Genomic DNA, 57,671 nt, shown 5'->3' with positions numbered 1-57,671 from the left:
CGGTAAAAAAGATTTAGTGGAAAATGCTCGTCTTGCACTTACCGCTCCAGGTTGCACTGATGAAGGAGCAACAATTGGTAACTTGCATGACTTCTATGAGGGCTTTTTCTTAGCACCTAATGTAACTGGTATGGCTGAAAAAGGTATGATTTTTGCGGCAGCCTTGTTTGCTAAAATGGGAATGAATGTCACTCCCGCATGGGATGAAAAGCGTAGCGACATTATTGAAACAATTATCTTTAATGATCCTGACAAAATGATCAAATTCGTTCAAGAAGTACAAAAGAATTCTCCAATTGACTCTTTTGTTACTCCAGAAGCAGTTCCAATGGAAGGCTACGAAGATAAGATTATTATGGCAGCGGGGAACTTTGTTTCAGGCTCAACTATTGAGTTTTCTGCAGATGGTCCAGTTAGACCACCTTATGCGGTTTATATGCAAGGTGGCTTAACATATGCGCATGATAAAGTAGCTGTTATTAATGCTGTAAGGGATACATTCTTTAATCAAAAATAATTTTAAATTTTTACTAGACCAATTTGACATTTATAAATTGGTCTGCTATTGTATTAGTCAGTTCTAGGAGATAAAAATAAATCATAGGACCATATCAATTTAATATTTTTGTTTTTATAGGTGGATAAAACTATGAGTAAACAATATACTGCAGAAGAAATTAGAAAAGAAGTTGAAGATAAAGACGTTAGATTTTTACGTCTTTGCTTTACTGATATTAATGGTACTGAAAAGGCTGTTGAAGTACCTAAGAGTCAATTAGACAAAGTTTTGAATAACGATATTCGTTTTGATGGTTCTTCAATTGATGGCTTTGTTCGTCTTGAAGAAAGTGACATGGTTTTATATCCTGACTTTTCAACTTGGACAGTTTTACCTTGGGGTGATGAACACGGTGGTAAGATTGGACGTTTGATTTGTTCAGTTCATACAACTGATGGCAAGCCTTTTGCAGGTGACCCAAGAAACAACTTGAAGCGTGTTATTGGTCAAATGAAAGAAGCAGGCTTTGATACATTTGATATTGGTTTTGAAATGGAATTTCACCTTTTCAAGTTAGATGAAGATGGTAATTGGACTACCGACGTTCCAGATCATGCATCATACTTTGATATGACTTCAGATGATGAAGGCGCAAGATGTCGTCGTGAAATCGTTGAAACTTTGGAAGGTATGGGCTTTGAAGTTGAAGCAGCTCACCATGAAGTAGGTGATGGTCAACAAGAAATTGACTTTAGATTTGATGATGCATTGACTACTGCAGATAGATGCCAAACCTTCAAGATGGTTACTCGTCAAATTGCAAGAAAGCATGGTTTGTTTGCTACATTTATGGCTAAGCCTGTTGAAGGCCAAGCTGGTAACGGTATGCACAACAATATGTCACTCTTTAAGGGTAAGCGTAATGTCTTCTACGATGAAAATGGTGAATTCCACCTTTCAGATACTGCTCTTTACTTCTTAAATGGTATTTTGGAGCACGCTCGTGCAATTACTGCAATTGGTAACCCAACTGTTAACTCATACAAGCGTTTGATTCCTGGTTTTGAAGCTCCTGTATACATTGCTTGGGCTGCTAAGAACCGTTCACCACTTGTACGTATTCCTAGTGCTGGTGAAATTAACACTCGTTTGGAAATGCGTTCAGCTGACCCAACTGCTAACCCATATCTTTTACTTGCTGCATGTTTGACTGCTGGTCTTAACGGCATTAAGGAACAAAAGATGCCAATGAAGCCAGTTGAAGAAAACATCTTTGAAATGACTGAAGAAGAAAGAGCAGAACATGGTATCAAACCATTGCCAACTACTCTTCACAACGCAATTAAGGCATTTAAGAATGATGATTTAATCAAGTCAGCTTTAGGTGATCACTTAACTCATAGCTTTATTGAATCTAAAGAATTAGAATGGTCTAAGTATTCACAATCAGTTTCAGATTGGGAACGTCAACGTTACATGAACTGGTAAAATAGCTAATTAATAAGAATCCTCATAGTTCGAAGCTATGAGGGGTTTTTTGTTGTATAATCAAAAATGGATATTTTGATTATAACGATGGAGAAAAAAGTTGAACAAAAAGATAAAAGTTGGGTTAATTACTTGTTGTAGTTTGTTACTTTTGACAGGGTGCAGTCCCGTGAGTCATAAAACGCAGCATCAAGAAAAGAAAATAGCGGTAGTCAAAAAACATTCTTCTAAGAAAATCGTAAATGAAGATGGAGTCAGGTTATCTACAAAGCTGACACCTAAAGAAATTGCAAGTGCTATTACGGTGTGTGCTGCAAATAAATATCATGGAACTTGGGTAAAAGTATTAAATGAAGCAAGAACTAATGGCTTAAAAATTAGTTTTCATAATCGAAGCGATTATCCCAAAATCACTAATGGTCAGGGATATGTATATGGAGTAAGTGCTGATAAACAAAATAGTGGAGCATGCTATACATTAAATGATGACCAGATTTTTATCTATGATAATCAAACTGAATTAGGCTCAATTACAGTAGATAAAATGGTTAAATATTTAAATACACATAATAGTGCTGGCATTGTTAAAAGACTAGCTAATGATGTGGTTTTAGGTACAGCTGATAATAATTCAAATGGCTCTAGTACTACGAAAATAGCAGGCGATAGAGGTTTAGATAATGCACCTGCAGAGATGCTAGGAACTTGGTACTCATATGATAATCATGAAAAAGCAACCGTAACTTTTACTGAACATACTATCGAAGAGACAGAAGATGGGCGTACAGTTACGACAGAACTGCATAAAATGAACCCAGATCGTGATCGCGGTGATCATGATCAAGATAAGGCTTATTGGGCTAAAACCAAGCATTGGGCAACTATTTCTAAGTTTAAAGTGCCTGAAAGCAAGCCAAAAGATAATAAGCTGTACTATAACATCTATGGTTGGAATGAAACCGCTGGCGATGGTGAGTTTTATGCTCTCCATACAGAAGAAAGTCAACCTGTATTAATATTAGCTGGAGGTGCAGGCATATGGACCGATGCGGTATATTGGAAAACACCAGAATTAGCTCAAAAATATGCTGGAAAGAAGTTCCATGATTTGCGTTATCGAGAAATGGATTAATTTGCTAAAAAAGCTTTAATGAATTTAACAAAATCAACTTTCTAATGTAAAATGCTATATAATAAAAATGCTAATTAGTATCCCTAATTTTCGTTAGGGGTATTTTTGTATTATCGGGAAGAATGTTGAAAGTATTGCAATGAGCAAAAAGATATTAGTATTAATTTTTTTAATAGCTACAGCTCTAAATCTCAGTGCTTGTAGTCAAAATTCCACTCAGCATGATAAAAGTGTCGACAACAATACTCAAAAGCAAGTTTCAAAGAATTTAACTGCTAATAAATTAACCAAGACATCACAGGCTAGTGCAATTACAATTTATGCAGCCATGAAATATAAAGGAAAATGGCAAGACGCATATAAGCAAGCGGTAAAAAATCATTTAAGTATCAGTATTAAAAGTAAAACAGGTTTTAGCCGTATTTTTAAAGGGCAGGGCTATATTTACCAGGTTACTGGTAACGGAAAAGAACAAAATACTTTCTACACGTTGAAGAAAGATGAAGTCTCATTTTTTAACCATAAAAAGAAAATAGCTACTGTTAGTTTGAATTCGATTTTAACTTTTTTAAATGATCATCAAAAATCTGAAGAAGTGAAAAGATTATCTGCTAAGACTGTATTGGGTGCTCGGATTACTTCAAATAAATATGGGGTTAAAGGGGATGCAGGGTTAGCTTATATTCCTAAAAAACTTCGTGGTATTTGGTACAATAAAAAGGGTAAAAAGCTAGTGATCACTGCTCATACTATTGAAGGAGAAGAGATTCATAGGATATCAACTGCTGTAGTTACTACGGAATCCTTCCAACAAACTAAGCACTGGGCTAGAGCTCGAATCGAGAATATTAATGGTATTGATTGTTATCATGTCCAAAGCTTAGGAGCACAAAACTTTGGCTTTTTGTATACTGTACAAAAAAATGGTAGAAATCCGGCGGTAGTAACCTATAGTGTAGATACCGGAGATTATCTTGATTCCTATTGGAAATCAACAACAATTGCTAAAAATAATGTGAATGCTGAATTTAAAAGCTTAAAGTAAGTATAAGTTTTAGGAAATTTTTGCTTTAAAAGTTGGCATTTATTCTTTTTCATAATATTATTAGGAAAAGCAATAGAAACGAATAAGAAAAGGGGAAATTCTGTTGAAACATAAATTAACTGTGTTGGTTGCAATTTCTGCGGCTTTAACTTTAGCAGGATGCAGTCAAACTACACAAAGCAATACACAATCATCACAATCTAAAACAAGTAAAGTTGCTAAGAATTCAAGTGATAACTCTAGTACTTCAACAGCTAGTTCCAAGAATAAAGATACATATACTAAGTTGTCTGCAAGCAAGATGGATTACAAGACCACTGCCAGTGCCATTGCAGTTTATGCGGCACAAAAATACGGTGATACTTGGGAAATTGCTGTTAATGCCGCTAAGCAAGGAAATTTAGGTGTAGCATTTAGAAGTAAAGATGCTACAGGCATTACCTCAGATAATAGCGGTTATGTTTATGAAGTTAGTGGTACCGGCAAGAGCAGTAATGCGCGTTATATGCTAGCTGGTGATGGTGCCAATAAACAAGTTACTATTTTTGTTAAGCAACGTAATTTAGGAACTACTGGTTTGAAAGATATCGTTGCTTACCTTAACCAAAAGAAAGCTGCTGATTTAGTAAAACAATTAGCTGAAAAAACACAATTAAATGTCAAATTAGAAGGCGATGAAGATGCACAAAAGACTACAACTACTAGTGCTAGTGTGATTCCTTCATCACTTCAAGGTACTTGGTACACTGCTGATACAGGCAACGGCAATATTGACACTTTGACTGTAACTGATAATAAAATTAATGATGAAGCTGGTTTTAGCATGAATGTTAAGGCTAAGAACAGTGGTTCAAGTACTTCAGATGGTTATATGAAGCAAACTACAATTAATGGTATTAGTTTCTATAGCTTTACCAATATGGGTCAAACTCCAGGACAGGGTAGTACATACTTGGCACCACATACTGAAGATGGTCAAAGTGTGATCGTCTCAGCTAATTCAAACGGCCGCACTAATGCTGTTTACTGGAAGAGTGAAGCTCTTGCAAAGAAGAATTCTAATAAGCAATTTAGTGATTTGAAGTATTAGATTATGAATGTAAAAAAGACGTCGATTGTCGACGCCTTTTTTAGTTTGGATTAATTAAATCTTCTAGTTTAAATTTTCCATTTTTGTAATCAATTACAAGAATAGAACAATTGCCAAATCTCTTTTTTAAAAATTGCTGTGGATCAACTCCGATGGCAATTAAGAAATTAAAGCAGGCTCCGGCATGTGAGACGGCAATAACTTTCTCATTGGGTTGGGCTTTAGCCATAAAACTTGAAATTGTATCAAATACACGCTTTTGCACGTCTTTTTGATTTTCACCACCATATTGAACAAAAAAATCGTTGTAAGGAACTTGAGGGTTAAGACGTTCATCTTGACCTTCGAAAGAACCGAAATACTCTTCTTTTAAGCCTTTTAGTCTTTGATAAGATATTTGTTTATTAGTAACAATTTCTAAAGTATCGCTAGCTCTGAGACTGTCAAGAAGTTTGTGTAAATAGATCTTTCTCATCGATTGATTTTTTATTCTTTATTTAGTCAAAATAAGATAACGGACTACATTATGATAATTATAATGTTTGTAAGCCTTTTCACTAACAGAAATAATGTTTTGGTGTAATAATGAAAGCTGAACAGATTTATAAAATTTATGTAGAAAGAGGCACAAGATATGACAGTATATTACAAAGGATTCCCACAAAGCGATCGGGAAGAATATTTGCATATGATTAATGTCGATGAACTTGAACAAAGAGTTAAGAAAATTATGCCAGAAGGGGCATATTACTACATTGCTTCTGGTTCAGAGAATGAATGGACATGGCGTAATAACACCGCAGCCTTTAATCATTGGCAAATTATTCCTCGTGCCTTAACTGACATGGAAAATCCTTCTACAGCTACTGAATTCATGGGGATGAAGCTCAAGACTCCAGTAATGATTTCACCAATTGCATGTCACGGAATTGCACATACAATGGCTGAAGTTGATACGCAAAAGGGTGCTGCAGCTGCTGGTGCATTGTTTGCATCAAGTACCTATGCTAACAAGAGTGTTGAAGATATTGCTAAAGCCGCTCCAGATGCTCCAAGATTTTTCCAACTTTACTTAAGTAAGGATTGGAAATTTAACGAAATGGTCTTTGATGCAATTAAAAAGACAGGTTATAAGGGCATTTATTTGACTGTTGATGCTTTGGTATCAGGTTATCGTGAAGCTAACTTGAGAACTAAATTTACTTATCCAGTTCCATTGGACTTCTTTACCCGCTATCTTGATGGTAAGGGTGAAGGACAAAGTGTAGCTCAAATGTATGCTTCATCAGCTCAAAAGATTGGTCCTGAAGATGTTCGTCGCATTAAGGAAGAAACTGGCTTACCTGTAATTGTTAAGGGTGTTGAATCTGTTGAAGATGCTTATAAAGCAATGGGTGCTGGCGCTGATGGTATTTATGTTACCAACCATGGTGGCCGTCAATTAGATGGTGGTCCTGCAGCTATTGATGTTTTGCCAGCAATTGCCAAGGCTGTTAACCACCAGGTACCAATTATCTTTGATTCCGGCGTACGTCGTGGCTCACATGTCTTTAAAGCATTAGCATTGGGTGCCGATATGGTTGGTATCGGTCGTCCATATCTTTATGGTTTAGCCTTAGGTGGAGCACCAGGTGTTCAAAGTGTAATTGATCAATTAGACAAAGAATTGTTGATCGATATGCAATTAACAGGATGCAAGACTATTGAAGACGTTAAACATGCTAAAATTGCACATATTAATTACACTGCAGATAATTTGGATTCAATTACTTCTCCTGACAGAATGAAGCCATATCCAAAGACAGCCGATAATCAAATTAAGACAAATGGTGCCTCTGATGCAACGTCAGGAGCATCAGAGCATTAAATAACTAATTGAAAAAATCTTCTTTTAATAAGATGATTTTTTTATTTTTAGTAGGTCACTTTCTTAACTAATACTGATATAAGTACGATTATCTGATTAAAAAGAACCGATTATTTAATAACATAAAAATATTTTTAAAAATTTTTATGAGGAATAAAGCTGAATAATTTATAAATACTAATAATAACAGCTGTTATTGTAAGGCCTAAAGTGAAAAATTAGAATAAAATAAGATAACACTACTGAAAACGCATTATTGCCCGACTTGAAAGACTTTTTAAGAGGTATACACTATAAGTGAGCCTATTAAAAGATTAGGGAGTTTAGAATTTTATGGAGGCGTAATTATGAATGTGTTAAGTTTAGCACGTTTCCAATTCGCAATGACGACCATATTCCACTTCTTCTTTGTACCATTTACAATTGGTACAATCTTCGTGGTTGCGATTATGGAATCAATGTATGTCCACACTGGAAACCCTAATTATCGCAAAATGACTAAATTCTGGGGAAATGTCTTCCTCTTAACTTTCGCCGTTGGTGTGGTAACTGGATTAATTCAGGAATTCCAATTCGGTATGAATTGGTCAGATTATTCAAGATTCATGGGTGATATTTTCGGAGCTCCATTAGCATTTGAAGCCTTGCTATCATTCTTTATTGAATCAACATTTATTGGTCTTTGGTTATTTACCTGGGATCGTGTAAAGAAGGGCTTGCACCTATTCTTTGCATGGATGATTGTCTTTGGTACTTTAACTTCAGCACTTTGGATTTTGACAGCTAACTCATTTATGCAGCATCCCGTTGGATTTAGTATCCGCGGTGGTCGTGCAGTCATGGTTGACTTTGGTGCATTGCTTAGCAACCGTCAATTATTATATGAATATACTCACGTAATTTTTGGTGCATTGCTTACCGGTGCTACCATTCTTACAGGTTTAGCTGCATTCCAATTACTTAAAAAACGTAGCATATCAGATGTTAACAAGAAGATTTATCATAAAACTATTCGTTTAGGATTGGTTTTAATGTTAATTTTCTCATCTTGTGAGTTTGTTGCCGGTGACTTCCAAATGAGATATTTGGTTCATGAACAACCAATGAAGTTCGCTGCAGCAGAAGGTGTAACGACTACGACCGGTGAAAAAGCACCATGGACTGTAGTTGGCTATGTCGATCCTAAGACTCATGACATAAAAGGAAACATTGATATTCCCGATGTATTGAGTATTCTTTCATACCACAAGACCACAGGTGCCGTAACTGGTATGAAAGAAGTTAATAAGCAACTTGAAAAGAGATATGGAACTAAGATTGACAATCATAAGATGGATTATTATGTTCCAGCTAACACTTTGTTCTGGTCATTCCGTGTAATGTGTGGCTTTGCTGCATTATTATTCTTAGTTTCAATTGTAGGATTGATCATGACACGCAAAGGCAAAGAAAGTCTTTACAGCCATCGTTGGTGTCTATGGGTACTAGCAATTTTGACTTTCTCACCATTTATTGTTAATACTGCAGGTTGGTTAATTACTGAACTTGGTCGTTATCCATGGACTGTTTATGGACTATTTACTATTGCACAAAGTGTATCACCAAGTGTATCAGCAACATCATTGTTAATTTCCAATATTGTTTACTTCTCATTGTTTACAATTTTGGCAATTGTAATGATTGCTTTAACTGTTCGCTTCTTGCGTAATGACCCAGAAGAATGGGAAAAAGCTGGAGACGAAAAGAGAGCTACTGATCCATTTGCAAAGGGGGCCTTTTAAATGTCAGCGTCAGTTTTGCAAATATTATGGTTTATCTTGTTAGCCGTTTTGTTTTCCGGCTTCTTCTTCCTGGATGGTTTTGACTTCGGTGTGGGAATGGCTGTAAAAACATTAGCTTATAATGATGCCGAAAGAACTCAAATTGTCAGAACTATTGGACCTGTGTGGGATGGTAATGAGGTATGGCTTATTACCGCAGGTGGTGCTATGTTTGCATCATTCCCATATTGGTATGCAACATTATTTTCAGGATACTACATTATTTTGCTGATTATCTTGGTTGGCTTAATTATTCGTGGTGTATCCTTTGAGTTTAGGTCAAAGAGTAGTGCAGCCCATCGTCATATTTGGGATAACATAATGGCAATCGGGAGTTTCCTTGTTCCATTCTTCTTCGGAATCATGTTTATCTCAATGATTAAAGGGATGCCAATCGATGCAAATGGTAATATTTATGGTCATTTCTTCGATTACATTAACTGGTTCTCAGTAGTAGGTGGTGTTGCTTTAACACTTCTTTGCTACTTACATGGTTTGAACTATATTACTTTAAAGACAAAAGGCGTAATTTCAGATCGTGCCCAAAATTATGCTCATGCACTTTACTGGGTACTCTATGTTGGTGAAGTTATTTTTGCTTTACTATTATTCTTCCAAACAGACTTCTTAAAGGTTCATCCAATTTTGACTCTAATCTGCCTAGCTTTAATCGTGGGCTTCTCAGTTGCAGCACACGTTTCAACCTTTAAGAACAAGCAAGGTATCGCTCTTACATTTAGTGGTCTTACCTTGATTTCATTGGTAGCATTAATCTTCTGCGGATTGTTCCCAAGAGTAATGATCTCATCAATTAGTAGCAAATACGATTTGATGATCCAAAGTGCATCATCATCAAATTACACTTTAGTTGTAATGACAATTGCTACTGTAATCTTGGTACCTTGTGTTTTGGCTTACACAATCTGGGCTTACTGGATTTTTCGCAAGCGGATTGCAATGCCTAAAATTGGAGAGGTTAAATAATGATTGATCGACAGCTATTCAAACTTGCTGGCGCTAGTGCAATCATGAGAAAGCTTGCAGTAATTGAGATTCTGCAGGCTTTTTTCATAATTGGTCAGGCTTTGGCATTAAGTGCAGTTTTGACGGGACTTTGGAAAGGTCATGCTTTAAATTGGCTATTATTATTGCTATTTATTGTATGCTTTGCCTTGCGTCAATTGATTAATACTATTAGGGATGCAATTTTAAATAAATATTCTGGAAAAATTGCAGAAGACTTACGAGAAAAACTTTTAACCAAAGTATTTAATGAAGGACAAGCTCTAGTTCAAAAGCAGGGAACGGGTAGCTTGATTACGATGGCTTTGGATGGAGTTGATGAGGTTCGACAATATGTCAAACTGATTTATAGCAAAGTCCTTACGATGATGATCGTTCCGATCATAGTGTTTATCTGCATGCTTTGTTTAAATTGTCTTTCTGCAGTAATTCTGCTTTTGATGTATCCTTTAATTGTTCTTTTCATGATAATTTTGGGACATGCAGCACAAGATAAGGCGATTAAACAATTTGGTCGTTTCCAGGTTTTATCAAATAATTTTATCGATTCCTTACGTGGTATTGATACACTAAAATATTTGGGCCTAAGCAAGCGCTATTCAAAAAGTATTTATCGTTTAAGTGAAAACTTTCGCAAGAAAACAATGGCAGTGTTAAAAGTCGCAATGCTTTCAACTTTTGCTCTTGATTTCTTTACTACTTTATCGATTGCTATCATTGCAGTTTTTCTTGGTTTTGATTTGATGAATGGAAAAATCAATTTATTTCCTGCTTTGGGAATCTTGATTTTAGCACCAGACTTTTTCTTACCAATCCGAGATTTTGCAGGCGATTTTCATGCCACTCTAAATGGAAAAAATGCGTTTAAGAGAATTAATGAGTTAATCGCTGCTCCGAAAGAACCTGTAAAGAAAATTGCATTAACTGACTGGAGTGCAAATGATGAGTTAATAATTAATGACCTGCGTTTCAATTATTTAAAGGGTGCGGAAATTGGACCAATTAATTTTAAGATTAAAGGCTATCAAAAAATCGGAATTATCGGTATGAGTGGTTCTGGTAAGAGTACTTTGATTAACCTAATTAGTGGCTTTTTAACACCAAGTCAAGCTGATATTGAAATAGAAGGTCATAAAACTAACACGATGAACATCCCTGATTGGCAGAGGCAATTAATCTACATTCCGCAACAGCCATATGTTTTTTCAAAGTCTTTACGTGAAAATATTGCTTTTTATCACCCTGAAGCAACTGATCAAGAAATATTGCAGGCTATTCATGTCATGGGATTAGATGATTTATTAAACGACTTGCCTAAGGGCTTAGATACGGTTATCGGTCAAGGTAAAAGAGCTTTGTCTGGTGGTCAAGCGCAAAGAATTGCTTTAGCAAGGGCATTTCTAGATCCTAAACGTAAAGTGATGATCTTTGATGAGCCAACTGCTCACTTAGATATTGAAACTGAAATTGATTTGAAGACTAAAATGTTGCCTTTAATGCAAAAGCGCCTGGTCTTCTTTGCCACTCACCGGTTGCACTGGTTAAAAGAAATGGATTATATCCTAGTCATGAATCATGGACAGCTAGTAGGTCAGGGAACGTTTGCAGATTTGCAGGCAAATAATAGTTACTTTATTGATTTAATTCACGGAATGAGAGGCGAAAGCAATGATCAATAGGATTCCAATTTTAAAAGCTCTAAAAAATGATCGTTGGGTTCGTCCTTTCTTAAAGCGCTACAAAAAAACTTTGATCTTAGCAATTTTCTTGGGTATTTTGACGTTCTTCTGCGGTGGAGGATTGATGTTCTGCGCAGGTTACTTGATTAGTAGATCTGCTGCACGACCTGAAAATATTTTACTAGTTTATGTACCGATAGTTTTGACCAGAGCATTTGGTGTGTTCCGTCCAGCTGTCCGTTATGTTGAACGGTTAGTAAGTCATAACTGGGTCTTTAGAATGACTTCCAAATTCCGCCAGCAGCTTTATGATTCGTTGGAACGGGATGCTACTAATTTTAATAGTAAGTATCAACTAGGCGATATCTTAGGCTTATTGTCTGATGATGTTAGCCACATTCAAAACCTGTATTTAAGATCTATTTTTCCAATGATGGTAGCTTGGGGCCTATATGCAATTATTGTAATTGGCTTAGGTTGGCTATCTCCATTAATGGGATTATGGATGCTAGTAGTTTTTGGCTTAATTATTTTTGCTATTCCAATTTGGTCAGTGCTTGTAAACGGAGCTAGACAGACCTATGAAAAGCAAATGCAAGATAAACTGTATGCTGATCTGACAGATAACGTGATGGGTGTCAACGATTGGGTTTTATCCGGTCGTGGTTCAGCCTTTTTGAAGCTCCATGTTAAAGATCAACAAGAACTTTTTGAAGTTGATCAGGTGATGAAAAAGTTTGAACGTTGGCGTGATTATACTTTTCAGCTAGTATATCTGTTAGCGATTGTCAGTTTGATAATTTGGGGCATGTTTCGCTTTGGTCAAAGAGATACCTATTATACAAACTGGATTGCAGCGTTTGCATTGGCACTATTTCCAACCGTGTCAGCCTTTGCGGGATTGCCAGCCGCAGCTCAGGAAACAAATATTTATAAGGATTCGTTAAATCGATTAAATAATTTACCTGGACCAGAAGTTGAAAATAAGAAAGCAATTACCCTTAAGGCTCCATATGAAATTGATCTTAAGGATGTGCATTATACTTATCCCAAGACTGATAAAGAGATTTTGCACGGTCTTAATTTAACCATTAAGAATGGTGAAAAGTTAGCAATTTTAGGACGTAGTGGTGCTGGTAAAAGCACGCTCGCTTCATTATTGCGTGGAGATCGTACTCCTGATAGCGGTAGTATTACGCTAAATGGAATTTCGACAGATCAATTTGGTGATCAGATTGCTAATTATTTCAGTATAATTAATCAAAATCCTTACTTGTTTAACACAACAATTGGCAATAATCTCCGCTTAGGAAATGAAGATGCTACAGATGATCAATTGTGGGATGTGTTAAGACGAGTAGGATTAGATCAAATGGTTGAAAAACTGCCGCAGGGTTTAGAAACAGAAGTAGATGAAGCAGGTTTACGTTTTTCAGGTGGTGAGCGTCACCGCTTGGCTTTGGCAAGAATTTTGTTAAAAGATACGCCGATTGTATTGCTTGATGAGCCAACAGTAGGATTAGATCCTATTACTGAACAAGCTGTGATCGATACTTTTATGACTCAGCTTAAAGGAAAAACTTTGATTTGGATTACACACCACTTGCAGGGAATTGATCAAATGGATCAGGTTATTTTCCTAGAAGATGGGAAAATTTATATGCAAGGCAGTCCAAAAGAGTTGTGGCAAACTGAGCAGCGTTATCGTGAATTAAAGAGAGCAGATCAAGGTCTGTGAGGAAAAAGCAATGTTAACAAATAAAGTACCTGAAAAAGACGTTAATGATTTATTTACCCGCGTTGCTCCCAATTATGATTTGATGAATAATATGGTCAGTTTGGGCATCCAGAATATTTGGCGGAAACAATTTTTAACCAGATTAAATTTGAAAAGCACAGATCAATGTTTAGATTTATGTTGTGGCACTGGCGATTCTACTATTGCTTTAGCGAAAAAAGTTAAATTGGTAACTGGCCTAGACTTTAATCAAGCAATGTTAAAACTGGCCCACGAAAAGATAGTGAAAAAGCATTTGCAACCGAAAGTTAAATTAGTTAACGGGTATGCAATGAATTTGCCTTTCGCGGCGAGAAGTTTTAATTGTGTTACCATTTGTTTTGGCTTACGCAATGTGCCCGATGCAGAAAAGACCATTAAAGAAGCTTATCGGGTTTTAAAACCTGGCGGACAATTTGCCATTTTAGAAATGTCGCAGCCTAATAATCAGATCATTAAATTAGGTTGGCGTGCGTATTTTGAAATTTTCCCTTATTGGGCAAAGCTGGTTAAGAGCAATGTGCGAGATTATCAATATTTATCTAAAACAAGTAAAGAATTTTTATCTGCTCAACAATTAAAGCAATTATTAGTTAAAAATGGATTTAGTCATGTCGCGGTTAAGAAATTAACTGGTGGAGCGGCAGCGATTCATATAGGAATTAAATAGATAAAAATTAGATGTATCGAAAGGATGTGGGCTAATGGCTTTAAATGTATTTTTGGAATTAATTGAAATTAAGGCCAAGACAGCTAGTGTAATACCATTTTTGTTAGGAATGTGCTTTAGTAAATTTTATTATCATCAACTAAATTGGCAGCTAGCTTTAATCTTCTTTATTGCAATGTTTTTATTCAATATGGTTGTCGATATGTTTGACAATTATTGCGATTATTATCATGCGGATAGTAAGAGTTACCAAGAAAAAACTAATATCATTGGTCGAGAAAATATTAACCCTAAGTTGGTTTTGGGTTTAATAATCGGATTTAGTGTGATTTCGGCATTGTTAGGTATTTATCTTGTAAGTCAAGCTGGGTTGCCTGTTTTATGGATGGGTATCTTCTGTTTTGCCGTTGGGTATCTATATTCGTTTGGTCCGCATCCAATTTCAAGTTTGCCATTAGGCGAGCTATTTTCCGGTTTCACCATGGGCTTTATGATTGTTTTACTGAGCGTATACCTTAATACCTATCAAGTGTTTACCTGGAATTGGTTAACTATTGGACAAATCTTTTTTGTAGCTCTGGCAGATGAATTATGGATCTCTAATTTAATGCTGACCAACAATTTATGTGATGCTCAAGAAGACGAAGATAATCACCGTACGACTATCATTCATTTTATTGGTAAAAAGGGCGGATTAATCGCTTTAACCGTCAAAAATGTATTGGCATTTTTGATTATTGGAATTTTACCTTTCTTGGGACTTGCACCAAAAACTGTTTGGCTAACAATCTTAATCGTTCCATTTATCTATCAACAAAATAAGATAATTATTCATAAACAAGTTAAAACGGAAACCTTTAGTACCGGTGTTAAAACACTGTTAGTAGGGTCTGCCGCATATCTATTTACATATTTCTTAGGAATTATATTTTAAAAGAGTAGGAGGATTCAATCATGAAAAAGATTGTTGTATTAGGTGCTGGTTTTGCCGGCATTAAGACCGTCGTTAAACTGCAAAAAAAATTGCGTGAAGAAGTTAAGATTATTTTAGTTGATCGCAATCCATTTCACTGTGAGACATTCCGTTTGTATGACGTGGTATCTGGTGAAGCGCCATACACCGCAATATCGTATCCAGTAGCAGATGTGATTAATCCAAAGATGACTACCTTTATCCAAGATGAAGTTAAGAAAATTGATTACCAAAATAAAACGGTAGAATTAGCCAAGCATACTCCTTTAAAATATGATTATTGTGTAATTGGATTAGGCTTTACGTTAAGCACATTTGGAATCGATGGCGTGCAAGAACATGCATTGCCTATGTATAATGTGGAATCTGCCGAGGCTATTCGGAATCATCTGTATGCAAGCATGCGTGATTATAAAAAGACTAAGAATCCGAATGATTTGGTAATAACAATGTGTGGGTCAGGCTTTCAGGCAGTAGAAGTAACCAACGCTATAGCTATGAATAGACCTCGTTTTGCCAAATTAGCAGGAGTTAGTCCTGATCAAATCAAAATCAAGATGTTTAATAGCTCTAAGAGAATGTTGCCAATGTTTGGCGATAAGCAATGTAATTATGCTTTGAATAAGATCAAAGAAAATGATATTGATATCATTAATCAAGCGCGCATTAGTCAAATTCAAGCGGATGGCGTTTGCTATAAGATTGGTGATCAAGCTGAAGAAAAGAAGTTGGCAACTAATAACATAATTTGGATGATGGGCTTTAGTGGTAATCCAGTAATTGCGGACTCTGGTTTTAAGGAACAACGTGACAAGATTACAGTAACTGATCATTTAACAGCTCCTGAAAGTGAAGACATCTATGTTTTAGGGGATGTTGCTTCAGTGCCACAACCAGGAAAGAGCTGGCCTTTGCCAAATACTGGTCAATTAGCTTTATCTATGGCTAATTATGCAGCCGATGATATTCATGCGAGAGTGAATGGCTATAGTCGTCCTAACCCATTTGTTTACCATGACTTAGGTGTTGTGGTTGATTTGGGTAAAAGTGCTGTAGGCTTAGCATTAGGCGTTAAATTATATGGCTATTGGGCTTCAGTGATGAAGAAGATCACTATTGATAAATCGATCTTTGAAACCGGCGGCGTTAAAGGAACGTTGTCTATTGGTCGTTTTGACTTTTATCATTAAAATAAAAATTTACATAAATAAAATAAGTGATGGATCTTTGATGATTCATCGCTTATTTGTTTTGGTATTATATTTCTTTCTGAATTCGGTCGGTGAAATCTGATATCTTTTACGAAAAAGACGGTTAAAGCTCTGATAGCTTTGAAAACCGGAAGAAAGTGCAATGTAAGAAATCGTTCCAGAATCCGATTTTAGTAGTTCACTTGCTCTTTTTAAGCGGTAATCGATTATAAATTGTTCTGGACTTTGATTAGAGTTTTTCTCCTGAATTTTTAATCATAAAAAACAAGAATTTATCATAGATCGCGGAAATTGCGGAGTTCATTTTGGTGAAAGTTATGGCAATAGTCGCAGTTGTCATTTAAATCTAGATCAAAAAATAAAAGTTAGAATCTTACAAGATGAATCTTCAGCTGAAATTTTCTTAGATGATGGTAAAAAAGTATTTTCAATGCGAGTTTTTCCTGATGAAAAGCTAACCGAATTTTTGTAACAAGTGAAAATGGTGAAGCTAAAGTAGAAGGTACTATTTATCAATTAGGATCAGCTGAACTATAAAAAAGAAGCATAGAAAGTTCTATGCTCCTTTTTAGTAAGTAGAATACGGAGAAAAATATGCAAAACTTAATTACAGTTGATGAAAAAAATAAAGTTTTTCATTTACACAATAAACAAATATCATATTTATTTTCAGTGGAACAGGGAGCTACTTTAGCTCATTTATATTTTGGTAAAAGAATTCGACAATATCATGGACAGTTAAAATATCCCCGTTTGCTTCGAGGCTTTTCAGGCAATTTGGCTGATGTACTAGGACGTGAGTTTTCTCGTGATACTTTGCCTGAAGAATATAGTAGTGCAGGCGAAATGGATTATCGCACGTCAGCAACGGTTTTATATCAAAAAAATGGTTCAAATTCTATTTTGTTAAGATATAAGAGTTATGAAATAGTTGCAGGGAAGCCAAAATTGAATGGTTTGCCACATAGTCTGGTTAAAGACGAAGATGAAGCCCAAACTTTGATTGTTACTCTTGAAGATCAATTAACTCAGGTGGAATATCAATTGTTTTATACAATTTTTAGAGATTTACCAGTTATTTCTAGAGCTGTAAAAATAATTAATTCTGGAGAAGAAGTCGTTCACTTAAGAAAAGCCGCTTCAATGCAAATTGATTTTGGCAATGAAGATTTTGAAGCAATTACCTTGCCCGGAGCGCATGCCAATGAACGTCATCTGCAAAGAAGCAAGATTGATCAGGGGATTCGCGTCTATGGTAGTCATCGTGGCGCTTCCAGTCATCAGATGAATCCCTTTCTTGCTTTAGTTAGACCTAATACAGATGAATTTGCAGGAGACGCATATGGTTTTACTTTTGTTTATTCAGGTAATCATATGTTTGAACTTGAGAAAGATCAAATTAATCAAATCCGTTTAAATATTGGGATAAACGATTTTAATTTTGATTGGAAACTGGAGCCAAATGAAGATTTTCAGACTCCGGAAGTTTTGATGACTTATTCTCCAAATGGCATAAATCAAATGAGCCAGACATTTCATCAAGTGATTTTTGACCATATTATTCGCAGTAAATTCAAAAATAAGGTTCGACCTATTTTGGTTAATAATTGGGAAGCAACGTATTTCGATTTTAATGAAAAGAAATTACAAACAATTGTTGATCAAGCTAAGGATTTAGGGATTGAAATGTTTGTCTTGGATGATGGCTGGTTTGGACACAGGGATGCGGATAATTCATCTTTAGGCGATTGGTTTGTCGATCAGAGAAAGTTTCCTACTGGTTTGAGTCATTTTATTGATTATGTACATAATCAAGGATTAAAATTTGGTATTTGGTTTGAACCAGAGATGATTTCCTATGATTCTGAATTATATAAAAAACATCCCGATTATTTGATGCATGTTCCTAATAGAATTCCTAATCCAGATCGTCACCAATATGTGCTTGATTTAGGGAGGAAAGAAGTACGACAAAATATTTTTGACCAGATGGTTAAGATCCTAGATCCAAATCAAATTGATTATATTAAATGGGATATGAATCGTCATATCTCAGACATTTATAAAGCAGATTTAACGCCAGATGAGCAGGGTGAAGCATATCATCGTTATATTTTAGGATTATATGATTTGCTTGAAAAATTGACGACCAGATATCCTAATATTTTGTTTGAAGGATGTTCTGATGGTGGCGGTAGATTTGATGCTGGTATGGCTTATTATACACCGCAAATTTGGGCTAGTGATAATAGTGATGCGATTGCTAGATTAAAGATCCAATATGGTACAAGTCTAGTTTATCCGCAATCATTGATGACCTCACATGTTTCCGTGTGTCCAAATGAACAAAATGGTAGAGTAACACCATTAGCTACACGGGGTGCTGTAGCTATGTGGGGAGACCTAGGCTATGAACTTGATTTAACTAAATTGAATGATGATGAAAAAGAAGAAGTTAAAAAGCAAATAACTTTATATAAGCAAATTAGAAAGCTTACTCAATTTGGCACTTTATATCGTTTGAAGTCGCCATTTAATAGTAATCAGACTGCTTGGGAAGTAGTTAGTTCAGATAAACGTGATGTAATTTTAACTGTAGTAAATATTCTGAGTTCAGCTCAGCCTAGCTTTACTAAGCCTAAATTAGCTGGCTTGAATCCAGAATATGATTATAAAAATATCGCCACCAATGAAATAATCGGTGGCGATGAATTAATGGACACAGGTATTTATGATGAGGTGGCCCATCAAGATTTTGTGGCTAAAATGTATCATTTTAAAGCAGTCAATTGATTGCCTTGATTGATTCACGTTTATTTAAGTTGCTGTGACAAGTAACAGTTAGAGGAATACTGATATTTTCAGTAATTAAATCTTTAGCAAGACGGACTGCAGTTTTACCCATTTCTTTGGTATCCATATAAACACTGGAAAGAGTAGGAGTTAAAAAGCGATTGATATCAACATCATCAAAACTTACGACTGAAATATCATCAGGAATAGAAATATGGTGGTTGTTAAGAGCTTTGTAAACGCCTAGTGCCATTGGATCGCTTCCCACTACAATTGCTGTAGGCCGCTCTTTCAATTGAATGACTTGATCAGTAATTTTAAGAGCGGAATCTGCAGACCAATCGGTAATAAAAGAGTGACAATATTGATCCAAGTTGTGCAATTTCATCCAGGAAATATAACGAGTTTCTCTCAAGTCGCATTTTTCAGTAGTGATTTTTCCGTCTAAATCCATAATGGAAGATTTACCACCAATATAAACAATATTTTCATGACCAAGAGAATGAAGAAGATCCAAGATGTAAGTAGTTTTTTCTACGAAGTCATTTCGAATAATATTGCAGTTAAGAATATTAGTGTTGACATCGAGAAAAATTACATTATGATTGATGGTTTGAATCGATTTTATAGCTTCAGGCGTCATTTCACCTTCAATTAATACTGCTCCGTAGTTAGCTAAAATAGACCAATCTTTTTTTGATCATTCATCTTAAAAGGTTGATCAATTCTTAAATGCCATTTTTTAGCTTCATCATTAATCCCCATATGCATATTAAGAAAATATGGATCATCTATTTCTCGTGCATGGTCATGACGCATAATTAATGCAATTGAAAGTTGCGGATCATTTTGTTTAGGGCCCCGCTTTTTCTTGCCTTTGCTGTAATGCAGTTTGTTTGCTACATGAATTACACGTTTTCTTGCTTCGTCATTAATGTGAAAAGTAGGATCATTATTTAAAATGCGGGATACACTTGCAGGTGAAACGCCAGCGATCCGCGCAATATCTCTAATACTTGCCATAAAAGCCACCTCATATTTCTTCTTTTCGTAATTATAACATTTTAAATGAAGCCAAAGAAAAACACGCTATTAAAGCGTGTTTTTTTAGATAATAAAATAGTTTAGACAGTGTGTTGTATAGAAATAATAATCTTATTTATCTTCGTAACCCTTTGGGTGGCCCTTGTGCCACTTCCAAGCAGTTGCGATTACGTCATCAACATTTTCGTGTTTTGGCTTCCAGCCTAAAACAGTTCTTGCCTTAGTTGAATCAGCAACAAGTGAATCAGGGTCACCGCCACGACGTGGTCCCATAGTATAAGGAATATCAATACCAGTAACCTTCTTAGCACTTTCCAAAATTTCAAGGTTGGAGTAACCATGTGCAGTACCCAAGTTGAAGACATCTGACTTGTTAGTCTTCATCATATGCTTCAATGCCAAAATGTGAGCATCGATTAAGTCTTCTACTTGAACATAGTCACGTACATTAGTACCGTCTTTAGTATTGTAATCATCACCAAAGATAGTAAATTTACCATCACCAGAAATAGCACTCTTTAAAATATTTGGAATCAAGTGAGTTTCTGGAGCGTGGTCTTCACCGATAGAACCGTCACTTGAAGCACCAGCAACGTTGAAGTAACGAAGGGCAGTGTACTTAATGCCGTCAGCCTTGTCAGCCCAAGCCATGATCTTTTCCATCATCATCTTGGTTTCACCGTATGGGTTGATAGGGTTAAGTGGAGTGTCTTCTGTGATTGGCAATTTCTTAGGAATACCATAAGTTGCGGCAGAACTTGAGAAGACTAAGTATTTAACGTTGGCATCATTCATAGCTTGTAATAATGAAATCATACCAGTAACGTTGTTGTCGTAATACTTAAGAGGCTTTTTAACTGATTCTGGAACAAGTGAGTAAGCTGCAAAGTGCATTACTGCATCGATCTTTTCATCACGCAAAATCTTTGATACTAAGAAAGTATCTTCGATGTCGCCTTGATAAAACTTGGCTTTAGGATCAACAGCTTTTCTGTGACCAGTGTACAAAGCATCTAAGACAACAACGTCATTGCCTTCTTTAACTAATTCACGAACAGCATGTGAGCCGATATAGCCCGCACCACCGATAACTAAAACTTTCATGTGTATAACTCCTTTAATAGTTGTTAACTTTTTACTGAAATCGATTACATTGTAACACACAATTTAGTAAATGATTTACTAAATTCAATAAAATACTTAAAATTAATTGAGTATAAATGAAAATTCGTGATCTAATTCTGGATTAATATGATAAGCACTCTCAACATCAGAGCCCCAACTATCGATGCCGCCAATGCCTCGAACTGCACCTGCAATTACTAACACAGTTCTGCGAACAAGTGGTAATTCCTCAATATGGGTGGCATTTTCGAGTTCTTCAGCGGTATAAGGCAAACAACTAAAATTGAATGGCTTTTTATCTTGTAGAATTGATAAACTGAATTTTTCATTTGTTTGATCAGAATTATTTTGAGTGGCTTCACGGTTAATAACTAACTTTTTAGTTTGCATGTGCATGCCATTTTCTTGCGGAACCAAATATTTGGTAACCGGTAATCCATCGATATGGAAACGACCTTCTTTAGCTCCGGCCATTCTATCAGGATAAGTTTCGCCGGATAAACCTTCATAATCGAATCCAGTAGCGGCAGTTGGCATAATTAATCGAATACCAATCACAGGTAAGGGTGATAATCCCTTCTTACCATAATAATGCATCGTGACTTTAATGTGACCGACATCATCAATATTATAGATGATTTTTGCATTTGTTGCAGGGATAGTTAAAGTTTGATAAGTAAATGAAATTTGAGCACTGCTTGCATATTCGTGATTGCTGAATTTATTGTTAAATGGAGCAATAGGTAATTCAGGAAAATCATGTTCATCTACTTTTAAATGAATATCAGTACATTTAGTGAATATATCGGCTCCGAGCCATTGAGCGGCCTTTAGATTGAACCCGCTGCCGCGATCGTTATCTGTAGTTGCTCGCCAAAAAGTGGGAGTAGGTACACGATAAAGCCATTCTTTGCCGTGTACTTTTAAAGATTCAAGTCCGCCGCGCTCATAACTAAAGATATATTGAAAATCTTGGCCATTCACGCCAAATGTGCCATCGCCGTAAATAATATGCAATTTTTTATTTGTGTAATCCATAGTAGTATCTAACCTCCTGCATTGCTGGTTTGGGTGTGCGGTCTGCGAACATTAAACCGTCGCCAGAGAATTCATAATCGGAGTGACGATCATCAAAGTCGCCACCGTAACGCAATACGTCCTGTCCGCTGACTGGATCATGCACAAACAGAGCCTGATCGATAAAATCCCAGATAAAGCCGCCCATGTACTGAGGGTATTTATCAATTAGCTTGATGTAAGAGCCCATGCCACCGTCGGAGTTGCCCATATCGTGCATGTATTCACATTCGACAAGTGGCTTTTTAGGATTTTGGAGATATTCTTCTGCCTCTTTAGGTGGCAAATACATACAGCTTTCAAGGTCTGAGATTTCTTTCTTAAATTCTGGTGCATGGAAGACGCCTTCGTAGTGGGTGAGGCGAGAAGAATCGTGATCTTTGTAGAATTTGTTCATAGCGGCGATGTTGCTGCCGGCATATGATTCGTTGCCAAGTGACCAGAATAAGATTGCAGTGTGATTCTTGAAGGTTTCATAATTGCTGCGGGCACGGTCGACGACGACTTCACGCCATTCGGGGATGCTGCCGGGTACATTGGAAGTAGCTTCAACTTGGCCTAACTTTTGCCAGGTACCGTGGGACTCCAAATTGTTTTCCGCCATCATGTAAATTCCGTTTTGATCGCAGAGATAGTACCAAGGAATTTGATTTGGGTAGTGGCAGGTTCTAACGGCATTGATGTTGTTGTGTTTAAAGGTAGCAATGTCTTGCTTCATGTCGGCTAGGGTAATGCTGCGACCACGCTTAGCATCCCATTCGTGACGATTAACGCCGTTGATGATTAATCTTTTGCCGTTAAGCAAAACCACATGATCCTTGGTAATTTCAATTTTTCTAAAACCAAATTGGTAAGGAATAAGTTCAACTAATTTGCCATCTTGGTCATGAACTTCAATGATTAATTGATAAAGGTATGGATCATGGTTGTCCCATAGGTGAACATTGGCAAAAGTTTCGTTTTCAATTTCAACGGTTGATTTAAGTGGCAACTTTTTATTAAGCAAAGTTTTGCCATCGATGTCTTCAACTAAGACGTGGACATTGCCACTGGTTTTACCCATAAAGTGCAATTTAGCGTTGAAGACACCGTCATGGTAATCATTAACAACAGTTGGTTTGATATCTAGATCCATTAGATGAGTCCGAGGTAAGGCTAAGAGTTCAACTGAACGAAAAATACCGGAGAATCTAAACATATCTTGATCTTCTAGCCAGGAAGCAGTGCTGTGTTTGAAGACTTCGACAGCTAAGATGTTGTCTTTTGCTTGAATGTAAGGTGTAAGATCGAATTCGGAAGGTGTGAAACTATCTTCGGCGTAACCGATGAAGTGACCGTTGAGATAGACATACATGGCCCGTTCAACGCCTTCGAATTGAATATGGATGTCATGGCCGGCTAAAGCAGGATTTAAGTCAAAGTGTTTAAGATATGAACCGACTGTGTTGTCTTTTCCTTGACTAAAATCGCCATTCTTGATGCCGCGCCCCAGGGTATAGGCAGGTTTACGATAGATTTTGCTTTCCCAGGGATACAGAATGTTAGTGTATTGATTTTGGGCGTAGCCGTTTAATTCAATTTCACTAGGAACGGGGATGGTGTCAAAGGAAGATGAGTCAAAGCTGCGTTTGTAAAAATCAATGGGCCGGCTTTGAGGATCTTTTGAAAAATGAAACTGCCAGGCACCGTTGAGGCTTTGTTTAAAACTGCTGCTGTGGTTTTGCCATTCACGGTAATCTTTGTAAAAGGGATGATCACTGTGAGCTGGCAGTTGATTAATCCTGAAGACTTCGGGATCATCAAGCCATTTGATATTTGCTTTCATGATAAGACCTAGTTTCTATAAAAAAATATATTTTGAAAACGGTTTTATTATAACACCAAATTAAATAATTTATCAAATAAATAAATAATTTAGTAATATAAAGTAAATAAATTAATTGACAAATCTCGAGAAAAATATTTTTGAATAAAATTGATCTTTATTGGAATTAAGTAAATATTTTGTATAATAAAGACAGGAATATTAGTAAATGGGAAAGAAATAATTATGACAACTATTAAAGAAATTGCACAAAAGTCGGGGTATTCTTCTGCGACTGTTTCGCGGTTGCTCAATAATGATCCTAACTTATCGATTACTGCAGATACCAAAAATAAAATTTTAGAAATTGCTAATAAGCTTGGTTATTGGAAAGACCACCAAGAAAAGGAAATTAAGCCTACAATTGCGCTTCTTTACCGCACTAACCATAAAGAACAGTTGCAAGATGAGTATTTTACTTCTTTAAAGCAAACCTTGGTAGAAACCGTTAAGCAAGAATCAATGAAGATGAAGACCTTTTACAATGCGGCTGACTTAATTGAAAATGCCTCATTGTTCCAAGGTTTTATTGGAGTAGGAGCAGCGCCAATCGGAAATGCTGAGTTGGTAAAATTGCACGAAGTTTTACCAAATGGGGTGTTTGTTGATACTAATCCAGCTCCCGAATTGTTCGATTCAATTAGACCTAACTTAACTTTAACAGTTAAGAATGCTATTGATTTGTTTATTAAAAACGGCTATGAATCGATTGGTTTTATTGGTGGTGTTGGCCCTAAGCATGATCATATTCAAGAAAATGATCCACGTTCCGTTGCCTTTGCGGAATATATGAAGGTTCGCGGAAAAGATGACAGCAACATGTTCGTTTCAGGACCATTCAGCGTTGAAAATGGTTATAAGCTTGGCAAAGAAGTAATAGAGAAGTGCAAGAACAATTTACCAGATGCATTTTTAATTGCTTCTGATACATTAGCAGTCGGTGTTTTACAGGCCTTTAACGAAGAAAATATTAACGTACCAAAAGATACCGCAATCTTGAGTATCAATAACAGTAATGTAGTGAAGTACGTATCACCACCACTTTCTTCTTACAACATCAACCAGCAGGAAATGATTGATTTAGCTTTAACTATGCTGACCAATTTAATTATTCAACCCGATCGTGCGCATATTGATGTGAATATGAACACTAACTTGGTGGTACGTAAAAGCTTTATTCCTAAAGGTGAGTAAATTTTTTAGTAAATAAAAATTTTTCATTTTGAATATTTTGAAAAGAGAATGCTGAAGCATAGCATTCTCTTTTATTTTTACTATAAGTAAATAGTTTAGTTATATTAAATAAATAATTTACCAAAACTGATACTAAGCGTATACTCAGATATGTAAACGATTACAGATGATAACAATTTAGGAGGAAGCATTATGACAAACAGTCATAAAAATTCAGGGAAACAAATAATTTCCTATGCATCATTCTGTCTGGGTAACTTAGGACACGCAGCTTTTTATGGTGTAATGAGTACATACTTTATTATTTTTATTACTAGCGGAATGTTCAGTGGGCTAGAGCAATCAGTAGCTGATAAATTGATTGGTTTAATCACTGGCTTAATGGTAGTGATTAGAATTGTCGAGTTGGTTATTGACCCAATCTTGGGCAACATAGTTGATAATACCAAAACAAGATGGGGGAAGTTTAAGCCATGGATTTTCTTGGGTACTGTAGTTAGTGCAGTATTATTATTAATTTTATTTACTGGAATCTTTGGCTTAGCGCAAAGCAATTGGATTCTTTTCGCTATCTTATTCGTAATTATCTACATCGGTTTTGATATCTTCTATTCATTATCCGATGTTTCATATTGGGGTATGGTTCCGGCTTTAAGTGAAGATTCACATGAGCGTGGTATTTATACTTCATTGGGTGCCTTTTCAGGTGCTATTGGTTGGAACGGTTTAGCAATTATCGTTGTTCCATTAGTAACTGGGGTAACTTATGCAGTTACTGGTAAACATGAAGAAGGCGCACCAGGTTGGCTTGCCTTTGCGGCCGTAATTTCAGCTTTAGCAATTGTTTGTGCCATTATTGTTTGCTTAGGTACTAAAGAAAAGCACAATTTAATTAGAAATTCAGCCAAGCAGAAAACTACTTTGCCTCAAGTCTTCAGTGCTATTTTCCATAACGATCAAATTCTTTGGCCGAGTTTAGCCTACTTAGTCTTTTCACTTGCTAACACTATTACTAACGGGGTTTTGTTCTACCTGTACAAGTTTGTCATTGGTAAACCAGGCGAATTCTGGGTTGTAGGGCTTGCTGCAACGATTGTAGGGTTCTGTGTCAGTCCATTATTCCCAGTTTTAAATAAGTACATTCCAAGAAAATGGTTGTTTGTTGCAGGTCAAACTTGCATGATCTGTGCTTATCTTTTATTCATTTTCTGCCGTGATAATGTTGTGTTAATGGACTTAGGGTTGGTTTTATTCAACATCAACTTTGCTCAATTAGTAACTGTTTTGACCTTAACTGATGCGATTGAATATGGTCAGCTTAAGAGTGGTCAAAGAAACGAGGCCGTCGTTTTGGCAGTTCGTCCAATGATCGATAAATTCACTGGTGCTGTTTCTAATGCTTTGGTTGGATATGTAGCTATTGCAGCTGGTATGACAGGTGCCGCAACTGCTGCCGACATGACAGCACACGATATCAGCACTTTTAATACAATGGCCTTATATATTCCTTTAATCTTAGCTGTAATTTCAATCATCGTGTTCTTAAGCAAAGTAACTTTGACCGAAAAGAAACACGCCGAAGTTGTTGAAGAATTGAAGACTAAGCTTGCTGAAGGTGAAATCGAAAAAGACGATTCAACTAAAGCAAGACCTAGACAGCAAAAGATTTACGCACCAGCCGATGGTGAATTGATGCAAATGTCCTCCGTCGTCGACGAAGATGGTAAGCCATTCCCAGGAAAGGGATTCGCAATCAAACCAAGTGCCGGCAAGATCTATGCACCATTCGATGGTAAGATTAGATTTACCTTTGGTACAAAACACGCCTTTGAGATTATCTCAGATAATGGCTTGCAAGTAGTCGTCCACGTTGGTCTTGGAACAGTAAACTTGCGTGGTGAAGGCTTTGAAACGTATTATGATGATGGACAAGAAGTCAAGAAGGGCAACTTATTACTAGAATTTGATCGTGATTTGACTCTTAAGAATGGCTACAAGGATACGATCGTTACCTTCTACACTCAACCAGGTAGAATTAAAAAAGCTAGTCCAATTAAAGCAGGTTCTACTGTAAAACACGGTGATGAAGTAGTAGAAGTCCAGTTTAAGTAGAGGTTTAAAAATGACAAAAACATTATCACGTTTTCTTTATGGTGGGGACTACAATCCCGATCAATGGACAGAAGAAACATGGCCTGAAGACATTAAGGTCTTTAAAAAGGCAGATTTAAATTCAGCTACAATTAATATTTTCTCTTGGGCAGTTCTGGAACCTAGAGAAGGAGTCTATGACTTTTCTAAATTAGACAAGATCGTTCAAGAATTATCTGATGCAAACTTTAATATTGTGATGGGTACGGCAACAGCCGCAATGCCAGCCTGGATGTTTAAAAAGTATCCGGATATCGCAAGAGTTGATTACCAAGGCAGACGTCACGTCTTTGGTCAGCGGCACAATTTCTGTCCGAACAGCAAGAATTATCAAAGACTGGATAGTGAGTTAGTTAAAAAATTGGCCCAGCACTACGCTGACAATCCGCATATCGTAGTTTGGCACGTGAACAATGAATACGGTGGCAACTGTTACTGTGGAAATTGTCAAAACGCCTTCCGTGACTGGTTGAGAAACAAATATAAGACCTTGGGTGCGCTCAACAAGGCTTGGAACATGAATGTTTGGAGTCACACGATTTATGACTGGGATGAAATTGTTGTTCCAAACGAGTTGGGGGATGCATGGGGGCCAGAAAGTAGCGAAACCATTGTTGCTGGCCTTTCAATCGACTACTTGCGCTTTCAATCTGAAAGTTTGCAAAACCTCTTCAAGATGGAAAAGGCAGTCATCAAGAAGTACGATCCTGAAACGCCTGTAACTACTAACTTCCACAGTTTGCCAAACAAGATGATTGACTATCAAAAGTGGGCCAAGGATCAAGATATTATTTCCTATGATAGTTATCCAACTTACGACGCACCTGCTTATAAGCCAGCATTCTTGTATGACTTAATGAGAAGCCTTAAGCATCAACCATTTATGTTAATGGAATCTGCACCTTCACAAGTTAACTGGCAATCTTACAGTCCACTAAAGCGTCCAGGTCAAATGGCCGCAACTGAATTGCAAGCTGTTGCTCACGGTGCTGACACTGTTCAGTTCTTCCAATTAAAGCAAGCAGTGGGTGGTTCCGAAAAATTCCACAGTGCAATTATTGCTCATTCACAAAGAACCGATACTAGAGCCTTCCGTGAATTGGCTGATTTGGGTCAAAAATTAAAGGAGGCTGGTCCAACAATCTTAGGTTCAAAGACTAAAGCTAAAGTCGCAATTGTCTTTGATTGGAGCAACTTCTGGTCGTACGAATATGTTGATGGCATTACTCAAGATTTGAATTATGTTGACTCAATTTTGGACTACTACCGTCAATTCTATGAACGCAACATTCCAACCGATATTATTGGTGTTGATGATGACTTTAGTAACTATGACTTGGTTGTTGCACCAGTGCTTTACATGGTTAAAGCAGGTTTAGCTGAAAAGATCAACAGCTATGTTGAAAAGGGCGGCCACTTCGTTACTACCTACATGTCAGGTATGGTTGATTCAACTGACAATGTTTACCTTGGCGGCTATCCTGGTCCATTGAAAGATGTCACCGGCATCTGGGTTGAAGAAAGCGACGCAATGGTTCTAGGTCAAAAAGTTAGAGTTAAGATGGATGACAAGGAATACGAAACCAGCTTAATGTGTGATTTGATTCATCCAAATAAGGCCAAAGTTTTGGCAAGCTACGCTGATGAGTTTTACGCTGGCACTGCTGCGATTACTGAAAATGATTATGGCAAAGGCAAGGCTTGGTACGTTGGAACCAAGTTAGGTCACCAAGGTTTGACACAATTATTCAACCACATTGTGCTTGAAACTGGAGTTGAATCATTAGTTTGCGACAGCCATAAGCTTGAAGTAACTAAGCGTGTCACAGCAGATGGCAAGAAACTTTACTTCGTGCTTAACATGAGCAATGAAGAAAGAGAATTGCCAAATAAATTTGCGGATTATGAAGACATCTTAACTGGTGAAAAAGCTAAGAGTTCAATGAAAGGATGGGATGTCCAAGTCTTAACCAAGTAACAAATCCTATTTCTTTCCCTCGAATTTAGATCAATAAATAAGGAAGCTAGGCGAAATGTCTAACTTCCTTTTTGTGTTGCTTATATATTTTTTATAAATAGTTCTAAGATCATTAAAACGATAGTGAAAATGACGCCTGCTTTAAATACTAGTACAAATAGTGGGTAATCTAGTAGCCAGTACGATAGTATAAATACCCTCTAAATATAAGAAAAAAACATCAGCTAATTTAGGATCTGCGGAATTACTTAAGATTGATCAAGATTACGGTTCTTTAGAAGTAGGAAAATATGCAGATTTCTTAGTGCTGAAAGATAATCCGTTAAAAGACGTATCTGCAGTTGAACAAGCTGATAAATAAGTTTATCAACATGGTGAAAGAAAATTTTAATAAGCAAAATGGTCTTAGTGTGAGCAAAGGCTATTTTTTTGCAGACAAACGTCTGGCTTTTTTAGTTTACCTAATTAAATATTTTATTTATTCTAGTAAACTATTTACTAAAAGAAGTGAAAGAGATATACTAGTAGTTGAAAACGATTACAGTACAAACTTGAGGTACAAACAATGAATAAAGAAGAATTACTTACTGAATACGAAAAAACTTTTGGTGAAAAGGGACAAGATGTATTCTTCTCACCAGGTAGAATTAACGTTATTGGTGAACACACCGACTATAATGGTGGGCATGTTTTCCCAGCCGCAATTAGCTTAGGTGTTTATGGAGTTTATGGTCCAAGAGAAGACAAGAAAGTACGTCTTTTCTCAGGCAACGTAGATGGCGAGATCGTTGAATTTGATATTGATGATACAACTGCTGAAAAAGATGAAGACCGTTTCTGGGCTAACTATTTCAAGGGTATGATCACTTATTTACGTGAGAAATATAATGGCATTGATCATGGCTTTAACTTATATATCGAAGCTAATTTGCCATCAGGTTCAGGTCTTTCATCAAGTGCCGCCATTGAAATGTTAATGGGAATCATCTTGAAAGATGAATTTAACTTAGACGTTGATCGCGTTAGCCTAGCTAAGATGGGTCAAAGAACTGAAAATGAATTTGTCGGCTTAAATTCAGGAATTATGGATCAATTTGCCTGCATTATGGGTAAAAAAGATAGTGCAATTTTCTTAGACTGCAACACCTTAAAGTATGAATACATGCCACTTGCATTAGGCGATTACGAAATTATTATCATGGCAACTAACAAACCACATACTTTAGCTGATTCTGCTTATAATGATAGGGTTGCTGAATGTGGTCGTGCTCTTAAAAAGTTGCAACAAAAGCTTGATATTAAGGCATTAGGTGAACTTGATAACGATACTTTTGATGAATATTCTTACCTCATCAATGATGAAACAGAAATTAAACGTGCGCGTCATGCAGTTAGTGAAAATCAAAGAACTTTACGTGCAACTCAAGCAATGAAAGACGGCGATCTTGAAAAACTTGGTCGTTTAATTAATGCTTCTCACGAATCTCTTCACTATGATTATGAAGTAACTGGTAAAGAGCTCGATACTTTGGCAGAAGCTTCATGGAAACAACCTGGAGTGCTCGGTGCCAGAATGATCGGCGGTGGCTTTGGCGGTAGTGCAATTGCTATTGTTAAGAAGTCAGAGGCTGAGAACTTTAAGAAGAATGTTGGTAAGATTTACCGCGATACAATCGGTTATGATGCTAGCTTCTATGATGCAGAAATCGTTGATGGTACTAAGAGAATTTAATTAGTGTGAGAAGGAAAAGTTATGAAGGTTATTGAAAAATTTGCGGGTGAAGTTATTAATAGTGGTGCTTACGAGCCATTAGATCGAGTATATGTTATTAACAAAATTAGAGGATTAGTTGGTGATCATGATGAAGAAGAAAACGATAAGCCAGCTGCCAAGCAATTAGTTGACTTGGCCGTTAAAAATGAAAAAATTCCTGACGATATCACCTCACGTGAAGTCTTGAATGATCAATTATATGATTTAGCTACGCCAACACCATCTAAGACTAATAGTATTTTCTGGCAAAAAATGCAAAGGTCTTCAGAGAAGGCTACAGATTGGTTTTATAAATTATGTGAAGACAATAATTATGTTAAAAAAGAGGCTATTGCCAAAAATGTTGTCTTCTCCGGCACTAGCTCAAAAGGTCATGGCTTAGAAATTACGATTAATTTATCTAAACCTGAAAAAGATCCTAAGGCTATTGCTGCAGCAGCTCATGCCACAGGCAAGAAGTATCCTCAATGTGCACTTTGCCTTGAAAATGAAGGCTATTTAGGTGGCTATGGTAAAAATGCCCGTTCTAATTTAAGAATCATTCGGATGAATATTGCAGGTAAGCCCTGGGGCTTCCAATATTCACCATACGCTTACTTCAATGAACACTGTATTTTCTTAGATCAAAAGCATATTCCAATGGTAATCAATCAACAAACTTTAATTAATTTGGTAGAAATTGAAAAGATCTTCCCACACTATTTCGTTGGTTCTAACGCTGACTTGCCAATTGTTGGTGGTTCAATGTTAGCACATGAGCACTACCAAGGTGGTCGTCATACCTTCCCAATGATGAAGGCGGGCATCAAGAAGACCATTGTCTTTGATTCATATCCAACTGTAATGGCTGGGATCGTTGACTGGCCAATGAGCGACTTGCGTTTAACTAGTGAAAATTCACTTGACTTAATTGACCTTGGTGCAAAGATTATCAAATTCTGGGATAACTATTCAGACACTGCACGCAGCATTAAAGCTTACGATGGTAAGACTCGTCACCACACGGTAACGCCAATCATGCACCGTGAAGGCAAGAACTTCGTGCTCGATCTAGTTTTGCGTGATAACAATACTAGTGGTCAATATCCTTTGGGCATTTTCCACCCACACGAAAAGTTATGGCACATTAAGAAGGAAAACATCGGCTTAATTGAAGTAATGGGTCGTGCTATTTTGCCAGGACGTCTTAAGAGTGAACTTGAAGAAGTAAAGAAATACTGGCTGGGTGAAGATAACAATATGGCTGCTAGTCATAAAGAATGGGCTGATCAAGTTAAGGCTGAAAACGAAATTAGCTGGGACAATGTTGATCAAGTAATGCAGCAATCACTTGTCGAAGTATTTGAACAAGTTCTTCAGGATGCTGGCGTGTTTAAGAATGATGCAGACGGTGATGAAGGCTGGGATAAATTTATTACAGCTTTAACCAAAAAGATTAAGTAAAGTAATTGAAGCGAGATCTTGAGGGTCTCGCTTTTTGTTACCGGTAACGCATATGTTATTGATAAGAAATACTTTATAATATTAATGAAAGCGAATACAAAAAAGAAAAGGCGAGAATATGAAAACAAGTTTTAATAAATATGGTCGAAAAGATGGCAAAGATCTTTGTGAAATTAGTTTAAAAAATGACAACGGCATGGTTGTTAAGGTACTTAACTATGGTGCAACGCTAGAAAAAGTTTTGCTTAACGACAAGAATATGATTTTGTCATTAAATTCACCAGCTGATTATTCTCAAGAAAGAAATTATTTAGGTGGTACAGTTGGCCGAATTGCCGGTAGAGTCAGAAAAGGTCAATGGAGACATGGTCTTGAAATTCATCAATTGCCAATCAACGAAGGTGAGAATCATATTCATGGCGGAATTGGTACAGATACTGAAGTATGGGATTTTGAACCTTCTTGTGATGAAAACAGTGCACGAGTAGATTTAACGTTATTTGATCCAGATGGTCATAATGATTATCCAGGCAATTTAAAGATTCATGTCAAATATGAATTGGACAATGATGATACTTTGCATTATTCAATTAATGCGGTGAGTGACCAATTAACTATTTTTAATCCGGTAAATCATGTTTACTTTACCTTGGGTGAAAAAGATAATATCAAAGATCTTAAGCTAAAAATGAATGCTGATTATTATTTGCCAGTTGATCACTCTGGAATGCCTGATCGTGGAATGGAAGAAGTTGCTGGTACTGCTTTTGATTTTAGAAAGACTAAGCGTGTAGGGGATGCTTTGGAAGCTGACGATCCTCAAATCAAAGACAGAGGAGGCATGGATCATCCATTTATTTTAAATGGTAATCAACCTGGTGCAGTGTTAAGTTCTGCAGATCATAAGGTGATTGTGAATACTGATGCACCATCATTGATTATTTATACTGGTAATGGTTTTGATCATACTGGTAAGTACACTGCTGATTTCGGCCAATATGCGGGAATTACTTTTGAAGCACAAATTCCACCGGCTGAAGGCTATGATTTGGGGCGCATTACTTTGTTACCAGGTGAAGAATTTAAGCGCAATGTAAGTTGGAAATTTGAGTAAAGATATGGGATTGGAAATTAATTATTTCCAATCCTTTTTTTGCTTGTCTCAGTGTTTAATACAAGTAAGAATTTTCTTAAGATAGTATAATTTAGCTATAGTTTATGAAACGAGGTAACTATATGCGTTTAGGAAAAGTGATTATTATATCTGCACTCTTGGGAGTCAGTACTCCGTTCTTAGTAAAGCAGACTCCAGTTGTTCAAGCAGCACAAGAAACGCAAAATAATACGTTTACTCTGGAAATTGCTTCTTATGCTTATCGCAAAGATGGTAAACAGGTTCATCTAGATGAGTTGCGGGATGCAAATGGAGAGAAAGTGGCTTTAAAACAAAATGGCCAGGTCACTTTGATTCCGAAGGGAACGGTTCTTAAATATTATGGTAAGCCTGTCCCGTTGAAAACATATATTGGTACTTCGTCTCAGACTAGTAACGGCGATATTAAGATGTATTACAGCATTGGTAATGGTTATTATATTAATGCTAAAAATGTTGGCTTGCCAAATGGTCCAGCCAATTTGACTATCGATCATAATTCATATGTGTACAATTATAAAGGCCAACGTAAAAAGGCAAAAACAATAAAAAAGAATACTACTCTAGAAGTACCTGGTAAATTTGAAGAAATTAATTCTCCTAAAAAGTTTTATTCTGAGTACTTGTCTTCCTCCGGTATTAAATTTGTTTCTTGGCAAAAGCGGCATCGTTTTTGGTTAAAGTATAAGACAATTCATGGTAAACAATACTACCGCATTGGCAAGAATCGCTATATCAAGGCAAATAATGTGCGCTATCTTGATGGTAAGCCGATTTACGTCGATAAGAAAGAGACTACCGTTGTTTTGAAGAGCGGTCAGCAAATCGTCAATAGAAATTCTAATCGTGAAAGTGGACGTTACTATAAAAAAGGTAAGAAACTAGTAGTTGATAAGTATATTTCAACTTTCCGCGGCTATCCTGATGACTTCTGGTTCAAAACAGGAGTTGGAGATTCAGTTTTCTACCATGTTAAAGGAACCAAGGATGATTGGTTTTGGGGACGTGTCTCCGAAGTTGATGTCAAACGTCATATTGAACCGGTTAATGTTTTTAATCAAAAGAATACAACTATTCAGGCAAAGCCGGAAATTACCAAGGCCGCGATTTACAATAGTCATGGTGAACAAGAGTATGACGACAAGTTCTTAAAAGCTACTAATTACAATCAAGCTGGATATTATCCAATAATTGTTAAAGAACTAAAATATATTTACGTTCCAAGTAGCAAGAAAGTAGAGTTGTTCTATCGGATAAAGAATAATGACTACATGCAATTCTTTGTTAATAAAGAGAGGAAAGGCATTGGATCGGACCCTAGAATTAACGACTTCTATTTGAAAGTTGAAGACTTTGAATATGTTGCTGGTCCAAAATTAACGCCAGTTAACACGCCTGCTGAAGCTGAGAAAGATAAATAATGGAGAATCAATAAGTAAAAAAGATTGGAAACCAAATGATTTCCAATCTTTTTATTTCGTCAAACTTTGGCGATAGATTTTTGGACTGAAGCCAGAATACTTCTTGAATGCCTTTGAAAAGGTAAATTCATCATTATAACCAATAATTCTTGAAATCTCCTGAATCGTATTATCAGTATTAGCTAGATATTCTTTAGCTTGTTCCATCCGTAAATTGATCAAAAATTGTTGTGGAGAAAGCCCTAGATTGTTTTTAAAAAGAGTATAAAGATAACTGCGAGAAAGATCCATCTTGTTGCAAAGATCAATGATTGACAGAGATGAATCTTCGAAGTTTTGTCTTAAATAAGTAATAGCAGCACGCAATTGCTCGTCCTTAGTGGCTGAATTCTTTCTTCTCTTGGTAGGATATTCAATATTCAAATTGTAAAAAGTGTAATAAAGCAAAGCTTCGATCAGTATGTCATTAGTAAGAGAGCTAGGTGAATGTGCGGCCTCAAATAAATTCTGCAGGCTCTGACAAAATTTGCTGTCCTGAACCTGCCTTAAATAATTTTGCGTAGATAAAATTGAGTCTGAAAGCATCGCTCTAATTTTAATACCGGATAATCCTAACCAAAAATAACTCCAAGGCTCTTTACTATCTGCTTGATAAAAGCAGGGTACGCCTTTAGGAAGAATAAACACATCCCCAGCTTGCAAGGTAACCATGGAGTGATTTGCCGAAGCAAAAGTTCCTTTACCTCGTTGAATGTAGTGAATAACATAGTTGTCACGCACATTATTACCTTTAAAAGTGTAATTAGGTGCACAATTTTCTTGTCCCCAGAATAAAATATTGCTTTCTAAGCTTTTATTGCTTAATGCTCTGTATGATCCATCCATAAAAATTCCTCAATTTTACTATTTATACATGTCTTTATGTCTTTAGATTTGCTATATAATACAATGATATCACTGATTGGTGAATTAAACATGTTTTTATGTTCATTAAAAATAATGACATAAATCGTGATGACAGTGCTATGGTTAAAAATTCTTCTCTGACAGATAATAATAACTATAATGAAAGCGAATACATGAACGCTATAGAGGGGGAAAGATCTGATGAAAAAAGATCAAGGAAAAATGTCAATAGGCGCACGACTAGCTTATAGTTTTGGTGCCTTTGGTAATGATTCATTCTATGGATTGTTATCAGGATATTTAATTATGTTTATTACGTCACACTTGTTTAATACTGGTAATGCGGCAGAAGATGCCAAAATGATCAGTATCGTGACATTGATTATCATGGGTTTAAGAATTGTAGAATTATTCATTGACCCATTTATCGGTAATGCGATTGACCGTACTAAAACTCGTTGGGGTCACTTCCGTCCATGGGTTGTAGTTGGTGGTTCAATCTCTGCAGTCATTCTTTTAATGTTATTTACTAACCTAGGTGGTTTGTATCAAAAGAATGCTATCTTATACATGATTGTCTTTGGTGTTTTGTATATCACCATGGATATCTTCTATTCATTTAAGGATGTCGGCTTTTGGTCAATGCTTCCATCATTAACTACTGATTCACGTGAACGTGAAAAGACAGCTACTTATGCTCGTGTTGGTTCAACTGTCGGTGGTGGTTTAGTTGGTATCCTAGTTATGCCAGCTGTAATCTTCTTCTCAGCCAAAGCTACTTCAACTGGTGATGACAGAGGTTGGTTTATTTTTGCAGCAATCATTTGTGGTATCGCATTTGTTTCTGCTTGGTGTGTTGGTTTATTCACTCGTGAAGTAAACAGTGATATTCGTAAGAATAAAAAAGATACTAAAGGTATCGTTGGTATCTTTAAAGCATTATCTGGTAACGACCAATTAATGTGGGTAGCTTTAGCTTACTTATTCTACGGTATTGGTATTAACATTACCAACTCTCTTGAAGTCTACTACTTCACTTACATTATGGGTATGCCAAAGGCATTCTCAATCTTTTCAACCATTAACATTTTATTAGGTATTATTGCAACATCATTGTTCCCGATCTTGTCTAAGAGAATGAGTCGTAAAGCACTTTTCACAAGTTGCTTAGTTGTAATGCTTTGTGCAATGGGAATCTTTGCTTTTGCAGGTAGCAATCTTCCATTAGTTTTACTTGCTGCATCATTATTCGGTTTCCCACAACAAATGGTCTTCTTGATCGTTTTAATGATTATTACCGACTCTGTTGAATATGGTCAATTAAAACTTGGTCACCGTGACGAATCACTTGCTTTGTCAGTTCGTCCATTGATCGATAAATTCGGTGGTGCCGTTTCTAACGGTGTTGTTGGTCAAATTGCCATCATGGCAGGTATGACTACAGGTGCAACAGCCGCATCAATTACCGCTGCTGGTAAGATGAACTTTAAGTTGATGATGTTTGCTGTACCAGCCGTAATGCTTGTTATTGCGATTATTATCTTTGCTACTAAGGTCATCTTAAGTGAACAAAAGCACGCAGAAATTGTTGCTGAACTTGAAAAAACTTGGGGTAAGAAGTATGCTGGCGATCAAGATGCTGCTAAGTCAGCTACTGGTCAAATTGAATTAGCTACTCCAATTGCTGGTAAGTTAATGAATTTATCAGAAGTTAACGATCAAACATTCTCAAGTGGCTCTGTTGGCCAAGGCTTTGCAATTAAGCCAGAAGATGGTCGAGTATTAGCACCATTTGACGCAACTGTTCGTCAGGTCTTTACTACTAGACACGCAGTTGGTCTTGTTGGTGATAATGGATTAGTATTATTAATTCACATTGGTCTTGGCACCGTTAAATTAAAGGGTACTGGCTTTGTCTCATATGTTGAAGAAGGTCAAAAAGTTAAGAAGGGCCAAGAATTAATCGAATTCTGGGATCCAACTATTAAGAAGGCTGGACTTGATGATACTGTAATTGTAGTAGTTACTAACTCAAATGAATTTGAAAATATTAAATTAACAGCTAAGGCAGGTACTGAGGTCAAGGCAGAAGATGAAGTCATGACTTTGGCAGCTAAAGAAAAAGTTGAAGCTAAATAGGAGAAAAATTATGGCAGAAGAATTAATTACTTTCGACGAAAAGAATAAAGTCTTTCATCTTCATAATGAGCAAATTTCATATCTTCTTTCAGTAGAAGATGGCGATACGCTTTGTCATTTATACTTCGGTAAAAAAGTAAATAATTATCATAATGAATTGCGTTACCCAAGAGTCGATCGTGGTTTTTCCGGTAACTTACCTGGCTCATTAGATAGAACTTTTTCTCGCGATTCTTTACCTAAGGAATATAGTACAGCAGGCGAAATGGATTATCATACGCCAGCTGCGGTTGTCCGCCAAAAAGATGGTTCTAATGCTTTGTTTTTAACTTACAAGGATTACCAAATTGTGGATGGTAAGCCGGACTTGAAAGGATTGCCTCATTCATGGGTAAAGGATAATAATGAAGCTCAAACTTTGATCATTACTCTTGAGGATCAAAAGACTAAGCTTGATTTTGACTTATTGTACACCATCTACCGTGATCGTCCTGTAATTGTAAGATCAGTAAAGGTTAAAAATTCAGGCGATGAAACAGTCAATATTGAAAAAGTTGCTTCAATGCAGCTTGATTTTGTCGATCGCAACTTTGATTCAATTACTTTACCGGGTGCTCACGCCCATGAAAGAAGAGTGGATCGCGAACACATTAACCAAGGTATTCACGTCTTTTCTAGTCACCGCGGTACTTCCAGTCACCAAATGAATCCATTCTTGGCTTTAGTTGATCCAGATACCAATGAATTTAATGGGGATGCTTATGGTTTTGCCTTTGTTTACTCTGGTAATCATAAGTTTGAAGTTGAAAAAGATCAATTTGCTCAGACTCATGTTAATGTTGGTATTAATGATTTCAACTTTAACTGGCAACTACCTGCTGGGGATGAATTCCAAACTCCAGAAGTCTTGATGGTTTACTCAGATCAAGGTTTAAACAAGATGAGTCAAGCATTCCATAGCTTGATTCATGATCGAATTATTCGTAGTAAATACAAGAATGAAGTACGTCCAATCTTAGTTAATAACTGGGAAGCAACCTACTTTGATTTTAATGAAGATAAGTTAAAGACTATTGTAGATGATGCTAAGAAGCTTGGCATTGAGATGTTCGTTTTAGATGATGGCTGGTTTGGTCATCGTGATGACGATAATACTTCATTAGGTGATTGGAAAGTTTATAAAAAGAAGTTTCCAAATGGTTTAGGACATTTTGCAGATTATGTTCACGATCAAGGGATGAAATTTGGTCTATGGTTTGAACCTGAAATGATTTCATATGATTCTGATCTTTACAAAGAACATCCAGATTATTTGATGCATGTTCCTGGCAGAAAACCAAGTCCATCCAGAAATCAATACTTGCTTGACTTGGGACGCAAGGAAGTACGCGACAATATTTATAACCAAATGGAAAAGATCTTGGGATCAGGCAAGATTGACTATATTAAGTGGGACATGAATCGTCACTTATCAGATATCTATGAAGCTGATTTACCAGCTAATCGTCAAGGTGAAGTTTACCACCGTTATGTATTAGGTCTTTATGATTTACTTGAAAGAATAGTTGATGCTCATCCAGATCTGTTAATTGAAGGCTGCTCAGGCGGTGGCGGTAGATTTGATGTCGGTATGGCTTACTATGACCCACAAATCTGGGCTAGTGATGATAGCGATGCAATTGATCGTTTAACCATTCAATATGGTACAAGTTTGGTTTACCCGCAATCAATGATGACTTCTCACGTTTCAGTTAGTCCTAATGAACAAAATGGCAGAATTACTCCATTTAATACCCGTGGCGTTGTTGCCATGTGGGGTGATCTTGGTTATGAACTTGATTTAACTAAGATGAATGAGGAAGATCGTGAAGCTGTCGCAAAGCAGGTGGCAGAATACAAGAAGATTAGAAAAGTTACTCAATTTGGTAAGTTCTACCGCTTGAAATCCGCTCAAACCAGCAATCAATGTGCTTGGGAAACTGTTTCAGATGATCAAAATGAGGCGGTTTTGAGCGTAGTCAAAGTAATGGCTTCAGCTCAGCCATATTTAACTAAGACTAAATTAGTTGGCCTTGATCCAAATAAACAATATGAAGATCAAAGAACGCACCAAGTTTATGGCGGCGACGAATTGATGAATATGGGTATCTATGATCCAGTTGAACATGGTGACTTTAAGGCTTATATGTACTACTTCAAAGCAATAAAATAGGAGTAAATTATGGCAATTACAAATAAGGTCATGCTAATTACTTATCCAGATAGCTTGGGTAAAAATTTAACAGAATTAAACGAAGTTTTAGAAAATGACTTAAAAGGTGCAGTTGGTGGCATTCACTTGTTGCCATTCTTTCCCTCAACTGGTGACCGCGGTTTTGCGCCAACTGATTACACTACAGTAGATCCTAAGTTTGGTGATTGGGCTCAGGTTGAAGCATTAGGTGAAAAATATTACTTGATGTTTGACTTCATGATTAACCATATTTCTAGACAATCTAAATATTATCAGGATTTTCAAGAGCACAAAGACAAAAGTCCATATGCTGATATGTTCTTAAGTTGGGATAAGTTTTGGCCTAAAGATCGTCCAACGCAAGCAGATATTGATTTGATCTATAAGCGTAAAGATCGCGCACCATATCAAGAAATTACTTTTGCTGATGGTAGCAAGGAAAAGCTTTGGAATACCTTTGGTCCTGAACAGATTGATTTGGATGTGCAGAAAAAGGTAACGCAAAAATTCATTAAAGATACTTTAACTAACTTGATCAAGCATGGAGCAGACATTATCCGGCTAGATGCCTTTGCTTATGCGGTTAAGAAATTAGATACCAACGATTTCTTTGTGGAACCAGAAATCTGGGACTTATTGAAGCAAGTTCAAGACGATATTGCAGACGAGGGTGCAACCATTTTACCGGAAATTCATGAGCATTATTCAATGCCATTTAAGATTGCCAAGCATGGTTACTTTATTTATGATTTTGCTTTGCCAATGGTAACTCTTTACTCACTTTATTCTGGTAATTCTAATCGTTTAGCAGCCTGGCTCAAAAAGTGTCCAATGAAACAATTTACTACTTTGGATACCCATGACGGCATTGGTGTAGTTGATGCGCGTGATATCCTTTCTCCTGAGGAGATCGACTATACCAGTCAAGAGCTATATAAAGTTGGTGCCAACGTTAAGAAGAAGTATTCTAGTGCTGAATATCATAACTTAGACATTTATCAAATCAATACTACGTTTTATTCAGCTCTTGGTGATGATGATCAAAAGTACTTCATGGCACGACTCTTGCAAGTCTTTGCACCAGGCATTCCACAAGTTTATTATGTAGGGATGCTAGCTGGCAAGAATGATATTAAATTGCTGGAAGAAACTAAAGAAGGTAGAAATATCAACCGTCATTATTACAGCAAAGCAGAGATTGAAAAAGAAATTCAACGTCCGGTTGTTGCATCATTACTCAAGCTCTTCACTTTTAGAAATACAGAAGCTGCATTTGACTTGAATGGCTCAATTGATATTTCTACTCCTAATGAAAATGAAATTCGAATCGTCCGTATGAATAAAGAACAAACTAGAAAAGCTGAACTAGTTGCAAACTTGAAAGATTTAACTTATCAAGTGCTAGTGAATGGTGAACAGATAAAATTCTAAACCCTTTCTCTTACTCTCTCTCAATTTAAAAAGCATATGTCGATAATTATTCGATGTATGCTTTTTCATTTGTAATCTTAATTCCTTAGTAATTGTTCCTTCAAAGAAAAGTCAAATTTCATTGTTATGATGAATATAGGAAGAAGGAATAAATGTTGAATATTTACGGAGAATATACCCCTGCTTTAGATAAATTGCTTAAACAAATGACGGAGCAATTTACTACTTTAAATCAAAATTATGAAAAAAAGTATCACGAAAGACTTTATGAACACTTGCGTGGTCGAGTTAAAAGCGAAAAGAGCATGGAAGATAAATGCCAACGGAAGGGATTACCACTTACGCCCAATTCTGCCTTAAGGGAAAATCGAGATAGCGTTGGTTTACGTATCGTCTGCAATTTTGTCGATGATATCTACACTTGCATTGCAGCTATTAAAAAATGGGACAACGTTAGTGTAGTGAAAGAAAAAGATTATATTACTAATGCTAAACCTAATGGTTATCGTTCCTATCATATGATTTTAGATGTAATGGTTCCCGAGCAAGATGTCGATGGTAATATTCCAGGACATTATTTTGTCGAAGTACAATTAAGAACAATTGCCATGGATACTTGGGCAAGCTTAGAGCATGAAATGAAGTATAAACATCAAATCAAGAATCCAGAAATGATTGGTAAAGAACTGAAAAGAGTTGCTGATGAATTGGCATCTTGTGACATTAGTATGCAAACCATCAGACAATTGATTAGAGAAGGGGATTGATTATTTAATGAAGATTTTAGTCGCAGAAGATGAACCACAACTACTCAGAGTATTAACTGTTGCCATGCAAAAGGCAGGTTATGAAGTTGATCCTGTCGATAATGGCTTAAAAGCCGTTGAACACACTAAGGAAAATTCATATGATGTCATTATCTTGGACATTATGATGCCGGTAATGGATGGAATTACCGCTTTAAAAAAAATTAGAAAAAGTGGTGATAAGTCATATATTTTAATGCTTACTGCAAAGTCAGAAATTGATGATCGAGTAACTGGCCTTGATAGTGGGGCAGACGATTATATAACTAAACCATTCTCATTAAAAGAATTGCTGGCTAGACTGCGTTCAAAGGAGAGAAGAGAGGATGACTTTACTCCTAATGAAGTGAGCGTTGGTGATGTTACTCTGAATGTGTCTGAACAAGAATTAGTGAGTCATAATTCCATTCGGTTAAATGGACAAGAAACGCAGTTGATGGATTACTTTATTTTGAATGAAGGAAAAGAATTATCGACTGAAGAATTACTTAGCCATGTATGGCGCAATGACAAAGATGCAAACAGCGACATAGTTTGGATATATGTCTCCTATTTAAGACAAAAATTGCAATCAATTCAAAGTTCTGTGAAGATTAACGGAATAAAAGATGGTAATTATAGCTTAGTTAAGTAGGTGATAAGATGATTCAAAAATTTCGCTGGAAATTTATTGGTGCTTCTGTCGCTGCTTTATTGATAGTTTTGTTAATTACACTAGGTAGTTTGGTAGGAATTACTCGTATTCAAAATCAAAATGAAGTTAATCGAGTTTTGACCGCTTTAGTAAAAAATGAGGGTCATCTTTCACCGCATAATGCGCAGCCGGCTTTTGGCAATCAGGATGACTTAATTAATCGGAATTTTTTAGCGGGAAAATATAATCCTGAAGCTGTTTATCAATATCGCTATTTTGCGGTAACAATTGATGCTAACCATCAAGTTAAGGTTATTAATAACAATAACGTTTATAAGATTAAAAATACTGAAATTGCTGATATTACTCGCAGAACATTGGCTGAACATAATAAGCAAGGAAATATTAAGGCGGGACAAAATCAGTATGCTTATAGAGTTACCAAAGATTCAGCTGGTCAAACTTTAATCGTCTTTTTAAATGAGACCTTAATTTATAATCGTTTTTGGTTGATGTTCAGAGTGGCAGTGGTTTTAGGAATTGGCGCATTAATTGTATTCGCATTAGTGCTAATCTTAGTTTCTCGCAGAGCAATTAAACCGATTATTGATACATATCACAAGCAGCAGGAATTTATTACTAATGCGGGGCATGAGCTGAAGACACCTTTAGCGGTGATTTCTGCTAATACCGAAATGGAAGAAATGTTAGGTAATGACTCGGAATGGAATCAAAGTACCAAAGAACAGGTTGATAAGCTAACTAAATTAGTTAATCGATTAATTTCATTAGCTAGAGCGGGTGAAATGGGAGAATTAACTTTAAGTAAAGTTAATTTCTCAAAAATTGTTGAACAATCAACTCAAGATTTTAAATCGATCATGAAAAAGAATGATCTGACATATCAGGTTTCTATTCGTGAAGGATTAAATGTAATTGCTGAAAAGCATTCATTGGCAGAAATCATTAATATTTTACTTGATAATGCTAGAAAATATTGTGATCCACATGGCAGAATTAGAGTGGAATTATCCAAGAGTCCTTTGAGCAAGAATGCTGTTTTGCGTATCAGCAATACTTATAAAGAAGGCAAAAACAAAAATTATACTCACTTTTTTGAAAGATTTTATCGAGAAGATGAGTCGCATAATTCTAAAAAAGGCGGCTTTGGCATCGGTCTCGCGATGGCACGCGAGTTAGTACAGGCTTTTCGTGGCAAGATCTCAGTTGGCTACAAGGGCGAAGACATTGTTTTTACCGTTAGTCTTAAAATAGTCAAATAGTTTCTTGATAGTTGTATAATAAAAATAGAAATCGAGGGACTGATTTGACTAAGAGAAAATCTATTTATAGCAAAGATGTTGTCTTAGTAATGGCAGCATCTTTTTTCTTTATGTTTAGCACGATGTTTGTTAACCCACTGATTAATGGGTACGCTAAAAAATTAGGAGCCAGCAGTGCCTTTGCCGGCGTGATTGTTGGGATTATGAGTATAGCGGCCATGTTTTTACGCCCTGTTGCAGGTAACTTAACTGATAAATTTTCAAAGTATCGTTTGTCTTTAATTGGCGGTGTTTTGATCTTGATTGGCGTGTTAGGCTATATTTTTACGCCATCAAGTGGACTGTTGTTATTATTTAGACTAATCAACGGAACGGGCTATGTTCTGTGTACTGTTTGCATGACAACCTGGCTAGCATTTTTAGTACCGCGTCAACACGTAGGTGAAGCGATGGGCTTTTACGGTTTAATGAATGCACTAGCTATGGCATTAGCACCAGCGCTTTCAATTAATATTTATCAAAAAATTGGTTATCGTGAAAGTTTAATTGCTGCAGCGATTGCGGCCTTTTTGATGATTGTGGCGATTCAGTTTGTTGGCAATCATGCTTTGCCACTTAAGAAAAAAGGACAGACGCAGAAAAAGCACTTTAAGATTATCCAGATGAACGTTTTGCCAGTCGCAATTTTAACCACGTTGTTTGGGATGCCTTATTTTATTACGCAGGCTGATATTGTGACTTATGTTGAACAGCGTCATTTAACTGTCGCTGTTGGTAGTTACTTTTTGATTTATGCGTTAGTCTTATTAGTGATCAGAATAGGCTTAAAGCGGTATTTTGATACTGTTCGTTTTGGTGTGTGGTTCTGGCTTAGTCTGGTGTCTACTGCAGCTTATATCTTTTTATTGGCAGTGATGAATAATAACTGGCAAATGGCCTTAGCTGCTGCTGGAATGGCGTTGGGCTATGGTATTATTTATTCCGTTTTGCAGTCTACGGCATTATTGCTTGCCCCCATTGAGGAGCAAGGTTTAGCCAGTTCTACTTTTTACCTGGGATTGGATGTTGCAATGTCCTTTGGCCCGATGATTAGTGGGGTAGTTGACAGCGTATTGCCGGTTAAATATTTTTATTGGGTTGATTTGGTATTGGTGCCTCTGATGTTAGTAGTTTACTTTATTTGGCGCAAGCGACTTAATGGAGCAATTGATCACCATTAACAGAGAAAGGAAAATATTATGAGTGACTATTTAGTAAAATCTAAACTTGAAGATACAGAATGGCAGATTAAGAGTGATGCTCGTGACCATAGCTTTATTTGTGATGTAAGTGATGACAAGTACAATGCAGGACCTAATCCAGTTGAATATTTGTGCGGCAGCGTTAATTCTTGCATTGAAATATCGGCAGGGATGATTAATAAAATCCATCATCTTGGTATTAAAAATCTTCGTATTGAAAATCAAGCTAAAACAGAAAAATTAGACCATGGCAAATCTGTGGTTACTGAAATGAAGATTAAGGTTTTCTTTGATTCAGATATGACTAGAGCTGAAAAAGAAGAATTTTTAGCCCATAGCTTGCACGTATCTACGGTATATCAAACCCTTAAAGAAGCAATTAAGATTTATGTTGAGCTGGGATAGGGATGAATTTTGATGTCAATTTTTGATGAAGCAATTGTACTAAATGATGGTAGCTTAATACCTAAAGTTGGTGTGCAGGTTGATAATGATCAAACTTTTAATGAAGCCGTTGCAGCAGGATTTCGATTGATTGAACAGACTGCTGATCAAAAAATGAACATGCGAAAAAAGTTACCACAGCTCTTTTTGGAAACTGTGATTTCAGAGGATGTAAAGACCAGTGAGGAATTACGCAATTATTTTGCTACAGTTAGGGCTAATTTAATTAGCAGCCGTCCCGATCTTTGCTTATTAAAATTGAGTGATGATCAAAAACGTAATCAGGAAATCTGGCATGAATTGGAAGAAGCAAAGTGTAAAGGCTGGGTTAAGTGTTTAGGCGTTGCCGACGCAACTACTGATAGTTTAGGTGAATTGCTTAAAGAAAAAGTTAAGCCAGTAGTAATGCAATTAAACTACGAAGATCCAGTATTAATTAATCTAGCTCGTGAGCATAAAATGCAAGTTGAGATTTCGATTAGAGAAGATATTGATGCTTTAGCAGAAATCGCAACTAAATATAAAGTTAGTGTCATAGACTTGGTTATTAGTTACTTTAACCAAAAGAGAATTATTCCATTGATTGAAGCAGATGCGATGAAGGAACAACCTAAAGCAGATATTAAAATTCAAGCAGAAGATATGGAAATAATCGGACAATTATTTGCTAGTAATTAAGATGTAAATATAGTTGGATTTGTATTTTGATGAATAATAATGAATGTTATAATGAAACTATAAGAGTTTAAGTTAGGAGATTAATATGAAAACTAAAAAATTATTTACTTCATTAGCTGCAGCTGTGATGCTTTCAACTAGCTTAGCTGGTAGCGGTGCTGTATTAAGTCAAACTGCACATGCCGCTGATACAACTCAAACTGCAAGTACCAATTCACAAGCTAAAAAAGGTACTATTAGCGTTAAGCGTAGATCAGTAGCTGTTACTATTAATAGTGATAAGCCTGCTTTGCTCGCTTTGAATTCAGATGGTAAAACACTTAAAAAGATTGCTTCATCTTACACAAAGGGTCAAACTATTCAAGTTTATTATTCATTAGATATAACATCAAATGGTCAAAATAATAATTCAGCTGTATATTATGTTCAAAATATGACAGTTGATGGTAAAGACACTCCAGTCTTTATCCCAGCAAGCGAAGTAACTGCTTCAACTAAAGTTCCAACTCAAGATGAATGGGCAAAGCAAGCTGAAAGCGATGCTAAAGCAATCCAAGATGCTTACAATAACAGAGATTTAAAGTACATCGTTGTAACTCCTAAGTCAAAGAAGGGTGCAAAGATTTACTACGCTTACAAGAAGACTAAGAAGTCCAAGAAGATCTACTTCAAAGCTTCTAAGAAGAAGATCAAGAAGGGTAAGAAGTTTAAGTCATCAATGATCGTTAAGCATGGTAAGACTAGATATGTTTATATTGGCAAGAAGCGCTATGTAAAGCAAAGTGCTGTTAAGTTAGTTAGTGCTAAATATGCACCAGTTAAGTTATCAGATGATCTTAAGAGCTTAATCGTAGAAAACTAAAATTAAACACAAAATAACAAAAAGTCGAGATTCGTTCATGAATCTCGGCTTTTTTGTATTGAGTAATGAAATTATTTTCTTAAAATAGATAACTGGGATTATTAGTAGAGGGATATTTAATGAAGAAATTAAAAGTATTGATCATTATGAGTTTAATGATTATTTTTTTAGTTAAACCAAGAACGGTTTTAGCTAAAAGTTTAGGTTCATTTCAACCCAAGATGATTAATGAAAATGGTAATTATCGAATTTATCGAAAATTAACGCGTAAGGGTCCAGCGGGAAGTATGGGTCTGGCACGTACCTTTAAATATGGCAATTTTCAAGCGAATGCCGTAAGAAAAGTAGGAAAGTCAAAGTATTATTACGTTTGGATTGATGGGCACAAAGCTGGCTTAATCAACGAGCTTTCTTGAGAGATAAAATTGATGTTGCCAAAAATGTTAGTTTAGTTAAGAATTCACATTATAGTTTTCCTACAAGGGATGCAATTAACTTCGCTACAGACTCAACAGGAACCGTGATAGATCCTGATAAAGTTAAGGCATCGCAAGATGAAGTGTTATCTAACGATGCTGGTAAGCATAAAATAAAGTTTTCTTAGGGTAAAGCTCGTGCACATATAGTAGTTGAGGTAAGAAGTAATGCTCATGAAGGCATTGCTAAGGCCAATAAAACGGAGCAAGCGGGAAAAGCTGCAAGCAGTTGGTTTAAGCATTACAAAACTTCTGGCAATTGGGGCAAAGGTGCAAGTTATGCACCAGAAACCAAACTACACGTTTTAAAAAGCAAGCCTTTTAGATTAAAGACATATTTCTATCAACCTGCTACTTTAAGCCAAGATGGCGAAAAAATTGGGATGGTAGGTCCTGTGCCTGAAGGTGTAACTATTTCGAATGGTTCAATGTATGCGACGATGTATGAATCACCACATAATACGCGTGCACATATTGTGGTCTATAAGTTTAATCACGTACCTAATCGCTATGTTATGCAAAAGTTGCCATAGCTTCCTTGGGCAGAATTCACGCGATTAGCTTCCGAGGTCAAAGTTAGTCCTAATATTAAGTTAGGGCATGGTCAAGCATTTGGTGCTACAGATAAGTATATTTATGCAATTGCTAATGACCATTTGCTTCGTCATAGCGCTCAGTCTGAAGAAATTATGCAAATTAGTAAAAAAGATTTGCGAATTAAACGAATTTGGACTTTCAAGATTTGGAATAAATCAGCTAAGGATGGTCGCTATGTTCATAACGCTGTCTTTATAAATGATAAAAAATTTATTGCAGTCTATCATAGTGCAACCGAGCACCGCTTCGAATATTGGGAGGTAACTCGCCGCGGCAACAGTTGGCATCCCGTTGAGATCGGTGCAACTAAAGGTGAATTTATGCGTAATAATTCGCCAGTACAAGGTATCGCATATGATAAAAAGAGAAAGCAAATTTATCTTGCCTTCAATGATTATTTATTTAAAACAAATCGTGCTGGTAAAGTACTGACTAGCGGTCATTTTCATACTGGTCGCGAATTTGAGGGGATTTGTGTCAATGATTCGTACTTATATGCGGAATTAGCACAAAGACCGGAATTATTACGTCAAAAAATTAAATAGGATATAACAGCTTCTTTTGAATTTACATTTATAAAAGTTCATAATAGTAAATGTTTGTTTAAAAAAGGAGTTGTTTTTTATTTATGGAGCAAGATAATCACGTCAAGATTAAGCTAGGAAGCTTAGTTTTGATGATTTTCTCTTCTATTTTTGGATTTAGTAATTCATTAACAGCCTTTTATCAAATGGGGTATGCAAGTATCATTTGGTATATTGTGACTGCCATTTTATTCTTTTTGCCATCTGCATTAATTTTTGCGGAATATGGTGCTGCATTTAAAGGAATAAAAGGTGGAATCTTTTCTTGGCTTGAAGGATCAACTAATGAAAAAGTAGCATTTATCGGAACTTTTATTTGGCTATCAGCTTGGGTTGTATGGTTAGTTTCATCTACTCAGTTTTTCTTAGTATCTGTTTCAACAGCAATATTTGGCCATGATACCACACAAAGTTGGCATCTAGGGGCTCTATCTTCGACTCAATTATTAGGAATTTTGGAAGTTATTTTCTTAGCTGTAGTAACTTTTTGTGCAGCAAAGGGAATTGATAAAATAAAGACTATCAATAATATTGGTGGGATCTTTACTTTGGCAATTGCTATTGGCTTTACTGTTGTTTCATTGTTTGTATTCATTTTGAATCATGGACAATTAGCTGAACCAGTTACTGCACAAAATTTGGTACATTCACCTAATCCATCATTCCAATCACCAATTGCGGTTGTTTCATTTATTGTGTATGCATTGTTTGCTTATGGCGGTTTGGAAACAACCTCAGGGGTAATTGATTCTGTTGATAAACCAGAAAAGACTTATCCAAAAGGTTTAATCATTGCCATGGTGATGATGACTGCACTTTATGTGGTTAACATCTTCATGTGTGGTGTGGCTGTTAACTGGAATAAAGAACTCGGTGTCAAGGGCGTTGATTTGGCTAATGTGGAATACGTTTTGATTAATAATTTGGGTGTGGTTACTGGTCACAGCTTAGGACTTTCAGAATCTGCATCTTTGGCAATTGGTTCCGCATTTTCACACTTTGCAGGTATTGCCGATGTTTTATCAGGTGTTGCTGCAGCTTTCTTGATGGTTTACTCACCAATTAAGTCATTTATTGAAGGTTGTGATCCACGCCTTTTGCCTAAAAAGTTGGTGCAATTGAACAAGCATAATATGCCTGAACGTTCAATGTGGGTACAAGCAATTATCGTTAGTGTAATTATCTTGTTTATTTCATTCGGTGGTAATGCTGCAGATCAGTTCTATACCATCTTGATGGATATGATGAACGTATCATCATCTGCACCATACTTGTTCTTAATTGCTGCATATCCATTCTTTAAGGCTAAGAAAGATTTAGATCGACCATTTGTCTTTATCGAAGGTAAGAAAAAAGTTTGGGCTACGACAATTGTAGTTTGGTTGGTTGTAGCTATCGGTATTGTCTTTACTTGTATCGAGCCTTTATTTACAGGTGATTATCAAACTTCATTCTGGACAGCAATTGGTCCGGTAGCATTTGGTGTTGTCGCTTGGATATATTATGCATACCGTGAACATAAAGAAAAAGTAAATTTATAAAATAAAATACTAGTCTAAGATTATGGTATTGTAGGTAATCTTGAGGCTAGTATTTTTTATTCTCGTTACTCTCGCAAACTTTCGCTTTTTTCGCGTGAATAACGCGAGAACAAAAAAGAAGATCCTTGCAGATCTTCTCAAGTTGATTATTCCACTACATGACGTTCAAATGGATCATCTGAAATACCTTCAGCCAAAATGTCTCTTGACCATTGCTTAGCTGAAAATAATGAGTGATCTCGGTAGTTACCACAAGATTCAATAGTTGTGCCCGGTACATCTTTCCATTGAACGTTATCACGAATTTCTTCTAGTGATTCTTTCAAGGCTTTAGCAACTTCAGTAGTTGACGGGGTACCCCAAACTAAAAGGTGGAAGCCGGTACGGCAGCCGAATGGAGAACAATCGATATAGCCATCGATACGATCACGTAAAAGGCCAGCTAATAAGTGTTCAATAGTATGCAAACCGCCAGTAGGGATGGCATTTTTATTTGGTTGAACTAAGCGTAAGTCAAAATTGCTGATTTTATCGCCTTTAGCACCTTCTTCAACAGTGATTAAGCGTACATAAGGTGCTTTAACTTTAGTATGATCTAATTCAAAGCTTTCTACTTTTCCCATAATTTTTCTCCTTGTTTAAAAAATTACTTAACTTCATTTTAACTTGAATATTAAATTTTAGCCCCAAACTTGCTTGGCAGTATCAACTACTAATTTGATTTTGTTCCATTGGTCGTCAGTAGTTAAAATATTTCCTTCTTCGGTTGAAGCAAAACCACATTGAGTACTGAGTGCCAAATTGGTTAAAGGAACTAGTTCAGCTGCTTCGTTAATTCGTTTGATTAAATCTTCTTTTTCCTCTAGTTTGCCTGACTTTGAAGTGACGAGGCCAAGAACAATTGTGACATTTGGTCGGTTGTTCCAAATAGTTTTAATAGGTGCCAAATCACCAGCCCGCTTGCTGTCATATTCTAAAAAGAAACGATCATAGTTTAGTTGTGCCAGGTATGAGGCAACTGCTTCGTAGCCACCTGAAAACAAAAAGGTAGATTTAAAATTGCCGCGGCAAATATGAGTAGCTAGTGTCAGATCATCTGGCAAGTTGACTATAGCTTGATTGATTACGTAAACTGAATCTTCAGCTAATTTTGTATATTTAGTATGCTCTGTAGGATTATCTATAGTTTCATTAAGTTTGCTGATTAAAAATGCCCAAGTTGTATCATCAAGTTGTAAATAGCGACAACCTAGATCATAGAAATGTTGAATAGTTTTATGATAAGCAGTAGCTAGATCATCCAGATAATCCTGTCGATTATCATAAAATTTGTTCCAATTGTCCGATCGATTATCTCTAAAAAGCATAGTAGGTGAGGGAATAGTTTGCTTTATCTGCACGTTCGCATGCTTTTGGGAAAATTTAAAGGCTTCAAAAAATGGATGATCAGGATTAAAAGCAATTTTGCCAGCTAATTCGACATTATCAGTTCGCGTTTTAGCACCGTGGAATTGATAACTTTCGTGGTAGTTATATTTGGCTACGCCAGTTAAGTTCCAGAGAAAATCTAAGTGCCACCAGCTGCGACGAAATTCTCCGTCAGTTACAAATTTTAGGCCTAGACTTTCTTCTTTTTGAATTAATTGATCAATTGCCTGATTTTCGACATGCGTTAATTTTGCTTGAGAAATATTTCCTTCATTAAACTTCTTTCTTGCTTTTTTTAATTCTTTTGGTCGTAAAAAGCTTCCTACAATATCATAATGAGTTAAGTTAGTCATACTTTTTCTCCTTGTAATTATTCAACAATCAACAGTCCGCAAATAATAAAAATCAACCATACAAGGAGACACATTCGTTCAAATACTTTTCTATTGATAATAATCTTTGAATTAGTAATTATGATTGCTTTTTTCATGATTGATTCCTCCTTTGAGTAGATAAGCAAAATAAAAAGCGCCTCTAGCATATTTCATGCTAGGGACGCTCAAGCGTGTTACCACCCATGTTTAAATTAACTTCACAGCCAATTCCTCAATAAGTACTCCCAATAGGGAAGACTCAGACGGGGTAACGATCGTCACTCGTAATTTGCTTACTTAATGCTCGCATTTTAATTTAGCTCCAAGACCATATTCATTGCTTGCCATTGCATCGGCTTTCACCTAATCCGACTCTCTGTTAGAAATTTTAAGCAATTACTCATCTTTTTCTAAGCTTTTATTAATTTAATTGCCATTATAATACGCCGAATGAAAATTGCTGTCAAGAAAAACTTTGATTGATTTTAGAAAATAAGACAGATAATATGTGGTTAGTAACAAGAAGAATAGGAGAGAAAAAATGACTAAAGTTTTCTATGTAAATGCTGATTTGAATAAAGTAGTCAGTGGCAAAGAAATAGCTGCCAACACGCAAAAATTTACTCAAGTACATCAAGATGCAGTTATTGCAGAAAAGAATTTAGATTTAAATTATGACCAGGTGATTTTTCATAATTGTCCTAAGGGATATAGACTGGTTGATGAAGTGGATGAAAATTATAATGTGGAATACGATAAAGTATACGTGCCTATTCAAGTAGAATATGGCAATATTAAGAATTTCAAAAATGATGCATTTGATATTCATGATCATGAAAGCAGTGAATATTTCCAAAAATGGTTGTTGTGTTCCTTTTTAGCTGACTCGTTGCCATTTAACGTTGCAGCAAGAGTAGAAGCATGGTTTGGCGAGGAATAAGTTAAGTAAAAAAACTCCAAAAGCATTTAACTTTTGGAGCTTTTAAATTTATCGACTTAATTTGTGAATCTTATGTGCTAAAACCATTTCCTTGTTACGGTCTGCATAAATTGCATCTTTAAGGTAATTTATTGGCTTGAGCAAGGTATTTCTGCTGGTAGTAGACAAGTAGATTGCATGATGATGATCTAAATGGCGCAAATATCTTTTGGCATTTTGAATTCTAGCATGGTGCTCAAGGGCTAACTTCGGCTTGAAGCCCGTAATTTGGTGTTGAGCATTATAGATAGGAACAACTTGATGATGCCATTTATCAATATGATGAGTATTGTGACCACCAATCTTCTTACTTGCTTTGACAATATCTTTCTTAGTGGTCAAATTATCTTGTTTTTTCAGCCGTGAATTTTTATCAAGATAATAATTGCCAAGACCATCTTGCCGATATAGTTGTAAATTCTTAACTGAGTCTTCTTTATTGACAGTTACTTTTAAAACGTCACCATTTTTGTAATTCATTAAATACATGTCGTGATCAATGGTGTAATTCTTCATGATAAAATATTCACCTCTTCTACATTAATTATCTAACATGATATTATAGTTATTTTTTTAAATATTGGAACTGTTTTTGCTAAAGTATTTACGTTATCAACGTCAAATTCGCGAAAATCAAATTAATCGAGCTATTAAACAAGCTAATTCTAAGCAAAAAAGCAGAAAAAATAATCCTAATGATCCAGCTCGGTTTATTACAGAAAAGCATTTCACAGAAAATGGAGAGAAAGCAGATAAAGTTCAATATGTAATTAATAAAGATCAAATCAAAAAAGAAAAAATGTTTGATGGTTTTTATGGTATATGCACTGACTTAGAAGCCTCACCGCTAGAATTGATCAAGATTAATAAAAGCCGTTGGGAAATTGAACATTGTTTTAGAGAAATTAAAACAGAATTTCAAGCCTGCCCCGTTTATTTAAGACGTGAAGAACGAATAAAAAGTCATTTCTTAGTTTGTTTCTTAGCATTACTAGTCTTTCGCTTATTTAAACAAAAAGTTCCAGGCTACAGTAGTTATGAACTAGTCAAGACATTAAGGAGGTTTGCTTTAACTGAAATCAGTCCAGGAGATTATATACCAATCTTTCAAAGAACAGATTTAACAGATAAAATTCACGAAAGTTTTGGCTTCAGATTAGACCGAGAGTTAATAACACAAAAATATTTCAAAAAAATTTTTAACCAGACCAAAATTTAGAAAAAATACGCACTTTTTACTCTCTATAACTGTCAAACTCGGGATTAAAAAACATCACTAAATTAAAAATCACAAAATATACAAATAATACCGTTAAAAGAGTTGAATATCGATGGCCACAATTCGTTAAACGAGGCTACAAATATAGTGCTTGGCTAGCTGCAAGAAGTATGAGCTTTTCAAAAACAGGAGCGCTAGAATTTTAAAAAAATAAAAATTTGAAATTATTAACTTTATTTGGCTATTGAACTATAATTGTTCATGTTTTATACTTTGCTTAATAAATATTATTTAATTTAATTCGAGGGGTATAAAATGAGATCACGTATCACGTATGGAATCATTACTAGTTTAACTGCAAGTGCATTAATGGGATTATTTTTAACAAATGTCCAAGTTAAAGCAGATATGCAACAAGTTCAACAATCAGTTGTTCAAACTACTCAGCAAGATTCTGATTCACCAAAGCAGTCATCAACTGTTTCTAACACCGAGAATTCAAAAGAACAACCAGTAGTTAGTTATACGGATCACCAGTCAAAGCCGAACAATGATAAATGGTCAAATCCTGCTAACTATAAAAACGACATTCCTGTACAAATTTTAGGTATCAATGATGTACATGGAAATATTGATACTACTGGCAAAACTTGGATTGGTTATCGTTCATATCAAAACGCAGGTAATGCTGCTAGATTAGCAGGTTACTTAAACAATGCCGAATCTGATTTCAAACAAAAAAATCCTAACGGTACAAGTATTAGAGTTGAAGCTGGTGATATTGTCGGAGCATCTCCAGCAACCTCTTCCCTTTTACAAGATGAACCTACTATGCATGCACTCAAAGAAATGCATATTGAAATTGGTACTTTAGGAAATCACGAATTTGATGAAGGATTAGATGAATTTGATCGAGTTTTAGAAGGAAAAGCTCCTAAAAAGGGACAATTTAATCAAGAAGAACAGGATTATCCTCACGAAAATTCTGGTATTCAAATTGTAGTTGCAAATTTAATTAGAAAATCTGATGGACAGATTCCATTTGGCTGGAAGCCATATTTAATTAAAGAAGTAGAATCAAACGGCAAAAAATCTAAAATTGGTTTTATCGGAATTGAAACCACAGATCTGCCTAAATTGACATTTGCTAAAAATTTGAAAGATTATGAAGTGTTAGATGAGGCAGAGTCAATTGCTAAGTATGATAAAATTCTGCAAGATCAAGGCGTTCACGCTATCGTTGTGCTAGCACATACTGGTGTTGAAACCTATAAAGGAAAAACTGAAGGCGATGCGGTCAAAATTTTACAAAAATTATATCGCATTGATCCTGATAACTCAGTTGATTTATACATTGCTGCTCACTCACACCAATACGCTGATGGTGCCGTTGGCAATACAAAAATTGTTCAAGCTGCAAGTTTTTCAAAAGCATATGATGATTCAATCGGCTATATCGATCCGTCAACCAATGATTTTGTAAAGGGCAGCTTAATCACACATGTTTACCCTGTTATGTCATCAACTGATGACAAGGATATAAAGGCTGATCCAGATGTAGAACAAGTTATTAAAGATGCTCAGCAAAGGACCTCTAAGATTACAAATAGCGTGATTGGTAAAGCTGAAAAAGCAAAAGACATTACTAAAGATCTCAATTCAGATACTGAAAATGAAGTTGGTGATCTAGTAGTTGATGCTCAACTTGCAGAAGCTAAGCGTGAAGGAATTGCTGCAGATGTCGCATTAACTAATGGTGGTGGTGTGAGAAGCGACTTAAAGGTTGACCCAGATGGCTCAATTAAATGGAAGTCTGCACAAGCTGTTCAACCATTCAGTAACCAACTTCAAGTTTTTGAAATGACTGGGAAGCAACTCTATAACATACTTAACTCACAATATGATGCAACTAATGAAGATCGTTATTATCTCTTAAGTGGTATGCATTATGTCTATACAACTCAAAATGATAAAGCATTTCCAAAGAAAATAGCTGTTCTTTATGATAGTAACAATCATCCAGTTGATCCAAATAAAGTTTACCGAGTAATTACCAGTAATTATTTAGTTGACTCAACTAAACAATTTAAAGGTGCCAAAAAGGTGGCAGATATTGGTGTTGACACAGATATTTTCGTTAATTATCTTAAACATCAAACAGAAGCAGGTAAATTAATCACTGCCCCTATACTTAACCGTAAAAAAGAAGTTACTCCTGAAGAAGCTAAGCTATTAATTAAGGAAGCACAGGATGAATTAAATAAATTGACCAATAGTTCTTCTGAAAGTAATGTAGAGTTGAATAATAGTGTTGATTTAGTTGATACAAATTCAAATAACGATTCAGACAATAAACAAATTGATATTAAAGAAGCTAACCCAGCAAATGATACAAAAATCACATTAACTCATAATGCATTTGTATATGATAAAAATGGAAAGCTTGTATTAAAGTTAGGAAGAAATTTCTGAGACTGTAAAATAGTTTGTGTAAGGATGAATGATTCCTTAAATTTATTTCTTTA

51 protein-coding genes, 1 pseudogene and 1 other annotated feature (1 of these 53 running past the window's edge) are annotated in these 57,671 nt (G+C 36.0%); of the genes and pseudogenes, 41 read left to right on the top strand and 11 right to left on the bottom strand.

Going from position 1 to position 57,671, the window contains the following annotated elements:
* The 5 genes from FC37_RS05255 to FC37_RS05235 form a co-directional block, all read left to right on the top strand.
* Positions 1-517 carry the end of a methionine gamma-lyase family protein gene (locus tag FC37_RS05255; protein WP_025005344.1) on the top strand. The gene continues 731 nt to the left of window position 1, outside the view, so the window shows 517 of its 1,248 coding nt (coding positions 732-1,248); the start codon falls outside the window, past its left edge; its stop codon occupies positions 515-517.
* A 132-nt stretch (positions 518-649) separates the two neighbouring features.
* Positions 650-1,987 (top strand): type I glutamate--ammonia ligase, encoded by a 1,338-nt coding sequence (gene glnA, locus FC37_RS05250; protein ID WP_025005345.1) that lies wholly within the window; start codon positions 650-652, stop codon positions 1,985-1,987.
* 169 nt (positions 1,988-2,156) lie between these two features.
* Complete coding sequence (locus FC37_RS05245; RefSeq protein ID WP_025005346.1) at positions 2,157-3,119, top strand: hypothetical protein; 963 nt, start codon at positions 2,157-2,159, stop codon at positions 3,117-3,119.
* Positions 3,120-3,258: 139 nt separating this feature from the next.
* On the top strand, positions 3,259-4,164 hold the full coding sequence (locus FC37_RS05240) for a hypothetical protein (protein ID WP_025005347.1): 906 nt from the start codon (positions 3,259-3,261) through the stop codon (positions 4,162-4,164).
* Between the two features lie 103 nt (positions 4,165-4,267).
* Positions 4,268-5,254, top strand: a complete 987-nt coding sequence (locus FC37_RS05235) for a hypothetical protein (RefSeq protein ID WP_025005348.1) — start codon at positions 4,268-4,270, stop codon at positions 5,252-5,254.
* A 40-nt stretch (positions 5,255-5,294) separates the two neighbouring features.
* On the opposite strand, the gene FC37_RS05230 is transcribed toward FC37_RS05235, so the two are convergent.
* Positions 5,295-5,729 (bottom strand): histidine phosphatase family protein, encoded by a 435-nt coding sequence (locus FC37_RS05230; RefSeq protein WP_025005349.1) that lies wholly within the window; start codon positions 5,727-5,729, stop codon positions 5,295-5,297.
* A gap of 159 nt (positions 5,730-5,888) precedes the next feature.
* On the opposite strand from FC37_RS05230, the gene FC37_RS05225 reads away from it, so the two are divergent.
* The 8 genes from FC37_RS05225 to FC37_RS05190 all read left to right on the top strand — a co-directional run bounded on the left by FC37_RS05225 (position 5,889) and on the right by FC37_RS05190 (position 16,253).
* Entirely contained in the window at positions 5,889-7,121 is a 1,233-nt protein-coding gene (locus FC37_RS05225; RefSeq protein WP_025005350.1) for a lactate oxidase, read from the top strand.
* Between the two features lie 347 nt (positions 7,122-7,468).
* Positions 7,469-8,902 (top strand): cytochrome ubiquinol oxidase subunit I, encoded by a 1,434-nt coding sequence (locus FC37_RS05220; RefSeq protein ID WP_025005351.1) that lies wholly within the window; start codon positions 7,469-7,471, stop codon positions 8,900-8,902.
* Positions 8,903-9,925: a cytochrome d ubiquinol oxidase subunit II gene (gene cydB / locus FC37_RS05215; RefSeq protein ID WP_025005352.1), complete on the top strand. Its 1,023-nt coding sequence runs from the start codon at positions 8,903-8,905 to the stop codon at positions 9,923-9,925.
* Positions 9,925-11,643 carry a thiol reductant ABC exporter subunit CydD gene (gene cydD, locus FC37_RS05210; protein WP_025005353.1) on the top strand — a complete coding sequence of 573 codons (1,719 nt, stop codon included), beginning with the start codon at positions 9,925-9,927 and terminating at the stop codon, positions 11,641-11,643. Before cydB ends, cydD begins: the two co-directional genes overlap by 1 nt.
* On the top strand, positions 11,633-13,381 hold the full coding sequence (gene cydC / locus FC37_RS05205; protein ID WP_025005354.1) for a thiol reductant ABC exporter subunit CydC: 1,749 nt from the start codon (positions 11,633-11,635) through the stop codon (positions 13,379-13,381). Before cydD ends, cydC begins: the two co-directional genes overlap by 11 nt.
* A 10-nt stretch (positions 13,382-13,391) precedes the next feature.
* Positions 13,392-14,090, top strand: a complete 699-nt coding sequence (ubiE, locus tag FC37_RS05200) for a bifunctional demethylmenaquinone methyltransferase/2-methoxy-6-polyprenyl-1,4-benzoquinol methylase UbiE (protein WP_025005355.1) — start codon at positions 13,392-13,394, stop codon at positions 14,088-14,090.
* A 34-nt stretch (positions 14,091-14,124) separates the two neighbouring features.
* A complete protein-coding gene (locus FC37_RS05195) occupies positions 14,125-15,024 on the top strand; it encodes a prenyltransferase (RefSeq protein ID WP_025005356.1) in 900 nt (299 codons plus the stop codon).
* Between the two features lie 20 nt (positions 15,025-15,044).
* Positions 15,045-16,253 (top strand): NAD(P)/FAD-dependent oxidoreductase, encoded by a 1,209-nt coding sequence (locus FC37_RS05190; RefSeq protein WP_025005357.1) that lies wholly within the window; start codon positions 15,045-15,047, stop codon positions 16,251-16,253.
* A 45-nt stretch (positions 16,254-16,298) separates the two neighbouring features.
* Here the strand turns inward: FC37_RS05190 and FC37_RS10990 are convergent, their stop codons facing one another.
* A complete protein-coding gene (locus tag FC37_RS10990) occupies positions 16,299-16,523 on the bottom strand; it encodes a helix-turn-helix domain-containing protein (protein ID WP_081776558.1) in 225 nt (74 codons plus the stop codon).
* On the opposite strand from FC37_RS10990, the gene FC37_RS10050 reads away from it, so the two are divergent.
* Both FC37_RS10050 and FC37_RS05185 read left to right on the top strand, forming a co-directional pair.
* Positions 16,522-16,746: a GH32 C-terminal domain-containing protein gene (locus tag FC37_RS10050; protein WP_338034537.1), complete on the top strand. Its 225-nt coding sequence runs from the start codon at positions 16,522-16,524 to the stop codon at positions 16,744-16,746. The two genes, FC37_RS10990 and FC37_RS10050, sit on opposite strands and share 2 nt — an antisense overlap.
* A gap of 122 nt (positions 16,747-16,868) precedes the next feature.
* Positions 16,869-19,067 (top strand): alpha-galactosidase, encoded by a 2,199-nt coding sequence (locus FC37_RS05185; protein WP_025005358.1) that lies wholly within the window; start codon positions 16,869-16,871, stop codon positions 19,065-19,067.
* On the opposite strand, the gene FC37_RS05180 is transcribed toward FC37_RS05185, so the two are convergent.
* From FC37_RS05180 to FC37_RS05160, 5 genes are all read right to left on the bottom strand, one after another.
* Positions 19,060-19,710, bottom strand: coding sequence for a substrate-binding domain-containing protein (locus FC37_RS05180; protein ID WP_051518981.1), 651 nt, complete (start codon positions 19,708-19,710; stop codon positions 19,060-19,062). The genes FC37_RS05185 and FC37_RS05180 overlap by 8 nt on opposite strands.
* Before the next feature lie 32 nt (positions 19,711-19,742).
* On the bottom strand, positions 19,743-20,090 hold the full coding sequence (locus tag FC37_RS05175; protein ID WP_035434135.1) for a LacI family DNA-binding transcriptional regulator: 348 nt from the start codon (positions 20,088-20,090) through the stop codon (positions 19,743-19,745).
* A gap of 132 nt (positions 20,091-20,222) precedes the next feature.
* Positions 20,223-21,215, bottom strand: a complete 993-nt coding sequence (gene galE / locus FC37_RS05170; protein WP_025005359.1) for a UDP-glucose 4-epimerase GalE — start codon at positions 21,213-21,215, stop codon at positions 20,223-20,225.
* Between the two features lie 102 nt (positions 21,216-21,317).
* Entirely contained in the window at positions 21,318-22,274 is a 957-nt protein-coding gene (locus FC37_RS05165) for a beta-galactosidase small subunit (protein ID WP_056945530.1), read from the bottom strand.
* Positions 22,258-24,138 carry a glycoside hydrolase family 2 TIM barrel-domain containing protein gene (locus FC37_RS05160; protein WP_025005360.1) on the bottom strand — a complete coding sequence of 627 codons (1,881 nt, stop codon included), beginning with the start codon at positions 24,136-24,138 and terminating at the stop codon, positions 22,258-22,260. Before FC37_RS05160 ends, FC37_RS05165 begins: the two co-directional genes overlap by 17 nt.
* Positions 24,139-24,363: 225 nt before the next feature.
* Between FC37_RS05160 and FC37_RS05155 the strand changes: the two genes are divergently transcribed.
* The 8 genes and pseudogenes from FC37_RS05155 (at position 24,364) to FC37_RS05120 (ending at position 35,291) form a co-directional block, all read left to right on the top strand.
* Positions 24,364-25,371 (top strand): LacI family DNA-binding transcriptional regulator, encoded by a 1,008-nt coding sequence (locus FC37_RS05155; RefSeq protein ID WP_025005361.1) that lies wholly within the window; start codon positions 24,364-24,366, stop codon positions 25,369-25,371.
* 192 nt (positions 25,372-25,563) lie between these two features.
* A complete protein-coding gene (locus FC37_RS05150; protein WP_056945529.1) occupies positions 25,564-27,483 on the top strand; it encodes a sugar MFS transporter in 1,920 nt (639 codons plus the stop codon).
* 10 nt (positions 27,484-27,493) lie between these two features.
* Positions 27,494-29,500, top strand: a complete 2,007-nt coding sequence (locus FC37_RS05145; protein ID WP_025005362.1) for a beta-galactosidase — start codon at positions 27,494-27,496, stop codon at positions 29,498-29,500.
* Between the two features lie 223 nt (positions 29,501-29,723).
* Positions 29,724-29,861, top strand: a pseudogene (locus FC37_RS10045) (amidohydrolase family protein); the annotation flags it as partial.
* 204 nt (positions 29,862-30,065) lie between these two features.
* A complete protein-coding gene (locus FC37_RS05135; RefSeq protein ID WP_025005364.1) occupies positions 30,066-31,232 on the top strand; it encodes a galactokinase in 1,167 nt (388 codons plus the stop codon).
* Positions 31,233-31,253: 21 nt separating this feature from the next.
* On the top strand, positions 31,254-32,717 hold the full coding sequence (locus FC37_RS05130) for a UDP-glucose--hexose-1-phosphate uridylyltransferase (protein ID WP_025005365.1): 1,464 nt from the start codon (positions 31,254-31,256) through the stop codon (positions 32,715-32,717).
* Positions 32,718-32,835: 118 nt separating this feature from the next.
* Entirely contained in the window at positions 32,836-33,831 is a 996-nt protein-coding gene (locus tag FC37_RS05125) for an aldose epimerase family protein (protein ID WP_025005366.1), read from the top strand.
* A gap of 122 nt (positions 33,832-33,953) precedes the next feature.
* Complete coding sequence (locus tag FC37_RS05120; RefSeq protein WP_025005367.1) at positions 33,954-35,291, top strand: SLAP domain-containing protein; 1,338 nt, start codon at positions 33,954-33,956, stop codon at positions 35,289-35,291.
* A 51-nt stretch (positions 35,292-35,342) separates the two neighbouring features.
* Here FC37_RS05120 and FC37_RS05115 read toward each other — a convergent pair whose 3' ends face one another.
* Positions 35,343-36,176, bottom strand: coding sequence for an AraC family transcriptional regulator (locus tag FC37_RS05115; RefSeq protein ID WP_056945528.1), 834 nt, complete (start codon positions 36,174-36,176; stop codon positions 35,343-35,345).
* Between the two features lie 222 nt (positions 36,177-36,398).
* On the opposite strand from FC37_RS05115, the gene FC37_RS05110 reads away from it, so the two are divergent.
* The 15 genes from FC37_RS05110 (at position 36,399) to yjeM (ending at position 51,146) form a co-directional block, all read left to right on the top strand.
* Positions 36,399-38,336 carry a sugar MFS transporter gene (locus FC37_RS05110; RefSeq protein ID WP_035434136.1) on the top strand — a complete coding sequence of 646 codons (1,938 nt, stop codon included), beginning with the start codon at positions 36,399-36,401 and terminating at the stop codon, positions 38,334-38,336.
* Between the two features lie 10 nt (positions 38,337-38,346).
* Positions 38,347-40,548, top strand: a complete 2,202-nt coding sequence (locus FC37_RS05105) for an alpha-galactosidase (RefSeq protein WP_025005369.1) — start codon at positions 38,347-38,349, stop codon at positions 40,546-40,548.
* 9 nt (positions 40,549-40,557) lie between these two features.
* The gene (gtfA, locus tag FC37_RS05100; RefSeq protein ID WP_025005370.1) at positions 40,558-42,000 is read left to right on the top strand and encodes a sucrose phosphorylase; all 1,443 of its coding nucleotides are present in this window, start codon (positions 40,558-40,560) and stop codon (positions 41,998-42,000) included.
* A gap of 155 nt (positions 42,001-42,155) precedes the next feature.
* Positions 42,156-42,767: a GTP pyrophosphokinase gene (locus FC37_RS05095; RefSeq protein ID WP_025005371.1), complete on the top strand. Its 612-nt coding sequence runs from the start codon at positions 42,156-42,158 to the stop codon at positions 42,765-42,767.
* Between the two features lie 7 nt (positions 42,768-42,774).
* Positions 42,775-43,440, top strand: coding sequence for a response regulator transcription factor (locus FC37_RS05090; RefSeq protein ID WP_025005372.1), 666 nt, complete (start codon positions 42,775-42,777; stop codon positions 43,438-43,440).
* Positions 43,441-43,448: 8 nt separating this feature from the next.
* Complete coding sequence (locus FC37_RS05085) at positions 43,449-44,723, top strand: sensor histidine kinase (protein ID WP_025005373.1); 1,275 nt, start codon at positions 43,449-43,451, stop codon at positions 44,721-44,723.
* 44 nt (positions 44,724-44,767) lie between these two features.
* The gene (locus FC37_RS05080; RefSeq protein WP_025005374.1) at positions 44,768-45,943 is read left to right on the top strand and encodes an MFS transporter; all 1,176 of its coding nucleotides are present in this window, start codon (positions 44,768-44,770) and stop codon (positions 45,941-45,943) included.
* An 18-nt stretch (positions 45,944-45,961) separates the two neighbouring features.
* The gene (locus FC37_RS05075) at positions 45,962-46,369 is read left to right on the top strand and encodes an OsmC family protein (protein WP_025005375.1); all 408 of its coding nucleotides are present in this window, start codon (positions 45,962-45,964) and stop codon (positions 46,367-46,369) included.
* 12 nt (positions 46,370-46,381) lie between these two features.
* On the top strand, positions 46,382-47,086 hold the full coding sequence (locus tag FC37_RS05070; RefSeq protein WP_025005376.1) for an aldo/keto reductase: 705 nt from the start codon (positions 46,382-46,384) through the stop codon (positions 47,084-47,086).
* An 85-nt stretch (positions 47,087-47,171) separates the two neighbouring features.
* The gene (locus FC37_RS05065) at positions 47,172-47,948 is read left to right on the top strand and encodes a hypothetical protein (RefSeq protein WP_025005377.1); all 777 of its coding nucleotides are present in this window, start codon (positions 47,172-47,174) and stop codon (positions 47,946-47,948) included.
* A gap of 119 nt (positions 47,949-48,067) precedes the next feature.
* Positions 48,068-48,364 carry an SH3-like domain-containing protein gene (locus FC37_RS10780; protein ID WP_025005378.1) on the top strand — a complete coding sequence of 99 codons (297 nt, stop codon included), beginning with the start codon at positions 48,068-48,070 and terminating at the stop codon, positions 48,362-48,364.
* Complete coding sequence (locus FC37_RS10775; RefSeq protein WP_025005379.1) at positions 48,361-48,552, top strand: hypothetical protein; 192 nt, start codon at positions 48,361-48,363, stop codon at positions 48,550-48,552. The genes FC37_RS10780 and FC37_RS10775 overlap by 4 nt, the downstream gene beginning before the upstream one ends.
* A 255-nt stretch (positions 48,553-48,807) precedes the next feature.
* Positions 48,808-48,957, top strand: a complete 150-nt coding sequence (locus FC37_RS10770) for a hypothetical protein (protein ID WP_236697284.1) — start codon at positions 48,808-48,810, stop codon at positions 48,955-48,957.
* A 156-nt stretch (positions 48,958-49,113) separates the two neighbouring features.
* Positions 49,114-49,566, top strand: a complete 453-nt coding sequence (locus tag FC37_RS10765) for a hypothetical protein (RefSeq protein WP_236697283.1) — start codon at positions 49,114-49,116, stop codon at positions 49,564-49,566.
* Between the two features lie 83 nt (positions 49,567-49,649).
* Positions 49,650-51,146 (top strand): glutamate/gamma-aminobutyrate family transporter YjeM, encoded by a 1,497-nt coding sequence (yjeM, locus tag FC37_RS05045; RefSeq protein WP_025005380.1) that lies wholly within the window; start codon positions 49,650-49,652, stop codon positions 51,144-51,146.
* Positions 51,147-51,292: 146 nt separating this feature from the next.
* On the opposite strand, the gene FC37_RS05040 is transcribed toward yjeM, so the two are convergent.
* Positions 51,293-51,769, bottom strand: a complete 477-nt coding sequence (locus tag FC37_RS05040; protein WP_025005381.1) for an S-ribosylhomocysteine lyase — start codon at positions 51,767-51,769, stop codon at positions 51,293-51,295.
* A gap of 57 nt (positions 51,770-51,826) precedes the next feature.
* Complete coding sequence (locus FC37_RS05035; protein ID WP_025005382.1) at positions 51,827-52,927, bottom strand: vitamin B12 independent methionine synthase; 1,101 nt, start codon at positions 52,925-52,927, stop codon at positions 51,827-51,829.
* A gap of 195 nt (positions 52,928-53,122) precedes the next feature.
* Positions 53,123-53,370 (bottom strand) — a binding site (T-box leader).
* Positions 53,371-53,489: 119 nt separating this feature from the next.
* Here FC37_RS05035 and FC37_RS05030 point away from each other — a divergent pair.
* Positions 53,490-53,888: a hypothetical protein gene (locus FC37_RS05030; RefSeq protein WP_025005383.1), complete on the top strand. Its 399-nt coding sequence runs from the start codon at positions 53,490-53,492 to the stop codon at positions 53,886-53,888.
* A 48-nt stretch (positions 53,889-53,936) separates the two neighbouring features.
* Here the strand turns inward: FC37_RS05030 and FC37_RS05025 are convergent, their stop codons facing one another.
* A complete protein-coding gene (locus FC37_RS05025; RefSeq protein WP_025005384.1) occupies positions 53,937-54,443 on the bottom strand; it encodes a hypothetical protein in 507 nt (168 codons plus the stop codon).
* A gap of 76 nt (positions 54,444-54,519) precedes the next feature.
* Here FC37_RS05025 and FC37_RS05020 point away from each other — a divergent pair, with 76 nt between their 5' ends.
* Positions 54,520-55,146 carry an IS1634 family transposase gene (locus FC37_RS05020; protein WP_025005385.1) on the top strand — a complete coding sequence of 209 codons (627 nt, stop codon included), beginning with the start codon at positions 54,520-54,522 and terminating at the stop codon, positions 55,144-55,146.
* Positions 55,147-55,461: 315 nt separating this feature from the next.
* Positions 55,462-57,618, top strand: coding sequence for a 5'-nucleotidase C-terminal domain-containing protein (locus FC37_RS05015; RefSeq protein ID WP_236697282.1), 2,157 nt, complete (start codon positions 55,462-55,464; stop codon positions 57,616-57,618).
* Positions 57,619-57,671 lie beyond the last annotated feature (53 nt).

Source organism: Lactobacillus gallinarum DSM 10532 = JCM 2011 (assembly GCF_001434975.1).
GTDB lineage: Bacteria > Bacillota > Bacilli > Lactobacillales > Lactobacillaceae > Lactobacillus > Lactobacillus gallinarum.
This window is presented reverse-complemented; position numbering and strand designations above follow the sequence as displayed.

Excerpts from the sequence above, each read along its gene's own strand:
- FC37_RS10770 (WP_236697284.1), top strand. The coding sequence starts at position 48,808 with ATGGTAGGTCCTGTGCCTGAAGGTGTAACTATTTCGAATGGTTCAATG.
- FC37_RS05225 (WP_025005350.1), top strand. The coding sequence starts at position 5,889 with ATGACAGTATATTACAAAGGATTCCCACAAAGCGATCGGGAAGAATAT.
- FC37_RS05165 (WP_056945530.1), bottom strand. The coding sequence starts at position 22,274 with ATGGATTACACAAATAAAAAATTGCATATTATTTACGGCGATGGCACA.
- FC37_RS05195 (WP_025005356.1), top strand. The coding sequence starts at position 14,125 with ATGGCTTTAAATGTATTTTTGGAATTAATTGAAATTAAGGCCAAGACA.
- glnA (WP_025005345.1), top strand. The coding sequence starts at position 650 with ATGAGTAAACAATATACTGCAGAAGAAATTAGAAAAGAAGTTGAAGAT.
- cydC (WP_025005354.1), top strand. The coding sequence starts at position 11,633 with ATGATCAATAGGATTCCAATTTTAAAAGCTCTAAAAAATGATCGTTGG.
- FC37_RS05130 (WP_025005365.1), top strand. The coding sequence starts at position 31,254 with ATGAAGGTTATTGAAAAATTTGCGGGTGAAGTTATTAATAGTGGTGCT.
- FC37_RS05180 (WP_051518981.1), bottom strand. The coding sequence starts at position 19,710 with ATGACGCCTGAAGCTATAAAATCGATTCAAACCATCAATCATAATGTA.
- FC37_RS05220 (WP_025005351.1), top strand. The coding sequence starts at position 7,469 with ATGAATGTGTTAAGTTTAGCACGTTTCCAATTCGCAATGACGACCATA.
- FC37_RS05110 (WP_035434136.1), top strand. The coding sequence starts at position 36,399 with ATGAAAAAAGATCAAGGAAAAATGTCAATAGGCGCACGACTAGCTTAT.
- FC37_RS05105 (WP_025005369.1), top strand. The coding sequence starts at position 38,347 with ATGGCAGAAGAATTAATTACTTTCGACGAAAAGAATAAAGTCTTTCAT.
- FC37_RS05190 (WP_025005357.1), top strand. The coding sequence starts at position 15,045 with ATGAAAAAGATTGTTGTATTAGGTGCTGGTTTTGCCGGCATTAAGACC.
- yjeM (WP_025005380.1), top strand. The coding sequence starts at position 49,650 with ATGGAGCAAGATAATCACGTCAAGATTAAGCTAGGAAGCTTAGTTTTG.
- FC37_RS05135 (WP_025005364.1), top strand. The coding sequence starts at position 30,066 with ATGAATAAAGAAGAATTACTTACTGAATACGAAAAAACTTTTGGTGAA.
- FC37_RS05175 (WP_035434135.1), bottom strand. The coding sequence starts at position 20,090 with ATGGCAAGTATTAGAGATATTGCGCGGATCGCTGGCGTTTCACCTGCA.
- FC37_RS05160 (WP_025005360.1), bottom strand. The coding sequence starts at position 24,138 with ATGAAAGCAAATATCAAATGGCTTGATGATCCCGAAGTCTTCAGGATT.
- cydD (WP_025005353.1), top strand. The coding sequence starts at position 9,925 with ATGATTGATCGACAGCTATTCAAACTTGCTGGCGCTAGTGCAATCATG.
- FC37_RS05090 (WP_025005372.1), top strand. The coding sequence starts at position 42,775 with ATGAAGATTTTAGTCGCAGAAGATGAACCACAACTACTCAGAGTATTA.
- FC37_RS05030 (WP_025005383.1), top strand. The coding sequence starts at position 53,490 with ATGACTAAAGTTTTCTATGTAAATGCTGATTTGAATAAAGTAGTCAGT.
- galE (WP_025005359.1), bottom strand. The coding sequence starts at position 21,215 with ATGAAAGTTTTAGTTATCGGTGGTGCGGGCTATATCGGCTCACATGCT.
- FC37_RS05115 (WP_056945528.1), bottom strand. The coding sequence starts at position 36,176 with ATGGATGGATCATACAGAGCATTAAGCAATAAAAGCTTAGAAAGCAAT.
- FC37_RS05065 (WP_025005377.1), top strand. The coding sequence starts at position 47,172 with ATGAAAACTAAAAAATTATTTACTTCATTAGCTGCAGCTGTGATGCTT.
- FC37_RS05085 (WP_025005373.1), top strand. The coding sequence starts at position 43,449 with ATGATTCAAAAATTTCGCTGGAAATTTATTGGTGCTTCTGTCGCTGCT.
- gtfA (WP_025005370.1), top strand. The coding sequence starts at position 40,558 with ATGGCAATTACAAATAAGGTCATGCTAATTACTTATCCAGATAGCTTG.
- FC37_RS05185 (WP_025005358.1), top strand. The coding sequence starts at position 16,869 with ATGCAAAACTTAATTACAGTTGATGAAAAAAATAAAGTTTTTCATTTA.
- FC37_RS05240 (WP_025005347.1), top strand. The coding sequence starts at position 3,259 with ATGAGCAAAAAGATATTAGTATTAATTTTTTTAATAGCTACAGCTCTA.
- ubiE (WP_025005355.1), top strand. The coding sequence starts at position 13,392 with ATGTTAACAAATAAAGTACCTGAAAAAGACGTTAATGATTTATTTACC.
- FC37_RS05040 (WP_025005381.1), bottom strand. The coding sequence starts at position 51,769 with ATGGGAAAAGTAGAAAGCTTTGAATTAGATCATACTAAAGTTAAAGCA.
- FC37_RS05230 (WP_025005349.1), bottom strand. The coding sequence starts at position 5,729 with ATGAGAAAGATCTATTTACACAAACTTCTTGACAGTCTCAGAGCTAGC.
- FC37_RS05155 (WP_025005361.1), top strand. The coding sequence starts at position 24,364 with ATGACAACTATTAAAGAAATTGCACAAAAGTCGGGGTATTCTTCTGCG.
- cydB (WP_025005352.1), top strand. The coding sequence starts at position 8,903 with ATGTCAGCGTCAGTTTTGCAAATATTATGGTTTATCTTGTTAGCCGTT.
- FC37_RS05150 (WP_056945529.1), top strand. The coding sequence starts at position 25,564 with ATGACAAACAGTCATAAAAATTCAGGGAAACAAATAATTTCCTATGCA.
- FC37_RS05145 (WP_025005362.1), top strand. The coding sequence starts at position 27,494 with ATGACAAAAACATTATCACGTTTTCTTTATGGTGGGGACTACAATCCC.
- FC37_RS10765 (WP_236697283.1), top strand. The coding sequence starts at position 49,114 with ATGCAAATTAGTAAAAAAGATTTGCGAATTAAACGAATTTGGACTTTC.
- FC37_RS05120 (WP_025005367.1), top strand. The coding sequence starts at position 33,954 with ATGCGTTTAGGAAAAGTGATTATTATATCTGCACTCTTGGGAGTCAGT.
- FC37_RS05125 (WP_025005366.1), top strand. The coding sequence starts at position 32,836 with ATGAAAACAAGTTTTAATAAATATGGTCGAAAAGATGGCAAAGATCTT.
- FC37_RS05025 (WP_025005384.1), bottom strand. The coding sequence starts at position 54,443 with ATGAAGAATTACACCATTGATCACGACATGTATTTAATGAATTACAAA.
- FC37_RS05015 (WP_236697282.1), top strand. The coding sequence starts at position 55,462 with ATGAGATCACGTATCACGTATGGAATCATTACTAGTTTAACTGCAAGT.
- FC37_RS05035 (WP_025005382.1), bottom strand. The coding sequence starts at position 52,927 with ATGACTAACTTAACTCATTATGATATTGTAGGAAGCTTTTTACGACCA.
- FC37_RS05070 (WP_025005376.1), top strand. The coding sequence starts at position 46,382 with ATGTCAATTTTTGATGAAGCAATTGTACTAAATGATGGTAGCTTAATA.
- FC37_RS05075 (WP_025005375.1), top strand. The coding sequence starts at position 45,962 with ATGAGTGACTATTTAGTAAAATCTAAACTTGAAGATACAGAATGGCAG.
- FC37_RS10780 (WP_025005378.1), top strand. The coding sequence starts at position 48,068 with ATGAAGAAATTAAAAGTATTGATCATTATGAGTTTAATGATTATTTTT.